Below are 56726 nucleotides of genomic sequence, written 5' to 3'. Positions count from 1 at the left end.
ATAAACTCATGTGTAAACAAATGGGACCTACCATCCCCAACATCCGAAGCACCCTCCCCACGGCGTTAAATCGCTTTGTGGCTTGGAGGCTGGGAAGGATTTATATCATGACGCAGAAGGGTTCATGGAGCGTGATGTGGGTCATATTATCCCGGTCATTAAAAGGACTTAATGAAATTCAAATTCATTCTAACGGATTAAGAATCATTGCACTCTGTACATTAAATAAATTTGAATGGCAATATAATCCGAACTAAAATGAAGCCCCTTTCTTAACCACCATATTATAATGCCTACCAATGAGGCCGTTTTAATGTCAATATCAACATAATCAGCAGGTAAATCCTTCTTGGTATTCTTCCTTCTTATTTCTACTAATTGCTTTAATAATGAAAACAATTGTTCTTCAAACTGATTCGTTTTAAATAAAATAAGTAAATAATTTCGATGGATATATAAATAATCAAGCAATTGTGTCAGCTGTTGTTTTTCCGATAAGTCTTTTGCATGTATTAAAGCAAGAATTTTCTCCGATAGCTCATTCAGAATCTCATCGGTGATTTGTGTTAGTAAATCTTGAATATCCTGATAATGCAGGTAAAATGTTGTCCGATTCAGCCCTGCTTTGGCTGCGATTTCCCGGACCGTTAAATTCGAAATAATGGGGTCCTCGCACAAGAGAGCAATGACAGCGTCTTTAAACATTTCCCTTGAGCGAATTGTACGGGGATCTTCTTTTTTAGGTATGGACATTTTAATCTCCTTTATAGATTTTCTTTAACTTTCTCAACAGCATATATTTCTATGTCGATTAGTGAACATTTTCAAGAAAACTGTTCATGGTAAGTAACATATATTTTTGTTACCATCGATTTTATCGACACGGTGTTGAGAATGCAAGTCAAAAGTGAAGGGGTTTACGATGGACATTACTGAAAGAAATAAAAAAGTTTTATTAATTGTACTGATTGCCGGTTGTTTTTTATCAACATTAAATCAGACTTTATTAAATGTTGCATTGAGTGGATTAATGGAAGTATTTGATGTAACGGCTGCAACTGTACAATGGTTATCTACAGGGTTTATGCTAGTGAACGGTGTTTTAGTGCCAATCACTGCCTTTTTAATGCAACGGTTTACAACAAGGCAGCTTTTTATTAGCTCGATGTTCTTTTTGTTCATCGGTTCTGTACTTTGCGCATGTGCGGGGAGTTTTGGCGTGCTGTTAACGGGCAGAATGATTCAAGCAATCGGTGCCGGGATTATTATACCTCTAATGATGACGGTTATTTTATATTTATACCCTAGCGAAAAGCGCGGAAGCATCATGGGGACAATCGGCTTTGCGATAATTTTTGCCCCGGCCATAGCCCCGACCTTATCTGGTTTTACCATGGAATATGTTTCATGGAGATGGCTATTCATTGGGTTAATCCCATTCTTAATAATCGTCATCGTTCTAGCGTTCAAATATTTAATGAATGTTACAGAGACAACAAAAGCAAGATTGGATATCACAAGTGTCATTTTATCAACGATTGGTTTCGGCTGTATATTATTTGGATTTAGTAGCGCAGGAAGCAAGGGATGGGATGATCCCGTTGTCATTACTGCAATAGTCGTCGGAATGATCGTGTCGACTCTATTCTGTTTACGTCAAATGAAATCGAGCGATCCACTATTAAATTTAACTGTATTCAAGTATAAAGTTTTCACGCTTACATCCTTCATCAATGTACTAATTACGATGATCATGTATGCGGATTTAATCCTTTTACCAATCTACTTGCAAAATGGACGAGGTTTTACAGCATTTGAAGCAGGTTTACTGCTATTACCCGGAGCTGTGATTAATGCCTTCTTATCCCCTGTCACAGGTAAAATGTTTGATAAATACGGTGCTAAACCACTCTTTATTACAGGTTTGGTATTCATCATTGTTTCGATGTGGGGAGTCATAGATATAAGCGAATCAACGACGTATATCTATATCATGATTCGTACCATAATATTACGAATTGGTTTGAGCTTCATTACCATGCCATTAAATACAGCAGGGTTGAATGCTTTACCAAGAGAATTGGGTTCCCATGGTTCAGCTGTAAATAATACCATTCGCCAATTGTCAGGTGCCATTGGAACAGCAGTTGTCATCACGGTATATACAATGCAGGCAACATCACATGCCTCTGAGCTATCAATGGAAAATGAAAACATTACAGCTATACAACTCGAGGCATCAGCTTCCATCCTTGGCTCAAGTGATGCCTATGTTTTCATGCTAGCCTTATCTTTTGTGGCGTTAATAATAGCATGCTTCATGCCGAAAAAGGCTGCAATCAAAAAAAGTGAAGATGAATCTCAAAACTAAGATTGTTAACTGAAGTATTTAAAATAAAGCATATCCGGGAGATCACGGATATGCTTTATTAATATTTCCGGTCAAAAAAAAGACCCCCAACCAATATGGTTGAGAGCCTTTCGAAACGGTAATAGAATTAACGTTTTGAGAACTGAGGTGCACGACGTGCGCCTTTAAGACCGTATTTTTTACGTTCTTTCATACGTGGGTCACGAGTTAGTAAACCAGCAGTTTTAAGAGATGGACGGTATTCTGGATCAACTTGTAGCAATGCACGAGCGATACCGTGACGGATTGCTCCAGCTTGACCAGTATATCCACCACCGCTAACGTTTACTAGAATGTCGTAATTTCCAGTAGTTTCTGTTGCAACTAGTGGTTGGTTAACAACTTCACGTAATGCTGCAAAAGGAATATATTCATTGATGTCACGACCGTTAATAACGATGCGACCTTCGCCTGGTACTAAACGTACACGAGCTACTGAGCTCTTACGGCGACCAGTACCATAATATTGAACTTGTGCCAAGATAGTAACCTCCTTAGTAATTATCCGCGTAATTCGTATACTTCCGGTTGTTGAGCAGCGTGTGGGTGCTCAGCTCCAGCGTATACGTGTAATTTTTTGTAGATTTGACGACCAAGAGAATTCTTTGGAAGCATACCTTTGATAGCAAGTTCAAGCATTCTCTCAGGGTAGTTTGTACGCATTTCAAGAGCAGTTCTAGTTTTAAGGCCGCCTGGATGCATAGTGTGACGGTAATAAATTTTGTCAGTCAATTTTTTACCAGTCAAATGGATTTTTTCAACATTGATAAGAATTACATGATCACCAGTGTCAATGTTCGGTGTAAAAGTTGGTTTATGTTTACCACGTAAGATGGATGCTACTTCAGTAGAAAGGCGACCCAAAGTTTTGCCTTCAGCGTCAATCACATACCATTTACGTTCTACTTCATTAGCTTTCGCCATAAATGTCGTACGCATGGTTAACCTCCTAAAAAACTTTTTAATTTTTTATATTTATTTTCAATCACAATAAACTTCCGGGGCTTATCGTGGGATTAAAATACATACCATATTATATTAACTTCTCCCATATTCATTGTCAAGGGAATGTTACACTAGGATAAGTTGTCTATAAAACCCTTTCTGCAACTCCAGGAAAAGGTCAGTATCGCATCAAACCGCTCCATTACTGAGTTCATCTCGTTTTCCAGTTGTAAAAAAACTGGTATCACTTCGAAAATAATTTTATTTGTAAAATACTTTCCATAAATATAGGCCTTGGGCTGGTGCTGTTTTCCCTGCAAAGCTGCGGTCCTTCTTGTCCAAAATCCCGCTCATATCATGGGGTGACATCTTGCCGCTGCCGACATCCAGGAGCGTCCCAACCAAGATACGCACCATATTATATAAAAAGCCTTCGCCAACGAAGCGGAAAACCAGGAAATCATCGCTCTCTTCAAAATCCATTTCTTTTATGGTTCGAATTTTATCGACCACTTCCGTTTTTGCCGAACAAAAACTTGTAAAGTCATGTGTCCCTATCAAATAGGAGATTGCTTCCCTCATCGCCTCCACATTTAAAGGGTATGGATAATGATAGGCGTAATTCCGCTTAAACGGATCCCGCAGTTTCGAACGGGCTACGATATAACGGTACTCTTTCCCAGTAGTATGGAACCTCGCATGAAAATCGTCAGGCACGATATCGACTTCCAGAGCGATGATATCGGTCGGGAGAAGCGCGCTGAACGCCTTTATCCAATTTTCAGTAGGGAATGTAAGGGGAGACTCAAAGTGAAGTACCTGCCCCTTTGCATGGACCCCAGAGTCTGTCCTGCCTGAAGCAGTCACTTTTATAATTGTGCCTTTATGCATTTGGGCCAAGACTGCCTCGAATTCACTTTGTATGGTGCGTTTCTCAGGCTGCACCTGATAGCCAGCAAAATCCGTGCCGTCATAAGCGATCACACATTTATATTTTGGCATAGTTCTCTTCCTTATTATGAACGTAATAAAAATAACATGATCGTTAGAACACCAATTGAGACCATCAAAAGACTATCACTCGTCTTCCAGTTCAATTGGCGATATTTCGTGCGGCCTTCCCCGCCACGGTATCCTCTTGATTCCATGGCAGTTGCCAATTCCTCGGCCCGTTTGAACGAACTGACAAATAAAGGAACCAACAGAGGTACAATCGATTTAACCCTGTCCTTTATCGGGCCAGATGAAAAGTCAACGCCCCTTGCAGTTTGGGCCTTCATGATTTTTTCCGTTTCCTCCATTAGCGTCGGGATGAATCGAAGGGCAATGGACATCATCAATGCCAGTTCATGTACAGGCATCTTCCACTTTTTCAAAGGTCCCAACAGCTCTTCCATCCCGTCTGTAATGGATATCGGGGATGTCGTCAAAGTTAAAAGTGACGTAACAAGGATTAGTAAAGTAAATCTAATGGATATGAAAAAACCTTGAATCAAACCGCCTTCATAGATTTCAAACCAACCGTATTCAAAAAGCAATTCCCCTTCCTTCGTAAACAATATATGGAGAAGGAATGTAAATACGATCAAGAAAAAGATTGGCTTCAACCCATTATAAAGATAGCGAAGCGGTATTTTGGAAAGACTGATCATAAGGATGGTGAATACAGCAAGCAAACCGTAAGAAACGACATTATTCGCCAAAAAGACGACACAAACAAACAGGAACACGAGGAGCAGTTTAGCCCTTGGGTCCATCTTGTGCATCAATGAATTTGCAGGGACATAACGCCCGATAATCATTTTATCCAGCATCAGCGGTTCCCCCGTTTCATGGCTTTATCTATTTCTATCGCTAAATCACCGATATTAAGACATGGATGATCAAATCGAACACCAAGTTCCTTCTGGAGCTTTAGCTGAAAGCGGACCGTATCAGGAACATCCAGGCCTAGCTCCATTAATTGTTCCGGCTCTGAGAAAATTTCCTGGGGGGTTCCTTTTTTGAACACCGTACCCTTATGCATGATGATGATGTCATCCGCGTACTTGGCTGCATCCTCCATGCTATGGGTCACCAGAATTGTTGAAATGCCCCTTGCTTTATGCAGATCATAAAACATATCCATGATTTCTTTGCGTCCTCGCGGATCCAATCCCGCTGTGGGCTCATCAAGGACCAATACTTCCGGTTCCATGGCAAGTACCCCAGCGATGGCCACCCGTCGCATCTGTCCGCCGGATAAGTCGAATGGAGACTTTTCAAGAACTTCCTCATTCAATCCGACTTGCGCGATGGCTTTCCTGGCCAGTTTCTTTGCATCGATTTCAGAAACGCCAAAATTCATAGGACCGAAACATATATCCTTTTCAACCGTTTCATCAAATAACTGATGTTCCGGAAACTGAAAAACAATTCCGACCTTTTGCCTTATTGGCCGCAAAGCCTTTTCTTTTCTTCCTGCTTCAATCGTCCGATCCCCAATGAAAACCCGACCCTTCGTCGGTTTTAAAAGAGCATTCAAATGCTGCAGTAGCGTGGATTTCCCGGACCCTGTATGCCCGATGATTGCGGTATAGGTTCCCGGCTCCATTGAAATATTGACATCATGAAGGGCTAGATGTTCAAAAGGAGTATTCACCTGATAGCGGTATTCTACATCATCGAGTGTAATTCGCATAAATCCTTCACCAACTCTTCCTCTGTCAAATGCCCATCAACTACACGAACACCATTTTTTTGTAACTCCTTGGTTAGTTTCACTGAAAAGGGAATATCAAGTCCAAGAGCAATCAATTCTTCCTCTAACTCAAAAATATCCTGAGGCGAACCTTCACGATATAACCGACCTTGGTTCATGACTATCATTCGATCAGCTTTCGCAGCTTCCTCAAGATCATGGGTGATTGATATGACAGTGATCTCGTTTTCCTGTTTTAATTCCCTAACTGTTTCAAGCACTTCTTCACGGCCTCTTGGGTCAAGCATGGAGGTTGCTTCATCTAAGATGATTATGTCTGGCTGCAAGGCTATTACACCTGCAATGGCCACTCTTTGCTTTTGACCGCCGGATAGATGGTGCGGCTCTTGATTAAGAAAGGCATTCATCTTAACCTTATTTAACGCACCATGAACACGCTCCACCATAACCTGCTGAGAAACACCGGCGTTTTCTAAACCAAAAGCCACATCATCCTGAACTGTAGTGCCTACAAATTGATTATCTGGGTTTTGAAAAACCATGCCAATTTTCTGGCGTACATCCCAAACGGATTCTTCTGTCAAAAGTTGATCATTAATCGTAATGGTACCTGAGTTAGCGAACTGAAGGCCATTCAATAACTTCGCTAATGTCGACTTGCCAGAACCATTATGTCCGACAATCGCTAGCCACTCCCCTTGATGAATATCAAAAGAAACATCATCCAAGGCGTTTCGAGACTGACCCTCATATTTAAAAACAATATTATTTAAAGAAACCAGCTTCTTCACCATGTGGCCCTCCTCATCCTCGACTGCACTCGCCTAAACTATGCTCTGCTCACTCAATATAAATATAGTCGTTTTTCCTTCTGAAAATATAAAAAAACGCTGCACCCCTTCCACCGAAAGAATTTTCGGTAAATTAAGAGCAGCTAACAGCGGACCTGTTACGAAAAACAGGTTATCTTATAATCGCTTATCAAAAGCGGGAAGGGATGCTTGAGCTAGACGTGAAGGCTCCCCGTATGTACAGGTTCCGCCAGCCATCGTAACACTCAATGCGAATTTCTAAAGTACAGAATTTCTATTAAAAAAAAGAAAAAGGGCATAGAACAAGTGAGTATATTCATTTGTCCCGCCCTTTTTCATCGTTGTTATTAAACTAATTCAATAACCACGACTGGTGCACCGTCACCGCGGCGTGGACCAACTTTCATGATACGAGTGTATCCACCTTGACGTTCTTCATAACGTGGAGCCACGTCACTGAATAGTTTTTGAAGGGCATCTGTGCCATTCTCAGCGTCAGCGATTTCGTTACGGATGAAAGATGCAGCTTGACGGCGTGCATGCAAGTCACCACGTTTACCAAGAGTGATCATTTTATCTACTACAGAACGTAATTCTTTTGCACGTGCTTCAGTAGTTTCAATGCGCTCATGGATAATAAGATCCGTAGCTAAATCACGAAGTAATGCTTTACGTTGTGCGCTAGTGCGTCCTAACTTTCTGTAACCCATTAGAGATTCCCTCCTTTGTTGAAGTTCTATATTGTGTGTCAATAACAAGGCTCACAACATAATGGATTGATTCCGCCATGTTATCAGTCGTCTTTACGAAGACCTAAGCCTAATTCTTCTAGTTTCGCTTTCACTTCTTCAAGTGATTTACGACCTAGATTACGTACTTTCATCATATCTTCTTCCGTTTTATGAGCTAGCTCTTGAACGGTATTGATTCCAGCACGTTTCAAGCAGTTGTAAGAACGAACAGAAAGGTCTAATTCTTCGATCGTCATCTCAAGAACTTTTTCTTTTTGATCTTCTTCTTTTTCAACCATGATTTCAGCATTTTGAGCTTCATCGGTTAAACCAACAAAGATATTTAAATGCTCTGTTAAAATCTTAGCTCCAAGTGCTACCGCTTCTTGCGGACCAGTACTGCCATCAGTCCAAACATCAAACGTTAACTTGTCAAAGTTAGACAACTGTCCAACACGTGTATTTTCAACTTGGAAAGATACGCGTGAAACCGGAGTGTAAAGAGCATCGATTGGAATTACACCAATTGGCTGGTCTTCTCTCTTGTTTTGAACAGCAGGAGTGTAGCCGCGGCCGCGACGTGCAGATAAACGCATACGCATATGACCGTTTTTACCAATTGTAGCAATATATAAATCCGGATTAAGAATTTCTACATCACTATCATGAGTGATATCAGCAGCCGTGATGACTCCGTCACCCTGAACGTCAATTTCCAGCGTCTTCTCTTCATCAGAGTAAATCTTAAGAGCTAGTTTTTTCACATTAAGAATGATAGATGTTACATCTTCCACGACGCCTTCAATTGTTGAGAACTCATGTAGCACTCCATCAATTTGTATAGCTGTGACAGCAGCACCTGGGAGTGAGGATAAAAGAATACGACGTAAGGAGTTACCCAATGTAGTACCATACCCACGCTCTAGTGGCTCTACGACGAATTTACCATACTTGGTATCGTCGTTGATTTCAACCGTTTCGATTTTTGGTTTTTCTATTTCGATCATCAATAAACCCTCCTTCAAAACGTCAAAACCCCGGCAAGTAAACAAAGTCACTTAAACCGAAATTCCCCATGTATACGTTCCCGCTGTGCGCAACAACTGAAAATTAATCCTCTGTAAGAACGCAAACTCAGTATTATATCCCATTATTGACAGGAATACAAAATCTATACAGAAAAATTAAACACGGCGACGTTTTGGTGGACGGCATCCGTTATGTGGAACTGGAGTTACATCTTTAATTGCAGTTACTTCTAGGCCAGCAGCTTGAAGTGCACGAATGGCAGCCTCACGTCCAGCACCAGGTCCTTTAACTGTAACTTCAAGAGTTTTCATACCATGTTCAATTGATGTTTTAGCAGCTGTTTCAGCAGCCATTTGTGCAGCAAATGGAGTGGATTTACGAGATCCACGGAATCCTAGAGCTCCAGCACTTGACCAAGAAATAGCATTACCATGAGAGTCAGTGATCGTAACGATAGTGTTATTGAATGTTGAACGAATATGTGCAATACCAGTTTCTATATTCTTTTTCACACGACGTTTACGTGTATTAGTTTTACGTGCCATGAAAAGTAACCTCCTTTACTAATTATTTTTTCTTGTTAGCTACAGTACGACGAGGTCCTTTACGCGTACGAGCATTGTTTTTTGTATTTTGACCGCGAACAGGAAGACCACGACGGTGACGTAAACCACGGTAAGAACCGATTTCCATTAAACGTTTGATGTTTAGGGAGATTTCACGACGAAGGTCGCCTTCTACTTTAAGCTTGTCAATGATATCACGAATTTTGTTCAATTCGTCTTCCGTTAAGTCACGAACGCGAGTTTCTTCAGAAACGCCTGCTTCTGCAAGAATCTTGATCGCTGTTTGTTTTCCAATACCATATATATATGTTAATGAGATAACAATACGTTTGTCACGGGGAATATCTACTCCAGCAATACGTGCCATGCTTGAGTGCACCTCCTTCTATTTAGCCTTGTTTTTGTTTATGTTTAGGGTTTTCGCAAATAACCATTACTTTACCTTTTCTGCGGATAACTTTACACTTTTCGCAGATTGGTTTGACTGATGGTCTGACTTTCATTGCTATCTAACCTCCTTATACAGATCGGAGCGTAACCGGATTATTTGAACCGGTATGTGATTCTGCCGCGAGTTAGATCATACGGGGAAAGCTCAACCGTAACTTTATCTCCAGGCAAAATGCGAATAAAGTGCATACGAATTTTACCGGATACATGAGCTAAAACAGTATGACCATTTTCTAATTCTACCTTAAACATTGCATTTGGCAAAGTCTCTTGTACTGTGCCTTCTACTTCAATTACATCATCTTTCGCCATTAAAGTGATTCTCCCTTCTCTATGCGTGAACCTATTAAAGGTGCACATCTTTCCGTCAACATTACTACAGTCCAATTATCCTCATAAGTCTTACAATTCTGCATCAAGTATTCACCATTTTGTAGAACCAGGCTTTAACTGAGGACCTTTATCAGTTGGACCGAAATGAGGATTTTATGGGTCCTCATGTAAGTCTTGACCGATTCCGTGACCGACATACTCTCGAAATAGAGAAGCAATTAGTCTCGACATAGGTTTGAATAGCATGGGAGATGTTTGAAAGGCGCACGCCTGACATAGCTTCTTTCAACCCTCTATATCACGACTCTTTAGGAATCCCAATAGAGTCACTGCATTTCTTCATCAATTTTGCCGACCGGATATGTCCATGAAGATCACTTAAAAAGTAATCGCCCAATTCAGGGAATACCAAGTACAAGAACCTGATTAATAAATGTGCGAATGCTCTCGCGAAATCCATTATACCCTTTGTATTATAGGAATGCACCAAGTTTAACTAGTAAGTTATAAAAATGGTATGAATTTCATAAATCAATACATATGATTAATTTTGTAAAGCACCAAGCAACACATCGATATCTTCAAATACCTTATTAATATCTTGCTGTCCGTTAATGTTGACCAAGTAACCTTTGTCTCCGTAGAAATCAAGAAGTGGCTTGGTTTGTTTCAAATTCACATCTAAGCGATTTTGAACCGTTTCAGCATTATCGTCGGCACGTTGATATAATTCTCCGCCGCAGCGGTCGCATACATCATCTTTAGCAGGAGGATTGAATACAAGATGGTATGTCGCACCACATGATTTGCAAATACGACGTCCTGTCAATCTTTCCATTAAGATGCTTTTATCAACATCGATATTAATGACAAAATTCATATTGCGATCTAAATCAGTTAGAATGCTTTCAAGTGCCTCTGCCTGTGCCACAGTACGTGGAAATCCATCAAGCAAAAATCCTCTTAGGCAGTCTTCCTTGCTTAAACGCTCACGTACGATGCCAATGGTAACTTCATCAGGTACCAATTCGCCTTTGTCCATGAATGATTTCGCCTTTAGACCTAGGTCTGTTCCATCTTTGATAGCTGTTCGGAACATATCTCCAGTAGAGATATGAGGGATATTATATTTTTCTACGATTTGTTCAGCTTGAGTGCCTTTACCAGCACCCGGCAGACCCATTAACACTAGATTCAATTTTCTTCCCCCTCAAACTCTATAATGGGTAAAGGGAACAAGCCGTTCCCAAAACTCATTACTTTATAAAGCCTTTATAGTGTCTCTTCACAAGTTGTGATTCCAGCTGCTTCATCGTATCAAGGGCAACCCCGACTACGATCAGCAAACTGGTACCACCAATCTGTGCAGATTGAGGTAGATCAGCAAGCTTAATGAAAAATACCGGTAAAACGGCAATGATGGCCAGGAATATCGAGCCTACAAACGTCAAACGGTATAAAACACGTGTTAAATATTCTTGTGTACTCTTACCTGGACGAATCCCCGGCACATAGCCACCTTGCTTTTTCAAATTCTCAGCCATTTGTTCAGGATTAACCTGAATGAAAGCATAAAAATACGCAAAAGCAATGATAAGAGCAACATATATGATCATACCAATTGGTTTGGTGTAATCAAGATTTGTTGATATCCAGCTAGTCACGCTGTTCTTTCCAAAGAAAGAAGCGATTGTAGTGGGAGTAATAATAAATGCCATTGCAAAGATTACCGGAATAACCCCCGCAGCATTTACTTTCAATGGTAAATGAGTAGACTGGCCACCCATTTGCGTACGACCTACCGCAGCACGTTTCGCATACTGAATAGGAATTTTACGTAATGCCTGCTGAATGAAGATAACAGCAACCACGATTGCTAATACTGCTAAAACTATGAGGATAATCGTTATGATTCGTAAGAATAATTGATCACCGGCATTTTCAAATTGCTGTGCGTAAATCTGATTTGCCGTATTTGGCAAACTAGCAACGATACCAGCAAAGATAATGATGGAAATCCCATTACCCACACCCTTAGCAGTGATCAGCTCCCCTAACCACAAAAGAAAAGCTGTTCCTGCCGTTAAGACAGTCGCAATAAGCAAGTATGTTGCAATTCCAGGATTTTCAATCAACTGTCCACCTGACATATTATTGAACCCATAGGACATTCCAACTGCTTGGATAAATCCTAGGATAATAGTGAAGTAACGAGTGAATTGCGCTAATTTACGGCGCCCTGCTTCCCCTTGTTTAGACCATTCAGTGAACTTAGGAACAACATCCATCTGTAGCAGCTGAACGATAATGGATGCCGTGATGTACGGCATGATACCCATCGCTAAAATGGAAAAGTTTTGCAGTGCCCCGCCGCCAAAGGTATTTAAAAGCCCGATGACGCTAAGCTGGTCCTGTTCAGCGAGAAAATCGGCATTCACATGCGGTACAGGTATAAATGTACCGATGCGATAGACGATTAACATTAGCAGGGTAAAAATAATCTTATTCCTTATTTCACCCACGCGCATAAAATTGGAGATCGTGCGAAACATTAGATCACCTCTGTATTACCGCCAGCAGCTTCGATAGCTTCTTTAGCAGTAGACGAGAATTTGTGAGCTTTAACAGTAAGCTTTTTCTCAATGCTTCCTTTGGCAAGAATCTTGATTCCTGCTTTTTCTTTACTTACAACGCCAGTCTCAAGTAGAAGAGCTGGTGTTACTTCAGTACCGTCTTCGAAAAGATTTAACGTATCAAGGTTCACGATAGCATAGTCTTTACGGTTGATGTTGGTAAATCCACGTTTAGGTAAACGTCTGAATAGAGGAGTTTGACCCCCTTCAAATCCAAGACGCACACCGCCGCCGGAGCGAGCGTTTTGTCCTTTGTGTCCTTTACCTGCTGTTTTACCGTTACCAGATCCAATACCGCGACCTTTACGTTTACGTTCTTTACGAGAACCTTCTGCAGCTTTTAACTCATGAAGTTTCATGTTGGCACCTCCTTGTTAAGTTAAAAATTATTTTATTGTTCTTTTACAGTAACAAGATGAGCAACTTTGGTAATCATACCGCGAATCGCAGGGTTATCTTCTTGAACAACCGTTTGATGCATTTTGCGTAAACCCAAAGTGTTAACTGTAACACGTTGATCTTCAGGACGACCAATCAAGCTGCGAGTGAGGGTGATTTCTAATTTATTAGCCATAATTCGATTTCCCTCCTTATCCTAACAGTTCTTGTACTGATTTTCCACGTAACTTAGCTACGTCTTCAGCACGTTTCAATTGCTTCAATCCTTCAATTGTTGCGCGAACCATATTAATAGGTGTATTAGTACCTAGTGATTTAGACAAGATATCGCTAACTCCGCCTAATTCAAGTACCGCACGAACAGGACCACCAGCAATTACTCCTGTACCTTCAGAAGCTGGTTTCAATAGAATGTGACCTGCGCCATAGCGACCGTTCACAAGGTGAGGAATAGTAGTACCAACCATTGGTACAGTAATTAGATTTTTCTTAGCATCCTCAATAGCTTTACGGATAGCATCCGGAACTTCTTGAGCTTTACCAGTACCAAATCCAACATGACCATTTTTATCACCAACAACAACTAGTGCAGTGAAACGGAAACGACGTCCGCCTTTAACAACTTTAGCTACACGATTTACTGTAACTACGCGTTCTTCAAGTTCTAATTTATTAGGATCAATGCTACGCATCTGTTATGTCCCTCCTTATCCATTAAAATTCTAAGCCGTTTTCACGAGCAGCGTCAGCCAATGCTTTAACACGACCATGGAAGAGGTAACCACCGCGGTCAAAAACCACAGCTTTGAAACCTTTTTCAACAGCACGTTTCGCAATAAGTTCGCCAACTTTTTGAGCTGCTTCAGCATTGCTACCTGCTTCGATACCGATCTCTTTATCAAGAGTTGAAGCACTTGCCAATGTTACGCCTTTTGCATCGTCAATTAATTGTGCGTAAATGTGTTTGTTTGAACGAAACACATTTAAACGAGGACGAGCTTCTGTTCCAGAAAGCTTAGCACGTACACGCGCATGTCTTTTCTGACGAGTAGCATTTTTATCAAGCTTCGTAATCATTTACGTCACTCCTTTCGTTTACTTATGCGGCATTACTTACCTGTTTTACCTTCTTTACGACGAACGAATTCGCCTTCGTAACGGATACCTTTACCTTTATACGGTTCAGGCGGGCGAACATCACGGATATTAGCTGCTAGAGCTCCTACACGTTCTTTGCTTGCACCTTTTACGATTACTTTTGTATTAGAAGGAACTTCGACTTCAACGCCAGCTTCTGGTTCTATTTCTACAGGGTGGGAATATCCTACGTTAAGGATAAGCTTGTTACCTTGCTTTTGTGCACGGTACCCAACCCCAATAAGTTCAAGTGATTTTACGAAACCTGTTGATACACCTTCAATCATGTTAGAGATAAGCGCGCGAGTAGTACCGTGTAAAGAACGGTGAGTCTTCTCGTCAGACGGGCGTGTTACAGTTAACACGTTCTCTTCAACAACGATCGAAAGGTCAGGACTGAATGATCTAGATAATTCACCTTTAGGTCCTTTAACAGTTACTTCACTTCCAGTAACAGTAACTGTTACGCCTGCAGGGATTTCAATAGGTTTTTTACCTATACGAGACATAATGTGCACCTCCATTCTTGTGAAAATGTATTACCAAACGTATGCTAAAACTTCTCCGCCAACTTGTTTAGAGCGAGCTTCCTTGTCTGTTAAAACTCCGTGAGAAGTAGAAACAATTGCGATACCTAAACCGTTAAGAACGCGTGGTACCTCTCCAGTTTTTGCATATACACGCAAACCAGGTTTGCTGATACGTTTTAGACCAGTGATAACACGTTCGTTGTTTGCACCGTATTTTAAGAAGATACGGATGATACCTTGTTTGTTGTCTTCGATTAATTCAAAGTCACGTACGAAGCCTTCACTTTTTAAGATCTCAGCAATTTCCTTTTTGATCTTTGAAGCAGGAACTTCCAGTTTTTCGTGACGAACCATATTCGCATTACGGATGCGAGTAAGCATATCTGCAATAGGATCTGTCATGACCATTATATTTTACCTCCTTCCCAAACTCGGGTTTTACCAGCTAGCTTTTTTAACGCCAGGAATTTGTCCTTTATATGCAAGTTCGCGGAAACAAATACGACAAAGTTTAAATTTACGTAGTACTGAATGTGGACGTCCGCAACGTTCGCAACGTGTATATTCTTGTACTTTAAACTTCTGTTCGCGTTTTTGCTTTACGATCATAGACTTTTTAGCCACGATTTCGCCTCCCTTTATTTAGAGATTACTTTTGGAACGGCATTCCAACTTGAGTAAGTAGTTCACGAGCTTCTTCGTCAGTGTTGGCAGTCGTTACGATAACGATGTCCATACCACGAACTTTGCTCACTTTATCGTAATCAATCTCAGGGAAGATAAGTTGTTCTTTAACGCCTAATGTATAGTTCCCACGTCCGTCAAAGGATTTCTTTGAAACGCCGCGGAAATCACGTACACGCGGTAAAGATACAGATACTAGCTTATCAAGGAATTGATACATACGCTCTCCACGTAATGTAACTTTCGCTCCGATAGGCATACCTTCACGCAAACGGAAACCTGCGATTGATTTTTTTGCTTTTGTTATAACTGGTTTTTGACCAGTGATCAATGTAAGTTCTTCAACAGCTGTATCTAAAGCTTTCGAGTTAGAAACTGCGTCACCCACACCCATGTTAATAACGATTTTCTCAATGTTTGGTACTTGCATTACTGATTGATAGTTGAATTTACCCATCAATGACGGTGTAATTTCACTTTTTAATTTTTCTTTAAGGCGGCTCATTGCTTAGTGTACCTCCCTTCATTTATGACTTATTTATCTAAAGATTCACCTGAAATTTTAGCTACGCGTACTTTTTTACCATTTTCGATCTTATATCCAACACGAGTCGGTTTACCTGATTTAGGATCAAGTGGCATTACATTGGATACGTGAATAGCAGCTTCTTTACTGATAATTCCACCTTGTGGATTAAGTTGAGATGGCTTGGAATGCTTTTTCACGATGTTAATTCCTTCAACAAGCACACGATTTTGTTTCGGATATGCAGAAAGAATTGTTCCTTGTTTGCCTTTGTCCTTACCAGAGATGACTACGACTTTGTCACCTTTTTTAACATGCATTAGCTTGGCACCTCCTTGAAAGGCTTTATACAAATTTTACATATTATAGAACTTCTGGAGCAAGAGAAACGATCTTCATGAAACTATTGTCACGTAATTCACGAGCAACAGGTCCAAAAATACGAGTTCCACGTGGGCTCTTATCGTCACGGATAATTACACATGCGTTTTCATCGAAACGAATGTAAGAACCGTCAGGACGACGCATACCACGTTTTGTACGGACAACAACAGCCTTAACGACTTCACCTTTTTTAACAACGCCTCCTGGTGTTGCCTGTTTAACTGTACAAACGATGATATCACCGATGTTTGCAGTCTTACGGCCTGAACCACCTAGGACTTTAATTGTTAGCACTTCACGAGCACCTGAATTGTCAGCGACTTTTAAACGAGATTCTTGTTGAATCATGTACGGTACCTCCCTTCGGAATTAGCTTAATCCGAACTAGATTAAATGATTACTGCTTTTTCTACTACTTCTACAAGACGGAAGCGTTTTGTAGCTGAAAGTGGACGAGTTTCCATGATACGTACTACGTCGCCTGCTTTAGCTTCGTTTAGCTCGTCATGAGCTTTTAACTTTTTAGAGTATTTCACGCGTTTACCGTATAAAGAATGCTTTTTATAGGTTTCTACAACTACTGTAACTGTTTTATCCATTTTGTCGGATACTACGCGTCCAGTGTAGATTTTGCGTTGGTTGCGTTCGCTCATTCTGCAAACCTCCATTCATTATCGATTAGTGACACCGATCTCTCTTTGACGAACAACTGTTTTCATACGAGCAATCGATTTGCGAACTTCACGGATGCGAGCTGTATTTTCAAGTTGTCCAGTAGCTAACTGGAAACGAAGATTAAATAGTTCTTCTTTAAGAGATTTTAGTTTTTGTTCAATTTCAGCAGTGGTTAGATCTTTGATTTCATTAGCTTTCATTTGTTTCACCACCAATTTCCTCTCTTTTTACAAACTTGCATTTGATTGGAAGTTTGTGTGCTGCAAGGCGCAATGCTTCTCTTGCCACCTCTTCAGATACACCAGAGATTTCAAACATAACTTTGCCCGGTTTAACTACTGCTACCCAACCTTCAGGAGCACCTTTACCGGAACCCATCCGTACTTCAAGCGGCTTAGCTGTGTAAGGTTTGCTTGGGAAGATTTTGATCCAAACTTTCCCTCCACGTTTCATATAACGAGTCATCGCAATACGAGCTGCTTCGATTTGACGGTTCGTGATCCAGGAAGCTTCTTGAGCTTGAAGTCCAAATTCTCCGAAATGAACTTCAGTGCCGCCCTTAGCCATCCCTCTCATCTTACCGCGGTGTTCACGACGGTATTTTACGCGTTTTGGCAATAACATATTATTTTCCTCCTTCCTCAGATTTCTTCTTAGTAGGAAGAACTTCTCCACGGTAGATCCAAACTTTCACGCCTAGCTTACCGTAAGTAGTATCTGCTTCAGCATGAGCATAATCTATGTCAGCACGAAGTGTGTGAAGTGGAACTGTTCCTTCGCTGTAATGTTCAGCACGAGCAATATCAGCACCGCCAAGACGACCAGAAACTTGAGTTTTGATTCCTTTTGCTCCAGAACGCATAGTACGTTGGATAGCTTGCTTTTGAGCGCGTCGGAATGAAACCCGGTTTTCTAATTGACGAGCGATGTTTTCAGCAACCAATTTTGCATCAAGATCTGCTCTTTTAATTTCAATGATATTGATATGAACTCTTTTGCCAGTCAGTTGGTTCAAAGCTTTACGAAGTGCTTCGACTTCAGTACCACCTTTACCGATAACCATTCCTGGTTTAGCAGTGTGGACAGATACATTGATACGGTTAGCTGCACGTTCGATTTCAACCTTGGATACAGAAGCATCATTTAAGCGTTTCGCAATATATTCACGAACTTTAATGTCTTCATGCAAAAGAGTAGCGTAGTCTTTATCAGCGTACCATTTGGATTCCCAATCACGGATGATCCCGATACGCATACCGATAGGATTTACCTTTTGACCCACAGATTACCCCTCCTTCTTTTCTGATACAACGATTGTAATATGACTAGTACGTTTGTTTATTGCACTCGCACGACCTTGAGCGCGAGGACGGAAACGTTTTAATGTTGGTCCTTCGTTAACGTATGCCTCTGAAACGACTAGGTTATTGATATCCATTTCGTAGTTGTGTTCTGCATTTGCGATAGCAGATTTCAGAATTTTTTCTACGACTGGAGAAGCAGATTTTGGTGTTAAGCGAAGAATCGCTACTGCTTCACCTACTTGTTTTCCTCGAATTAAATCTGCGACTAAACGCACTTTACGAGGAGCAATACGAACTGTTTTAGCGACAGCTTTAGCTTGCATGAGATGCCCTCCTCTCATTAACGTCTTGTTTTCTTGTCATCACTTGCGTGACCTTTATAAGTGCGTGTAGGCGCGAATTCGCCTAGTTTGTGACCTACCATATCTTCTGTTACATAAACCGGCACATGCTTACGACCGTCATAAACGGCGATTGTGTGTCCGATGAATTGCGGGAAGATTGTTGAGCGACGAGACCAAGTTTTTACTACCTGTTTCTTGTCAGCTTCATTTAATTTTTCAACTTTTACCAATAAATGATCATCAACAAAAGGCCCTTTTTTTAAGCTACGACCCATGCGAGTACCTCCCTTCGTGACTGTTCTACGGTTCTATATATGAACCGTAGCTCAATCCCGTTATTTTTTACGACGACGTACGATAAATTTATCGGATTTATTTTTCTTCTTACGAGTTTTGAATCCAAGAGTAGGTTTACCCCATGGAGACATTGGTGATTTACGTCCGATTGGCGCTTTACCTTCACCACCACCGTGTGGGTGATCATTCGGGTTCATTACAGATCCACGAACTGTTGGGCGTTTACCTAACCAACGGTTACGGCCAGCTTTACCAATGTTGATAAGTTCATGTTGTTCATTACCAACTTGACCGATTGAAGCACGGCAAGTAGCAAGAATCATACGAACCTCACCTGAGTTTAAACGTACAAGTACATAACGACCTTCTTTACCAAGTACTTGAGCAGATGTTCCTGCTGAACGGACTAATTGTCCACCTTTTCCTGGTTTAAGTTCGATGTTATGAATTACTGTACCAACTGGGATGTTAATAAGAGGAAGAGCGTTACCCACTTTAATGTCAGCTTCTGGACCTGACATAACTTCCAAACCTACTTCTAGGTTTTTCGGAGCTAGGATATAACGTTTTTCTCCATCAACGTAATTAATTAATGCAATGTTTGCAGAACGATTTGGATCGTACTCAATAGTAGCAACGCGTCCTGGTATACCATCTTTATTCCGTTTGAAATCGATGATACGGTATTGACGCTTGTGGCCGCCACCTTGATGACGAACTGTTAACTTACCTTGGTTATTACGGCCGCCTTTGCTGTGTAAAGGAGCAAGTAATGATTTTTCCGGTTTGTCTGTAGTGATCTCAGCAAAATCCGAAGTTGTCATATTACGTCGACCGTTAGAGGTAGGTTTATACTTCTTAATCGCCATTTGTATTTCCCTCCTTCTCTAATGAATTAAGCTTCGAATAGCTCGATTTCTTTGCTGTCAGCAGTTAATTTAACAATAGCTTTACGGCGCTTGTTAGTATAGCCTGCATGTTTGCCCATGCGTTTGAATTTACCTTTGTAGTTCATGATGTTTACTTTCTCAACTTTAACGCCGAAAATTTCTTGAACAGCATCTTTAACTTGAGTTTTATTAGCTCTAACATCAACTTCAAAAGTATATTTCTTTTCAGCCATTACGTCTGAAGAGCGTTCAGTGATTACGGGGCGCTTAATGATATCGCGTGCATCCATTATGCAAGCACCTCCTCTACTTTTTCGACAGCTGATTTAGTCAAGATCAATTTGTTGTGTGAAACAACATCAAGAACGTTAAGACCATCAGCTTCAACTACAGTAACACCAGGGATGTTACGTGCAGAAAGAGCAACTTTCTCATCTAAACCGTCAGTAACGACTAACGTTTTAGTATCAACAGAAAGGTTTTTAAGTACCGCTACAAACTCTTTTGTTTTTGGAGCTTCGAAAGACAAGCTTTCAAGTACCAAAATGTTCTCTTCCAATGCCTTTGCAGACAATGCAGATTTAATAGCTAAACGACGTACCTTTTTAGGTAGCTTGTAAGCGTAAGATCTTGGAGTAGGTCCAAAAACAACGCCACCGCCACGCCATTGTGGAGAACGGATAGAACCTTGACGCGCACGTCCAGTTCCTTTTTGTTTCCAAGGTTTACGTCCACCGCCTGCAACTTCAGAACGGTTTTTAACTTTATGAGTTCCTTGACGTAAGGAAGCTCGTTGCATGATGATTGCTTCAAATAATACATGATTATTAGGTTCGATACCAAAGATGGATTCATTTAGTTCGATGTCTCCAACTTGTGAACCTGTTTGGTTGAACAATGTAACTTTTGGCATTCTATTGCTCCTCCTTTCTCAGAAATTACTTTGCTTTAACAGCAGTTTTAACTTTGATCAATGCTTTTCTAGCACCAGGTACATTACCTTTGATCAATAGTAGGTTGCGTTCAACATCAACTTTAACGATAGCTAAGTTTTGAACAGTAATTTGTTCTCCGCCCATACGTCCTGGTAATAGTTTACCTTTGAATACGCGGTTTGGAGCTACAGGACCCATTGAACCTGGGCGACGGTGGTAACGAGAACCATGAGACATAGGTCCGCGAGATTGTCCATGACGTTTGATAGAGCCTTGGAATCCTTTACCTTTTGAAACTCCTGATACATCTACTAAATCGCCTTCAGCGAAAATACTAACATTGACTTCTTGACCGATCTCATATTCAGTAAGATCCGTTCCGCGGAATTCGCGAATGAAGCGCTTAGGAGTAGTATTTGCTTTTTCAACATGGCCCTTTTCAGGTTTGTTAGAAAGCTTTTCACGTTTGTTTTCAAAACCAACTTGAACTGCTTCATAGCCATCAGTTTCAACAGTTTTCTTTTGAAGAACCACGTTATTAGCAGCTTCGATAACTGTTACCGGAATAAGTTCACCGTTTTCAGCAAAAACTTGAGTCATACCGATTTTTCTTCCTAAGATTCCTTTGGTCATAAGTCACACCTCCTAGAGTAATTGTTCATATTTATATGAATTATAATTTGATTTCAATGTCAACGCCTGATGGTAAATCTAAACGCATCAATGAGTCAACTGTTTGTGGAGTTGGGTTAACGATGTCGATTAGACGTTTATGCGTACGCATTTCGAATTGTTCACGAGAATCTTTGTATTTATGAACCGCACGTAGGATCGTGTATACCGATCTTTCAGTAGGTAATGGAATCGGACCAGATACAGCCGCACCAGAACGTTTTGCAGTTTCAACAATTTTCTCAGCAGATTGATCAAGGATTCTGTGATCATATGCTTTTAAACGGATACGAATTTTTTGTTTTGCCATAATTTTCCCTCCTTTTCGCCTATTTTAAAATAGACCTTCTCAATGGAAATTTCCCACACACTCGCCATGGCAAAGCGGCCGGGTGTGTCAGCAACCTTCCATATCATCGCAGTCAAAGACCAACATTGTCTATTATACATATAACACAAGTGAAATGCAAGTCAAACTTAGATTTTTTCTTGTGCAACACACTTTTATTATTATACATACTATCACAAGTATTTACAAGTACATTCTACGTGGTCTTTCGTATCCATTTTCTTCATTTGAAATTATCAAGAAACCCATTAAGTAAAACTCCAGTTATTATAGAGGGAAGAATGAATATTCTTTACAAATAGAAAAGAAGCAGATGGCGTCCCATCTGCTTCTTCCGGAAGGCGTCCCTTCCAATATTGTTTTATCAATCAATTATTCTTGGATTGTAGCAACTACGCCAGCGCCTACAGTACGTCCACCCTCACGGATAGAGAATTTAGTACCTTCTTCGATAGCGATTGGAGCGATAAGTTCTACAGTCATTTCGATGTTATCTCCAGGCATAACCATTTCTACGCCTTCAGGAAGGTTACAAATACCAGTTACGTCAGTTGTACGGAAGTAGAACTGAGGACGGTAGTTTGTAAAGAATGGAGTGTGACGTCCACCTTCTTCTTTAGAAAGAACATAAACTTCAGCTTTGAACTTTGTGTGTGGAGTGATAGTGCTTGGTTTAGCAAGAACTTGTCCACGTTGGATATCTTCACGGGATACACCACGAAGAAGTGCACCGATGTTGTCACCAGCTTCAGCATAGTCAAGAAGTTTACGGAACATTTCAACACCAGTTACAGTTGTTGGTTTAGACTCTTCGTTGAAACCGATGATGTCAACAACGTCACCGACTTTAACTTGTCCACGCTCAACACGACCAGTTGCAACTGTTCCACGACCAGTGATTGAGAATACATCCTCAACTGGCATCATGAATGGCTTGTCAGTGTCACGAGTTGGTTCTGGGATGTACTCGTCAACAGCTGTCATTAATTCATGAATTTTTTCTTCCCAAGCAGCGTCTCCTTGAAGAGCTTTTAGGGCAGATCCTTTGATAACTGGAATGTCATCGCCAGGGAATTCGTATTCAGATAGTAGATCACGGATTTCCATTTCTACTAATTCAAGAAGTTCTTCGTCATCTACCATGTCGCATTTGTTCATGAATACTACTAGGTATGGTACACCTACTTGACGAGAAAGAAGGATGTGCTCACGAGTTTGTGGCATTGGGCCATCAGCAGCAGATACTACTAGGATTCCGCCGTCCATTTGTGCAGCACCTGTGATCATGTTTTTAACATAGTCAGCATGTCCTGGGCAGTCAACGTGTGCATAGTGACGAGTAGCTGTTTCGTACTCAACGTGTGCAGTAGAGATTGTGATACCACGTTCTCTTTCTTCTGGAGCACCATCGATTTGGTCATAAGCGCGAGCTTCAGCTCCACCAGATTTAGCAAGTACAGTTGTGATTGCAGCAGTTAGAGTTGTTTTACCATGGTCAACGTGACCAATTGTTCCAACGTTAACGTGCGGTTTTGAACGATCAAATTTAGCTTTTCCCATTAGGAATTCCTCCTTAAAATTATAAATAAAAAAATTAAGTATATAGGGGCTGTGAAAGAAGACTAATTCTTCCATCACAGCTTACATAAGATAGTTATACTTTAATAAGAGATGAAAATCAATTATTCACCTTTATTTTTTTTGATGATTTCTTCAGAAATGCTCTTAGGTACTTCTTCATAATGATCGAAGTGCATAGAGAATGTTCCGCGTCCTTGTGTGTTAGAACGTAGAGATGTAGCATATCCGAACATTTCAGATAGTGGAACCATCGCTTTAACCATTTGTGTGTTACCGCGAGCTTCCATACCTTCTACACGACCACGACGAGATGTGATATCTCCCATGATGTCGCCTAGGTAATCTTCTGGAATTACTACTTCCACTTTCATGATTGGTTCAAGGATAACCGGCTTACATTTAGATGCAGCATTTTTAAGTGCCATTGATGCAGCAATTTTAAATGCCATTTCGTTGGAGTCAACGTCATGGTAAGAACCGTCGAATAATTTAGCTTTGATGTCGACTAGCGGGTAACCAGCAAGTACACCACGGTCAAGTGAATCAACTAATCCAGCTTGTACAGCAGGGATGTATTCACGTGGTACTACACCACCGACGATAGCATTTTCAAATTCGAATCCTTTACCTTCTTCGTTTGGACCAAATTCGATCCATACGTGTCCGAATTGTCCACGACCACCTGATTGGCGAACGAATTTACCTTCAACTTTAGCTGAACCACGGAAAGTTTCACGGTATGCTACTTGAGGAGCACCAACGTTAGCTTCCACTTTGAATTCGCGACGCATACGGTCAACAAGGATGTCCAAGTGAAGTTCACCCATACCAGCGATAATCGTTTGACCAGTTTCTTGGTCAGTATGCGCACGGAATGTTGGATCTTCATCTTGTAGCTTTTGTAAAGCTTGACCCATTTTGTCTTGGTCTGCTTTTGATTTCGGCTCAACTGATAGAGAGATAACTGGCTCTGGGAATACCATGGACTCAAGAATTACTTGGTTCTTGTCATCACATAGAGTATCTCCAGTTGTAGTATCTTTCAAACCAACGGCTGCTGCGATATCTCCTGCATATACAGTAGAAATTTCTTCACGGCTGTTTGCATGCATTTGAAGGATACGTCCAATACGTTCACGCTTACCTTTTGTTGAGTTGATTACATAAGATCCTGATTCTAATGTACCTGAGTACACGCGGAAGAATGTAAGTTTACCAACGTAAGGGTCAGTCATAACTTTAAACGCTAAAGCGGAGAACGGTTCAGAATCATCTGAATGGCGTTCCACTTCATCTTCTGTATCCGGTAGAGTACCTTTAATAGCCGGCACGTCTAATGGAGATGGAAGGAAGTCGATAACGTTATCAAGCATTAATTGAACACCTTTGTTTTTGAAAGCCGATCCGCAGATAACTGGGAAGAATTCAACATTAACGGTTGCTGTACGAATAGCTGCTTTTAATTCAGCAATGCTGATTTCTTCGCCGCCAAGGTATTTTTCCATTAAGTCTTCATTAACTTCTGCTACTGCTTCAATTAACTTTTCACGGTATTCTTCAGCTAATTCCCTATGTTCTTCAGGAATTTCACCAACAGTGATATCAGTTCCTAGATCATTAGCATAGAAATGAGCTTTCATTTCAATAAGGTCAATGATTGCAGAGAATTGATCTTCAGCACCGATTGGTAACTGAACCGGGTGAGCATTAGCTTGTAGACGATCGTGGATTGTTCCAACTGAATATAGGAAATCCGCACCGATTTTGTCCATTTTATTTACGAATACGACACGTGGTACACCATAAGTTGTAGCTTGGCGCCAAACTGTTTCAGTTTGAGGCTCAACACCTGATTGGGCATCAAGTACAGCTACAGCTCCATCAAGTACACGCAAAGAACGTTCAACTTCAACTGTGAAATCTACGTGTCCCGGTGTATCGATGATGTTTACACGGTGACCTTTCCACTGCGCAGTTGTTGCAGCGGAAGTGATCGTGATTCCGCGTTCTTGTTCCTGTTCCATCCAGTCCATTTGTGAAGCACCTTCGTGCGTTTCACCGATTTTGTGAATTTTACCAGTGTAATAAAGAACACGTTCTGTTGTTGTCGTTTTACCAGCATCGATGTGAGCCATGATACCGATATTACGAGTGTTTGCTAAGGAGAACTCTCTTGCCATTTGTCTTTCTCCTTCCTTCTATAAGGATTTTATAGTGTTTAATCTTACCAGCGATAATGTGCGAAAGCTTTGTTGGCTTCAGCCATTTTGTGTGTATCTTCACGTTTCTTAACTGCTGCTCCAGTATTGTTGGCAGCATCCATGATTTCATAAGCTAAACGCTCTTCCATCGTTTTTTCTCCACGAAGGCGAGAGTAGTTTACTAACCAACGAAGTCCTAGAGTCGATTTACGGTCTGGACGCACCTCAACTGGTACTTGGTAGTTAGCTCCACCCACACGGCGTGCTTTTACTTCTAGTACAGGCATGATGTTTTTAAGTGCTTGATCGAAAACTTCGATCGGCTCATTGCCAGTACGTTCTTTGATTAAATCAAATGCAGAGTAAAGAATTTTTTGTGATTTACCTCTTTGTCCATCAACCATTAATTTGTTGATTAAGCGAGTCACAAGTTTTGAATTATATATTGGATCTGGTAATACGTCTCTTTTCGTTACAGGTCCTTTACGAGGCATTATATTTCCTCCTTTCAAGAAAGTTCAATTTTGGTTTTAGTTTATTTTTTTGCTGCTTTCGGACGCTTAGTACCGTATTTAGAACGGCCTTGCATACGATTGTTAACTCCAGCTGTATCAAGAGCACCACGTACGATATGGTAACGTACCCCTGGTAAATCTTTTACACGTCCGCCACGGATAAGAACCACGCTGTGTTCTTGTAGGTTGTGACCGATACCTGGGATATAAGCTGTTACCTCGATACCGTTTGTTAGACGTACACGCGCATATTTACGTAACGCGGAGTTTGGTTTTTTCGGTGTCATAGTACCCACACGAGTGCAAACACCACGTTTTTGCGGAGATGATACGTTAGTTTGTGCTTTTTTAAAGCTGTTGTAGCCTTTGTTAAGTGCTGGAGATTTTGAATTAACCTCTTTAGACTCGCGTCCTTTACGCACTAATTGATTAATAGTAGGCATTACATTTTTCCTCCCTTCACGTTTTCATTTCTAGTACCACACATCCAGGTGGTTCATAAATGGGTAAAAACAAAGTCTTTGCAAATATTATTGCAAAAACATTTTTACTTTTTAATGGCAACAGTTGCTGCTCCGACATCAATACCACATGCTTTGCCAAGCATTCTCATCGAATCAACATATGTGATAGGAACATCCAATTCTTTGGCGGTCTCAACGACACGCCCAGTCAAGTATATATCTGCATCATCAGCGATGATAACTTCTTGAATTAAATTGTTTTTAAGAGCTCTAACTGCTTGCTTCGTCCCTATAATCACTGACTTTGCCTGTATTACTTTTTCATAAGACATGGTCCATATCCTCCAAAGTTACAGGGTAACATAGGAGCACCTTTGCTATAGTATCATTATAAGTCGGATACTGTCAACTTCTTTCAAAAAAATAATTCAAGCAAAAGGTTTTCCTTACATAATTCTATTAAGATTTTCAATTTGCCCAAACGGAAATTATCAAATTCTCATAGGCTTTTCAGCCGGCCATGAGTAATAAGAGAGACCAGCTCAATATATTCTGATCCTTCATCTCCTTCAATAGGAACGGGAGTGTGGTTTTCAGTTTAAATTATTGAGCTGGTCCTTTTTCCATTAATCCACTGTTACTGTATCGGCACTTTCGTCAACAACGACAGGGTTTGCTTTTCTGTACCTAAGCATCCCCGTTCCTGCAGGGACAAGTTTACCGATGATGACATTTTCTTTAAGTCCAAGCAATTCATCACGTTTTCCTTTTATTGCTGCATCAGTCAAGACTCTAGTTGTTTCTTGGAATGACGCGGCGGACAAGAAGGAATCCGTTTCTAGAGATGCTTTTGTGATACCTAGCAATACAGGGCGGCCCGTAGCCGGTAATTTGTTAGTCAGCAATGCATCTGTGTTTGCAGTAGTGAACTGGTTAACATCCAACAATGTTCCTGGAAGCACTTCAGTTTCGCCTGCATCAAGCACACGGACTTTACGCATCATTTGTCTAACCATTACCTCGATATGTTTATCACCGATCTCAACACCTTGCATACGGTATACTTTTTGAACTTCATGAAGCAGGTATTCCTGAACAGTAAGCACGTCTGTAACCTTCAGCAATTCTTTCGGATCGATGGAACCCTCTGTTAACTCTTCACCACGACGGACAGGAGTATCAACAGTTACTCTTAAACGCGCAGTGTATGGCGCAGTATATGTGCGTGATTCAACTGCACCTTGAACAACGATTTCCTGTTGTTTATCCCGAATTTCATTGATGGAAACAATCGTTCCTTCAATTTCGGAAATGACAGCTTGACCTTTAGGATTCCTTGCTTCAAATATTTCTTGGATACGAGGAAGACCTTGAGTGATATCGTCCCCGGCAACCCCACCTGTATGGAATGTACGCATCGTCAACTGTGTACCAGGTTCTCCGATTGATTGAGCGGCAATAATACCGACTGCTTCGCCCACTTCAACTTCTTGACCGGTAGCCAAGTTGCGTCCATAACATTTTTTACATACACCATGGCTGGTATTACATGTAAAGGCGGAACGGATCCATGCTGTTTCAATTCCAAGTGATTCAATATAGTTCGCAAGATCTTCAGTAATAAGGTCGTTTTCAGCCACGATTACTTCATTTGTTTCTGGATGTCTGATCGCTTTTCTTGCATAACGGCCAATTAGGCGCTCTTCAAGATGCTCAATTATTTCAGTGCCCTCTCTCAAGGCTGAAATTTTCAAGCCGCGGTCGGTTCCACAATCGTCATCACGGATGATGACATCTTGGGCAACATCAACAAGTCGACGGGTAAGGTAACCGGAATCGGCTGTTTTAAGTGCTGTATCGGCAAGACCTTTACGCGCACCATGTGTAGAGATGAAGTACTCCAACACTGTTAAACCTTCACGGAAACTTGATTTGATCGGTAATTCAATGATACGTCCAGCCGGGTTGGCCATCAAACCACGCATACCCGCAAGCTGCGTAAAGTTGGAAGCATTACCACGGGCACCGGAGTCACTCATCATGAAGATTGGGTTGCGTCGGTCCAGGGAGTCCATAAGTTTGGACTGAATGGTATCCTTGGCAGCACTCCAAATCGAAATGACGCGATCATAACGCTCATCCTCAGTAATAAGACCACGTCTGAATTGTTTCAAGACATTATCCACTTTGGTTTGAGCCTCAGTAATGATTCCTTGTTTTTCTTTTAAAACGACAATATCAGCCACACCAACGGTAATACCAGCTTTTGTCGAATATTTGAATCCAAGATCTTTCATCCGGTCAAGCATTTTGGATGTTTCGGTAATTTTAAAGCGTTTAAAGACTTCCGCAATGATATTTCCAAGAATTTTCTTCTTGAAAGGATCGATAGCAGGTTGGGACTTAATCAATTCAGGGATATTAGCGCCCTTTTCCACAAAATATTTCTCTGGAGTTTTGGTTTCCAGATTATAACGTGTCGGTTCGTTAATATACGGGAATGATTTAGGTAAAATTTCATTGAAGATCAATTTTCCAACAGTCGTAATTAGAAGTTGGCCGTTTTGTTCTTCAGTGAATGTTTCATTATTTAGTGACGATGCATGTACGGCACAACGGGAATGTAAGTGTACATATCCGTTTTGGTATGCAAGTAATGCTTCACTTGTATCTTTAAAGATCATACCCTCACCGATAGCGCCTTCTCTTTCCAGCGTTAAGTAATAGTTACCTAATACCATATCTTGAGAAGGTGTAACGACAGGTTTACCATCTTTAGGGTTCAAAATGTTCTGTGCTGCAAGCATAAGCATGCGTGCTTCGGCTTGTGCTTCAGAAGATAGAGGAACGTGGACCGCCATTTGGTCACCGTCAAAGTCAGCGTTGTAAGCTGTACATACGAGCGGATGCAAACGAATTGCGCGACCTTCAACCAACGTTGGTTCAAATGCTTGGATACCAAGTCTATGAAGAGTCGGTGCACGGTTCAATAGTACTGGGTGTTCTCTAATAACTTCTTCTAGGACATCCCATATTTCAGGAGATAAACGTTCAATTTTGCGCTTAGCGGATTTGATGTTATGCGCCAGACCTCTTTGAACAAGCTCCTTCATTACGAATGGTTTGAATAATTCAATCGCCATTTCTTTCGGAAGACCACATTGGTACATCTTTAAGTTTGGTCCGACTACGATAACGGAACGGCCAGAGTAATCAACACGTTTACCAAGAAGGTTTTGACGGAAACGGCCTTGTTTTCCTTTTAACATGTGAGATAAAGATTTTAACGGACGGTTACCTGGTCCAGTTACCGGACGGCCACGACGGCCATTATCGATAAGAGCATCGACAGCTTCTTGCAGCATACGCTTCTCATTTTGAACGATAATGCTTGGTGCTCCAAGGTCCAGTAATCTTTTCAACCGATTATTACGGTTGATAACACGGCGATATAAATCATTTAAATCAGATGTGGCAAAACGTCCTCCATCAAGTTGAACCATAGGACGAAGCTCCGGTGGAATGACCGGAAGCACGTCAAGGATCATCCATGAAGGCTCATTTCCGGAGTTACGGAATGCTTCAAGCACTTCCAAGCGTTTGATTGCACGGGTTCTGCGTTGTCCTTGGGCTGTTTTAAGCTCCTCTTTCAACGACTCTACTTCCTTTTCCGTATCAATATCTTGTAGAAGTTTTTTAATAGCTTCCGCACCCATGGCAGCTTGGAATTTCTTACCGTATTTTTCACGGTATGTACGATATTCCTTTTCAGAAAGAAGCTGTTTCTTTTCTAAAGTTGTATCGCCCGTTTCAGTTACTACGTAAGATGCAAAGTAAATAACTTCTTCCAAAGCCCGTGGAGACATATCAAGAACAAGTCCCATACGGCTAGGAATTCCTTTAAAATACCATATGTGTGAAACTGGTGCTGCCAGTTCAATATGACCCATACGCTCACGACGCACCTTAGCACGGGTGACTTCAACGCCACAACGGTCACAGACTACGCCTTTATAACGAACACGTTTATATTTTCCGCAATGACATTCCCAGTCCTTTTGAGGTCCAAAAATTCTCTCACAGAATAAACCGTCTTTTTCTGGCTTTAACGTACGATAGTTGATTGTTTCTGGTTTTTTAACTTCTCCATGGGACCAAGAACGAATCTTGTCTGGTGAAGCAAGACCAATTTTCATATACTCAAAATTATTAACGTCTAACAAGGGGCCTACCTCCCTTTTAATCTCCAGGTTTAACCCTTGATTGCCGTCACGTTATGAGGCAATCTTACACCGGATGATGGTTGATTGAATCAATAAGGCTCTAACAAGGCAGCATGATTTTCTAATGAACATCTCGCTGCCAGTCAGAGCAGGTAATATATAACTGAATGTTTATATTTAATTTTATTCTTTGACAGGTGCTCCTACTTCGGAAGCAACCATATCTTTGGTTTCTGAATCAAGGCTTAATTTGTCTGCTTGGTTGGCTTCATCTTCATCTTCCAAATCACGCATTTCGATTTCACGATCTTCGGCATTGAGGATTTTAACATCCAATCCTAAACTTTGAAGCTCCTTAATCAATACTTTGAATGACTCAGGAACGCCTGGTTCAGGGACATTTTCACCTTTGACAATCGCTTCGTACGTTTTAACACGACCTACGACATCATCTGATTTAACGGTTAGGATTTCTTGTAATGTATAAGCGGCACCATAAGCTTCAAGTGCCCATACTTCCATCTCACCGAAACGCTGTCCACCAAATTGCGCTTTACCACCAAGCGGTTGCTGCGTAACAAGGGAGTAAGGTCCAGTTGAACGTGCATGAAGTTTATCATCGACCATATGCGCCAGTTTGATCATGTACATGACACCAACTGATACACGGTTATCGAATGCTTCACCTGAACGGCCATCATAAAGGACAGTTTTTGCATCACGGGACATCCCGGCTTCTTCAATCGTACCCCAAACGTCTTCCTCAGTGGCACCATCGAATACAGGAGATGCTACATGAATGCCAAGTGCGCGTGCAGCCATACCCAAGTGTAGCTCCAACACCTGACCGATGTTCATACGTGAAGGTACACCCAATGGGTTTAACATGATGTCGACTGGAGTGCCGTCCGGTAAATAAGGCATATCTTCTTCAGGAAGAATCCTGGAGATTACCCCTTTGTTACCATGTCGTCCGGCCATTTTATCGCCTTCATGGATTTTACGTTTTTGAACGATATATACACGTGCGAGTTGGTTTACACCAGGAGGCAGTTCATCACCGTCTTCTCTGTTAAATACTTTAACATCAAGAACGATTCCTCCGCCGCCGTGAGGTACACGAAGTGATGTATCCCTTACTTCACGTGCTTTTTCACCGAAGATTGCATGTAATAGACGTTCCTCAGCAGTCAGTTCCGTTACACCTTTAGGCGTGACTTTACCAACGAGAAGGTCTCCGTCTTTCACTTCAGCACCCACACGGATAATTCCGCGCTCATCAAGATTACGAAGCGCATCTTCCCCTACGTTAGGGATATCACGAGTGATTTCTTCAGGCCCTAATTTTGTATCGCGTGATTCAGATTCATATTCTTCAATATGAATGGAAGTGTACACATCATCTTTAACTAATCGTTCACTCATGATGATGGCATCTTCATAGTTATATCCATCCCATGTCATGAAGGCTACCAATACGTTACGTCCAAGTGCCAACTCACCTTTTTCCATTGAAGGACCATCAGCAAGAATTTCACCTTTTACAACGTTGTCGCCAACACTTACGATAGGGCGTTGATTATAGCACGTTCCTTGGTTGGAACGAATGAATTTCAATAGACGATATTTATCAAGATTTCCTTTTACTTGCTGCCCGTCTACTTCACTTACCCTACGTACCCATACTTCACGTGATTCAACGTGCTCTACGATACCAGGGTGTTTACAGATTACTGCAGCACCGGAGTCTTTCGCTGAAACATACTCCATACCCGTTCCTACTCGAGGGGCTTCCGGTTGAAGCAAAGGAACTGCTTGACGTTGCATGTTCGCTCCCATAAGGGCACGGTTGGAGTCATCGTTTTCCAAGAAAGGAATACATGCAGTCGCAGCAGATACAACCTGTTTAGGAGATACATCCATGTAATCTACGCGGTCACGCGGAACAACGGTATTTTCACCGCGGAAACGTGCAACAACATCATTATCAAGGAATGAGCCGTCATCCGACAGTCGTACATTCGCTTGGGCAACTACATAGTTATCTTCCTCATCAGCTGTTAAGTAATCGATTTGGCTTGTAATTTTACCTGTTTCAGGGTCCACACGGCGGTATGGTGTTTCAATGAAGCCATATGGGTTAACCTTTGCAAAACTGGATAACGAGTTAATCAAACCAATATTCGGTCCCTCAGGCGTTTCAATCGGACACATGCGGCCATAGTGGGAATAATGAACGTCACGTACTTCAAAGCCAGCACGCTCACGTGTCAGACCACCAGGTCCCAATGCAGATAGACGACGTTTATGCGTCAATTCAGCCAACGGATTCGTTTGATCCATGAACTGTGAAAGCTGTGAGCTTCCAAAGAACTCTTTAATGGATGCAATGACCGGGCGAATGTTGATTAGTTGCTGTGGAGTGATTGTGTTCGTATCCTGAATGGACATTCTTTCACGAACAACACGCTCCATACGGGATAAACCAATTCTGAATTGGTTTTGCAGCAATTCACCAACGGAACGCAGACGACGGTTACCTAAATGGTCAATGTCATCCGTGATTCCCACACCATGCAGTAAATTAAAGAAATAACTGATGGAAGAAATGATATCAGCCGGTGTAATGTTTTTGACCTGGTCGGTCACATAAGCATTACCGATGATATTGATCACTTTTTCGCCTTCAGCATCGTTTGGTGCAAACACTTTAATAGGTTGAAGAAGAGTTTCTTCCTCTACTACACCACCTGATGGATGGAATGTTTTGAACCCTATTCCACCTTCGATATGAGGCAGAATCCTATCAAGAGTCCGGCGATCAAGCATTGTACCTTTTTCAACAATGATTTCTCCCGTTTCAGGATCAATCAAAGTCTCTGCAATACGTTGTCCGAATAAACGGTTCTTAATATGCAGTTTTTTGTTTATTTTATAACGGCCTACATTAGCTAAATCATAACGTTTCGGATCAAAAAAGCGTGATACTAAAAGACTTTTCGCGTTTTCGACAGTAGGCGGTTCACCTGGGCGTAGACGCTCATAGATTTCCAGTAATGCTTTTTCCACACTCTCGGTGTTATCCTTTTCAAGAGTGTTGCGAAGGTATTCGTTGTCACCGATCAAATCGATGATTTCTTGATCTGTTCCGAATCCAAGGGCACGCATCAATACCGTTATCGGTAATTTCCTGGTGCGGTCGATTCGAACATACACAACATCCTTGGCGTCTGTTTCGTATTCGAGCCATGCGCCACGGTTAGGAATAACGGTCGCAGAGAACCCAAGCTTACCGTTTTTATCCATTTTCCCATTGTAGTAAACACTCGGTGAGCGCACTAATTGGGATACAATTACCCGTTCAGCACCATTGATGACAAATGTACCTGTTTCAGTCATCAGCGGGAAGTCGCCCATAAATACATCTTGGTCTTTTACTTCCCCTGTTTCTTTGTTAACAAGGCGCACTTTCACACGAAGTGGTGCAGAATACGTAACATCGCGTTCTTTTGTTTCTTCCACAGAATACTTCGGCTCAGCTAAGCTGTAATCGATGAATTCTAACGATAAATTACCTGTAAAATCCTCAATAGGAGAAATATCCTGGAACATTTCCTTTAAACCTACATCTAGAAACCATTGATAAGAAGCTGTTTGAATTTCAATCAGATTCGGAAGGTCCAAAACCTCACTGATTCTTGCATAACTTCTACGTTGGCGGTGTCGTCCATACTGAACAAGTTGACCTGTCAACTGATTCACCCCTTAAATCAAGCGTTATAAGGATCCATTTGCCTCGGAAAAGGAATCATTTCCATAGACAAAAAGAAAATGGTTTTTATTTTAAAAACCACTATTTCTCATAAAACGAACTATTATTTATATATTTTTCCCATATTATCCATTGATTATACACCAATGGTATAAAAATTGCATAGTTACGGAATTATATATATGCATTTTATAATACTAACATAGCGAAAATTTAGAGTCAAACCTTTTTGGATAATAGTATATAGTAACCTTTTTTCTTAACAGGCACTTCAACATTTCCAAATAATTGCTCCATTTTATCCATTGCGGATGGAGCCCCTTGTTTTTTTTGAATGACAACCCATAATTCTCCACCAGCTACCAAACTGCGATAGCTTTCTTCTAAAATTTCGTGGACTACACTTTTACCTGCGCGAATGGGAGGGTTCGTAAGAATCGCAGCGAATTGATTGGAGGCAACTTTGTCAAAACGATCGCTTTCGTAAATCTTCACATTCGCGATCCCATTAGAAGCAGCATTCTCTTTTGACAATTCAACTGCCCGGCTATTTATATCAATCATTTCTATCGTTCTATCGGGATAAGCTGCCGCAATCGATATTCCGATCGGTCCATACCCGCAACCAACATCGAGAATATTTCCTTCCACAGCCTCACTAAGGTTGAAACTCTCAACCAAAAGACGCGATCCGAAATCAACTTCCTTTTTCGAAAAAACACCATTATCACTTTTGAAGCGAAAGGTACGTCCCTTTAATGTGAAATCCCAAAATTTCGGATTGCTTACGACATCCGGTTTTTGTGAGTAGTAATGCTCTGTCAGAGTCATCTCCCCCTATCAGAAAGGAATATTGAAGATTTAATGAGAGAAGAGAATTGAAGAATGGATGCTTGCACGCCGGAATGTCAGAATAACGAAATCCTCGTTATTAAATCATTAACGGCCAGTTTTCATCATTTCTTTAAAAATGAAGAAAAAAAGCCCGCCAGTGATAGCGAGCTTTTTGTTTATGCAAGATTACTTAACTTCAACGCCAGCTCCAACTTCTTCAAGTTTAGCTTTAACTTCTTCAGCTTCTTCTTTAGAAGCGCCTTCTTTGATTGCTTTTGGAGTGTTGTCAACAAGTTCTTTTGCTTCTTTAAGTCCAAGACCTGTTACTTCACGTACAGCTTTGATAACTTTGATTTTTTGATCTCCAGCAGATGTAAGGATTACATCAAACTCAGTTTGCTCTTCAGCAGCAGCGCCACCAGCAGCAGCTACAGCTACAGGTGCAGCAGCAGTTACGCCAAATTCTTCTTCGATTGCTTTTACAAGGTCGTTTAATTCTAAAACAGTCATGTTTTTAACTGCTTCTAAGATTTGATCTTTAGTCATTTTTATTTCCTCCTCGAAATGGTTGGTTTTTTTTGAATCAATTGGCTAAATAAGCGGTTAGCTTACGCGCCTTGTTCTTCTTTTTGATCTGCAACTGCTTTTGTAGCAAGAGCAAGTCCGCGCATAGGTGCTTGTAGCACGCTGAGTAGCATTGAAAGTAGGCCTTCGCGTGAAGGTAGTTCTGCAAGAGCTTTAATTTCTTCAGCAGTTGCAACATTTCCTTCGATAACTCCAGCTTTGATTTCTAAAGCTTCATGTTTTTTCGCAAAATCGTTAAGGATTTTTGCTGGCGCAATAACATCTTCAGTTGAGAATGCAATTGCGTTTGGTCCTGTTAATGATTCGTTCAAAGCGCTAAGTTCAGCACTTTCCGCAGCACGGCGAGTCATAGAGTTTTTGTAAACTTTAAACTCAACGCCAGCTTCACGAAGTTGCTTACGAAGTTCTGTAACTTCAGCAACAGTCAATCCACGGTAGTCAACAACTACTGTTGATTGGCTTGCAGTTAATTTATCAGTAATCTCAGCAACGATTTTTTGCTTTTGTTCAATAATTGCGTTCATCCTTACACCTCCTGTAGATTTGCTTGAAAACATTTATACCGTATCAAAGAAAAAGCCTTCATCTCTATTGCAGACATGAAGGCAGTAATTTCAAAAGTCATAGTCCAGGACTATTATTATCGAATTACCTCGGCAGGGAATTAAGCTCGTAATGAGCACCTACTGTCTACGGTACAAATAGTATTCATTTATTCACAACAAAACTTATTATAACAATAATAGTTTTGGTATGTCAATTATTTATTGAAAGAAGAAGGATCAACTTTCACGCCAGGGCCCATTGTAGTTGTTACAGAAACATTTTTCATGTAAGTTCCTTTAGCAGCCGCAGGTTTAACTTTCAATAATGTATCATAGATAGTAGTGAAGTTTTCCACTAGTTTAGCATCTTCGAAAGATACTTTACCGATTGGAGCATGGATGTTACCAGCTTTATCTACGCGGTATTCAACTTTACCAGCTTTGATTTCATTAACAGCTTTCGTTACATCGAAAGTTACTGTGCCAGTTTTAGGGTTAGGCATTAAACCTTTAGGTCCTAATACACGGCCAAGTTTACCAACTTCACCCATCATGTCTGGAGTCGCAACGATTACATCGAATTCGAACCATCCTTGTTGGATTTTGTTGATGTAGTCAGATTCGCCAACGTAGTCAGCACCAGCAGCTTCCGCTTCTTTTGCTTTTTCGCCTTTCGCGAATACTAATACGCGTTGAGTTTTACCAGTACCATTCGGAAGAACAACAGCTCCACGAATTTGTTGGTCAGCTTTCTTAGGGTCTACGCCTAAACGGAAAGCAACTTCAACAGTCGCATCGAATTTTGCGAAGTTTGCTTTTTTAGCAACTTCGATTGCTTCAGTTACAGCATAAGCCTTAGAAACTTCTACAAGCTTAGCTGCTTCAAGATACTTTTTACCTTTTTTCGCCATGATATAAATCCTCCTAAATTGTGGTTTTAACGGAATGACCTCCCACGAATAAAGGTTGCGAGTATCAATCGCAACCCCGTAGAAACAAATAGCAATTACATGGATTAGTCTTCGATGACAATACCCATGCTGCGAGCAGTACCTTCAACCATACGCATTGCAGCTTCAACGCTTGCAGCGTTTAGGTCAGGCATTTTAGTTTCAGCAATCTCGCGCACTTGATCACGCTTGACTGTAGCAACTTTATTACGGTTAGGTTCACCAGAACCAGACTCGATACCAGCTACTTTCTTAAGCAATACTGCAGCCGGTGGAGTTTTTGTAATGAATGTAAATGAACGGTCTTCAAATACCGTGATTTCAACAGGAATAATTAGACCAGCTTGATCTGCTGTACGAGCGTTGAACTCCTTACAGAATCCCATGATGTTTACACCAGCTTGACCTAATGCAGGACCGACTGGCGGTGCCGGATTCGCTTTACCAGCAGGAATTTGCAATTTAACCATTTTAATTACTTTTTTAGCCACGAGACACACCTCCTTATAAGTCCGTGATGTGGTAATAGGGTAATACCCTCCCACTCATCTTGAATTCTTTATCTATTAATAAAGAATGCTTGTATCGTTGAGGCCTAAAAATTGAAACATACTGACCTTTGAAATTTTACCACTTTCAAAAGGTAATTTCAAGTTTTTTTCCGTTTATAATTTTTCCACTTGATTAAAATCAAGTTCTACCGGTGTATCACGGCCGAACATATTGACTAGGACCCTTACTTTCCCTTTGTCTTTATCAAGTTCTTCAATCGGTCCTGCAAAAGTTGCAAATGGTCCTTCTTTAACTTGAACCGTATCACCGATTTCAAAATCAACTTCGATTTTGCTTTCATCTACGCCCATACGTTTAAGAACGACTTCAATTTCCTCCGGAAGCAATGCAGTCGGTTTTGACCCAGCTCCAGATGAACCCACGAAACCTGTTACCCCAGGCGTATTACGGACAACATACCATGAATCATCCGTCATGATGATCTCAACCAACACATAACCTGGAAACACTTTCTTTTTGGTCACTTTCTTTTTGCCATCTTTCACTTCTGTTTCTTCTTCTTCTGGAACTACAACGCGAAAGATCTTGTCTTCCATCCCCATAGTTTCAACACGTTTTTCCAAGTTAGCTTTAACCTTGTTCTCATAACCTGAATAGGTGTGAACTACATACCAATTCTTTTCCATGTGTTAGGACTTTAACGTCCTTCCCTCCCTGCAATCGATCATTTTCTTTATTAATCTTTATCTTTGAACGTTTTAGCCAAAAAACCATACAGGCGTCATCCCGAACTTAACTAGAATATATTGTGATGATTCGTATTACAGCAGCACTCGTTTTTGAACTTCTTCACTTATTAAAAAAGACAAATTAAAAAACCCGTTTCCGGGCTTTTCTGCTGACACATATTATTCTATCACTATTATACCTTATTTTCGAATCTCTTATTCAATAACTAAGCGAATTAATTCGGAAATACCCAAATCGACCACTGTAAAGAATAAAGCCATAAATACTACAGTCGTTACCACCACGATTGTATATTTGGTAAGCTCCTTGCGTTTCGGCCAGCTTACCTTTTGCATTTCGCGAGCGACTCCGCTGAAAAATTCGGTAAAACGTTTCATGAATGTACCTCCAAGCATTAGAAGCTTCTGTCAATCTATTTATAAAACGGTTATTTCGTTTCTTTGTGAATCGAGTGTGAGTTGCACGTACTGCAAAATTTCTTGATTTCCAGCCGTTCGCCGCTTGTCGATTGTTTGCTCTCATAACTATAATTTCTTGAACCGCAATCGTTGCAGGCAAGAACTATTTTTTTTCGCATTAGATACACCTATCCTATCTACTATATCCATAAAACCTTATCACGACTGTTTTTTATTGTCAATATCAAAGCGGGTTCCACCCATTATGGACAACGTAAATCAAAACATCGGCTTGCATCTAAAAATCTTAGTGAATAAAAAACTTCCATGTGGAGAAGGGACAGATGAAATTAAGCGGAAAAAGCGGAGGGATTATAAACTGATTTCCCTTACTTCCAGATAGCGCTCGAGCTTTCTTTTCACCCGCTGAAGGGCGTTGTCGATTGACTTAACATGCCGGTTCAACTCTTCCGAAATTTCTTGGTAGGTTTGTCCATCCAGGTAAAGAGCTAACACTTTTCTCTCAAGATCACTCAGGAGCTCGGCCATCTTTAATTCGATATCGTCAAACTCTTCCTGGTTGATGATCAGTTCTTCCGGGTCCAAAACCTTCGTACCCGATATGATATCCATTAGAGTTCGGTCCGATTCCTCATCATAAATTGGCTTGTCCAGGGAAACATAGGAATTGAGCGGAATATGTTTTTGACGTGTTGCTGTTTTGATAGCTGTAATGATCTGCCTCGTAATGCATAGTTCTGCAAATGCTTTAAAAGAAGATAACTTATCCCCTTTAAAATCACGGACGGCTTTATATAAACCAATCATACCTTCTTGCACGATGTCTTCCTTATCGGCACCAATCAAGAAATAAGTCCTTGCCTTCGCTCTTACAAAATTACGATACTTTTGGATCAAATAATCAAGCGCTTCACTGTCTCCAGTGTGCACCAACCCTATCAATTCATCATCCTCAAACTGAAGATACTTTTCGTTCAGCTTCATTCCGAATTTGAGACCCACATTATATCCCCCTGACCTGACTCAGATAGAAATATTATACAGCAGGTAAATTTTACCCGTCAATGGTTCAAATTTTCCCCCGGCGCCATTTTTCGAAAATTTCTGCCACTTCTTCACTTAAAGGAATTTTAGCAACGGGTCTTATCGTTGTTGTTTTTCTTACATCTTTCTTGATTTCGCCTTGAATTTCTTCCATTTCAATTAGCAGTTCACGAGCGGATTTCCTTAGGGCCCCTTGGCCAAAGATCACCCACTGTTCCGTGAAGTCAGAGGTTGCCACTTGAATTTGCGTTTTGACATTATTCAGTTCGATGGCCATCTTTTCTATTCTTTCATCCGCAGTTTCATTTTCTTTTGTAAAAATTACGTCAACCTTGTGATTTTTGAATATGCGGGCAATTCCCTGAACATATTGAGCATCAAATACGACAATTACACGATATCCGGTAAATGCTTGATATTCCGCCATCATTTCTATCAATCGGTCCCTTGCAGCAGCAAGATCCCGTTCTTTTAATTCTCTCAGTTCCGGCCAAGCTCCAATAATGTTATAACCGTCCACCAACAGAATATTCATTTCGTCATTGTCCTAGGGGATTTCTTTTTCTATAAACCTCATACATCAATAAACCGGCTGCTACCGATGCATTTAACGAAGTTACTTTTCCTGCCATTGGAAGACGGATGAGAAAATCACATTTCTCCTTCATTAACCGGGCCATGCCTTTTCCTTCGCTGCCGATAACAAGTCCGATAGGCATCTTTCCGTCCATGTTACGGTAATCATCGCTGCCTTTCGCATCGGTACCGACTATCCATACCCCTCGCTCTTTCAATTCTTCCACCGCTCTTGCCAAATTTGTAACGCGAGCTACAGGAATATATTCGATTGCACCAGTCGAAGCTTTAGCCACGGTTGCCGTCAAGCCCACCGCTCTTCTTTTTGGTATGATGATTCCATGTGCCCCGACTGCATCGGCCGTCCTCATGATCGAACCTAAATTATGCGGATCTTCAACCTCATCAAGGATCATGAAAAAAGGTGCTTCGTCCCGTTCAGCCGCTTTAGCGAATAAGTCATCCAGCTCCACATATTCATATGCAGCCACTTGTGCGATAACGCCTTGATGGATGCCTTCTACCATTTGGTCAATTTTTTTCTTCGGTACGATTTGCACGAGAACCTTCTTTTCCTTCGCGAGACCGATAAGTGGTTGCATCGAGCCTTTTTGCGAGCCCTCGGCTATCCAAATTTTATTAACTTCCCGTTCGGAGCGAAGTGCTTCCAATACGGGGTTTCTGCCAATGATATATTCTTCGCTCATGGGTTACTCCCCTTTTCTTCTTCAATGTATTCAATGGATTTTTTGATGAGTTCTTCCATTCTTTCTATTCGACCGGATAAATACAAAAATCCCATAAGAGCCTCGAAGGCTGTACTGTAGCGATACGTTTGCACATCTGTATTCTTCGGTACCGTACCGGATTTCGCATTTCGGCCGCGCCGAACGACAGCGGATTCCTCTTCCGATAGCCAATCTGACTCCAGAAAGAAGTGGATGATTTTATTTTGCGCTTTAGCAGCTACAAAAGATGTAGCTTTTTTGTGAAGTAGATTGGGCTTGACCGCCCCTTTTTGAATGAGGTGATGCCGTATATACGTTTCGTATACAGCATCACCTATATATGCTAAAGCAAGACTGTTCAGCATTTTTGCATCTACCTTACTATCGTAATGAAGCATTAATTACCCTCTTTTCCATCTTGTACCTTGAGGGGTATCCTCTAATATAATATTCATGTTTTTCAAGCGATCGCGAATTTCATCAGATAATCCAAAATTGCGGTCTTTCCGCGCTTGAATCCTTTGCTGTATCAACCCTTCAATTTCTTCATCCAGAAGCCCCTCTTCTTCAAGGGACAAACCGAGGACAGAAAATAAGGTGTTGAATTTATCAAGGAAAGCATCAATTACTTCCTTGTCTGTGTTTTTCTCCATCAAGTAATAATTTGCCTGTTTGGAAAGTTCAAAAAGCATGGATATTGCATTAGCTGTGTTAAAATCATCGTCCATTTCCTTAATGAATTGTTCATGTAAATCATTCAGCTTCTCCAACCAAACATCATTATTCTCAGTCAATCCGTCACTTACTTGAAGGCGATGCTTTAAATTTTGATATGATGTCCTTAAGCGTTCAAGGGACGCTTTTACATTTTCAAGCACTTCTTCACTATAATTGATCGGATGACGGTAATGTACTGATAACATGAAGAAGCGTAATACTTGTGGATCATGCTTCTGAATGATGTCATGCACAAGGACGAAATTGCCTAAGGACTTAGACATTTTTTCATTCTCAATATTTATATACCCATTATGCATCCAATAATTCGCAAAGGTCTTACCCGTCAATGCTTCGGATTGTGCAATTTCATTTTCATGATGCGGGAATGCCAGATCTTGACCTCCTGCATGAATATCGATGGTATCCCCCAAATACTTTTTGACCATTGCGGAGCATTCGATATGCCAGCCAGGACGCCCCTTACCCCATGGGCTCTCCCATGATATTTCATCATCCTTAGCCGCTTTCCAAAGGGCAAAATCAAGGGCATCTTGTTTTTTCTCCCCTATTTCAATACGTGCCCCCACTCGAAGCTCATCGATGGACTGATGTGAAAGCTTGCCATATCCCTCAAACTTACGAGTGCGGTAGTACACATCCCCTTCCGATTCATAAGCGAATCCTTTCTCGATTAGCGCCGAGATGAATTCAATGATTGCATCCATGTTCTCCATTACGGTCGGGTGAGCATCCGCTTTTTTGCAGCCCAATGCCGACACGTCTTCAAAATACGCCTTGATGAAACGCTCCGATATGGTCGGAACATCTTCCCCCAATTCTTTTGCCGCGCGAATCAGCTTATCATCCACATCCGTGAAGTTCGAAACGAATTGCACATCATATCCACGGTAATCCAAATACCTACGAACGGTATCGAATACGATTGCCGGTCTTGCATTGCCAATATGAATGTAATTATAGACAGTGGGTCCGCATACATACATCTTCACCTTTCCCTCTTCAATCGGGACGAAGGTTTCCTTTTTTCTTGTTGCTGTGTTATATATTTTAATCGCCATATTATAAACTCCTTTCTTCCTGCTTCTGTTCGGCCAACCTTGCTCTTAAGGCTCTGATTTCACTATCCAATTCCTTAAAGCGATCAGCGATTGGATCAGGAAGATCACAATGATTTAGGTCTTTATTGATTTTGATGCCATCTTGAATGACCACTTTACCTGGAATGCCCACCACTGTAGAATTAGGTGGCACTTCCTTTAGAACGACCGAACCCGCACCGATTTTCGAGTTTTCCCCAACAGTGATGGAACCCAGCACTTTTGCTCCTGTAGCTATCAAAACATTATCCTTTATCGTAGGATGACGTTTTCCCTTTTCTTTTCCGGTCCCCCCAAGAGTTACACCTTGAAAGACAGATACATTGTCGCCAATTTCACAAGTTTCGCCAATGACGATCCCCATTCCATGGTCAATGAAGAAACGACGGCCAATCGTAGCCCCTGGATGAATTTCGATTCCGGTAAAAAACCGGCTGATTTGAGATATGCTTCTCGCCAGGAAAAAGAATTTCCTCTTAAATAGTGCGTGAGCCATCCTATGACTCCAAATCGCATGTAAACCCGCGTACGTCAATATGACTTCCAAATAGCTGCGCGCAGCAGGATCTTGATCAAAAACCACTTCGATATCTTCTTTAAACATCTTTAACAAAATGATTCCCCCCTATGTTCCGTCCTTTTCCAACATCCCCTTTTGAAGCTTTTAAAGCATATAAAAAAGCGTCTCTGTCCAAATAGACAGAGACGCTTGAAGCGCGGTTCCACTCTGTTTGGAATGTACGAACCAGGTAAAGCTTTTTCCTGTTTCTTCATCCCCAACTTTAATCCCTGTAACGGAGGACATTCCGCCTGTGCCTACTATAGGTTAGTTCAGCAAAGGACTCAAGGGTGCATTTCAGAAAACGAGAGGCCTGAACCACTTTCAGCAGGTTATGGTTCTCTCTAAAAAGCTTCGTTTACTTACTTCTCCCCATCTACGCGTTCTTTTGTAAGATTATTAAATACTATATTACATTTTCGACAAATTGTTAATATAAAATACTCTGAATACGCTGTTTAATTTTTTCTTTGCCCAGTAATGAAATTGCCTTAGGCAAGTCAGGACCATGTGTTTGACCCGTGACGGCAGCCCTTATCGGCATGAATAATTTTTTCCCTTTATGCCCTGTGCTTTTTTGTACGGCTTTAACCGACTTCTTGATTTCATCCGCATTAAATTCTTCAAGCCCTTCGATCTCCTGAAGGAAAGCTTTCATGACTTCAGGTACCTGTTCTTCAACCAGCACTTCCTTAGCTTCTTGCTCGAACTCGACCTCATCCTTGAAAAACAGTTCAGAAAGCTCGACTATTTCCGCTCCATAGCTCATCTGCTCTTGAAAAAGTGAAACAAGCCCATGTACCCACTCTTCTTCTTCGGCGGTCAGTGTCTCTGAAACCTTCCCGGCTTTAATTAAGTGAGGCAATGACAATTCCACTGCACGATTGACGTCCAATTGCTTCACATATTGGTTATTCATCCATGTAAGCTTTTGCTTATCGAAAAGTGCAGGTGATTTAGACAGGCGGTCAGCATCGAAAAGATTAATGAATTCTTCCTTCGTGAATATCTCTTCCTCCCCGACCGGAGACCATCCTAGTAATGTAATGAAATTGAATAAAGCTTCAGGTACATAACCAAGCTCTTCATATTGCTCAATGAATTGAATGATCGACTCATCACGTTTACTCAGTTTCTTCCTGCTTTCGTTTACAATCAGCGTCATATGTCCGAATACCGGCGGTTCCCAGCCGAAAGCTTCATAAATCATCAATTGTTTTGGAGTATTGGAGATATGATCATCACCGCGAAGGACATGGGAAATCTTCATCAAGTGATCATCGACGGCCACTGCAAAGTTATACGTTGGAATGCCATCCTTTTTAACGATGACAAAATCACCAAAGCCATCTGTTTCAAATGAAACCTCATCCTTGACCATATCTTTGAAAGTAAGGACCTTCCCAGCTGGAACGGCAAAGCGAATGCTCGGTTTTCTTCCTTGTGCCACTAGTTCCGCTTGCTCTTCCTCAGTTAAATGCTTGCACTTCCCGGAATATTTTGGCGTTTCATTGCGTTCGACCTGTCCTTCACGCTCTGCTTCAAGCTCTTCTTCCGTACAATAGCATTTATATGCTAAACCCTTATCCAAAAGCTCTTGATACAATTCCTGATAAAGGCCGTTCCTTTCGGATTGACGATATGGACCGTATTCACCGCCAACATCAACACCTTCATCCCAATCCATGCCAAGCCATTTCAAATATTTAAGCTGACTTTCCTCTCCGCCTTCAATATTTCTCTTCTGGTCGGTATCTTCAATACGGATGATGAATTTCCCGCCTTTATTTCGTGCGTATAAATAATTAAATAAAGCAGTCCGTGCATTACCAATATGTAAATGTCCAGTCGGACTCGGTGCATAGCGAACTCGAATATCGCTGCTCATGATATATATAGACCTCCCAGTCGTTCTATTCTATTGTTTATATTATCATTTAAATACATTGGGATAAAGGCATCCACTCTAAAAACGATTTAGTTTGATTTGACCAATAAGACAACGGCCTGTGCCGCGATTCCTTCGCCCCTGCCTGTAAATCCAAGTTTCTCCGTTGTGGTCGCCTTTACATTAATCCTGTCTATCGAGGCATCTAAAAGTTCTGCAATCCTGCCTCGCATTTCCTCGATATACGGTGCCATTTTCGGGCTTTGTGCAATGATTGTACAATCCGCATTGCCTAGGGAATATCCCTCTTTTTTTACGATCGCCCATATATATTGCAGCAGTTTTGCCGAATCCGCATCTTTAAATTCAGGGTCGGTATCCGGAAAATGCTTACCGATATCCCCTGCACCAATTGCCCCCAAGCAGGCATCAGCAACAGTATGCAGAAGGACATCCGCATCCGAATGACCCAGCAGTCCTTTCTCATACGGAATCGTAATCCCGCCAATTATCAAAGGCCTGCCTTCCACAAGCTGATGAACGTCATATCCTTGTCCTATTCTAAACATATCATTCTCCCCAATCATCGTTTTCCATGTTGTTGTTTATGTAAAATCGCTTCTGCAAAATAAAGGTCTTCCTGAGTCGTAATCTTAATATTATCATAATTGCCCTCAATAATAACTACCTGTTCATTGATCCGCTCTAGTAAACTTGCATCGTCCGTCCCTAAAAATTCTTCAGCTTCTGCCTGTTCATACGCCCTTTTTAATATGGATACACGAAAAGCTTGTGGAGTTTGCACCGCCCACAAGCTTGATCGTTCCACTGTTTCCAATACCTTTTTGTTTGCCGCTTTTTTAATCGTATCCTTAACGGGCACTGCAATTACGGCACCTCCATGAAGGGAGGCAGCAGTAGTCAATTCACTGATTTGCCCTAGGGTAATAAAAGGGCGGGCACCGTCATGGACCAGGACGATGTCTTCTTCTGCATGTTGCAGTCCATTATAAACGCTTTGTTGGCGCTCCTTGCCACCCATGACCAGTTTCTTGACCTTTTTAAGCTCATTCGCTGCTATCAATTGATTGAAATAATCCTTTTCTGCCGGGTTTATCGAAAGGATAATCCCCCGACAGTCAGGATCTTCTTCGAAGACACGCAGTGTATAAACAATGATCGGGATACCCGATAGTTCAATAAAAAGTTTATTCTTGCCCGCTTTCATTCTTTTGCCTTGTCCAGCTGCAGGTATCACTACTTCATAAAACATAACGGTTTCTCCTACTCTTCTTTATAATGCTTTTTCTAATAGTTTCGGTTTAGCGAATATCATCCGGCCTGCAGAGGTTTGCAATACACTTGTGACAAGTACATCGATCCGTTTCCCGATATGGTCACGGCCACCCTCGACAACGATCATGGTTCCATCGTCCAAATAAGCGATGCCCTGGTTCTGCTCTTTCCCGTCCTTTATGACCTGAACGTTCATCTCTTCCCCAGGAAGTACAACTGGTTTTACGGCATTGGCCAGGTCATTGATATTAAGTACCGCCACATTTTGAAACTCGCATACTTTGTTTAAATTGAAATCATTGGTAACGACCATTCCGCCCGATATTTTGGCAAGCTTCACCAGTTTACTGTCCACTTCCTGAATGTCTTCAAAATCCCCCTCGTACATCTCCACTTTAATCGGCAGGTCTTTTTGAATCCGATTCAGGATATCCAAACCGCGCCTTCCACGATTCCTTTTCAATGCATCAGATGAATCGGCAATATGCTGCAATTCGTTTAATACGAATTGAGGAATGACGATGGTACCCTCGAGAAAGCCCGTCTGACAAATATCCGCAATTCTGCCATCAATGATGACGCTTGTATCGAGAATCTTCAGGCGCTTGCTATCCCCCTCTTCATCCTCTTCGCTTGCTTCACCATCCGAGTTCTTTTTCTTATTGCTTTTCGTGAATAAACTCAATAGCTCATCACGTTTTTTAAAGCCCACCTGAAAACCAAGATATCCAAATAAAAGCGTAAGGATGATAGGAACCACTGTATTCAAAATGGGAACCTTGATGGCACTGAATGCGGATCCAACCAAGAACGCTGCCAGCAATCCAACTAAAAGACCTACGCTGCCAAAGATTATATCCGTAATCGGTATCTTTACAAGCTGTTCCTCCAGCCATTTCATAAAATAGATCACGTGATCTACTGCCCAAAAAGTTATAAGATAAAAGATAATGGCACCCAACAGTACACTTACATAAGGATTGTTTAATAAAGCAATATCGTCTGCATGTAAAACAGTTAATAATTCCGGAATAAGCAACATACCAAGTGTTCCGCCGACTATTAAGAAGCATGCTTGTATAATGCGTTTTAACATCCCTTTCACCTCCTTCTACTCATTATTGACCAATAAAATAAAATGAAACCTTGAAAATTCGTTTTCACTATATACATTAAATTCATTTAAGGATAATGGATTTACAAATATGAATTCTTCTCTTTTTCGTAATATTAGCCTAGCACCCCGAGTTTTGAGTGTCAAAAATAAACACCAATCAATTTCAAGCCCGTTCAGGAGTTTTTTTAAAAGCCGGCTGCACCTTACATCCTTCTATTTGTGACCAGCTGATTTTTCAAAATTCGGAGTCCTTCTTTAATTTTATTTGCCCGGACTTCACCTATGCCCTCCACATCGTCAAGGTTTTCAACCGTAGCTTTATTGACTTCACTAAAGCTTCCGAACTGTTTCACTAAATTTTCGATGATCAAACCCGGCAAGCGTGGGATTTTATGAAGAATACGGTAACCACGGGGATGTACTGACTCATCAAGATGAATGTATCCATGATAGCCCAGCACCTTAAGAAGAATGCTTTCATCCAGTTTTTCCTGCATGGCCAACTCTTGAAGCCTAAAAATGATTTCCTCGGGATTTTCATCATTACTGGAGGTATAATCCTTGATAAGCCATTTCCCTTCCGTTTCAATATCTGCCAGGATTTCATTCATTTGCAAACGGATCAGCCTTCCTTCCGTGCCCAGCTCATTAAGGTACGTCAGCAGCTCCGCCTTGATCCTGAGCACCATCACATAACGGTGAAATACCTGCAAAAGATCGGCATAGGTCACGATTTCCTCAAACTCGAGCGCTCCTAAAACCGATATGCTCTGCTGCAGGACCACCTTGTATTTTTCCAAGGTCTGGATGGCTAAATTAGCCTTGGCAAGTATGACTCCTATATCTTTAAGGGCATACCGGAAATTGCCCTGATATAAAGTGATGACATTCCGGCGCTGTGAGATTGCGATGACCAACGACTTGGTCTCCCTTGCCACCCGTTCCGCTGTCCTATGCCTCATTCCCGTTTCAGTGGAAGGTGTACTGTTATCAGGCACTAATTGGGCATTTGCGAAAATGATCTTATCGGCGGTTTCATTTAAAATGATGGCCCCGTCCATCTTCGCCAACTCATATAATGTGCTGGGGGTACAGCTGCAGTTGATTTCGAAGCCGCCATCCACGATCGTTCGCACCTTCTCATTATATCCGGCCACTATCAAACCGCCCGTGTTTGCCCTCAGGACATTTTCAATACCCTCCCGAAGCGGGGTACCCGGTGCTACGATTTGCAGAATTTCCAATTTTGTTTTCTCATACCCTTTTTTATCTGTCATGCTTAACCCCCTAACGATTGTTTAAGAGCCTCCGAAACCGATGAAACACCAATGATCTTAATACCTTTCGGCGCGGTCCACCCTCCTATATTATTAGCCGGTATAATAACCCGCTCAAACCCTAATTTCGCTGCTTCCTGCACCCTTTGTTCAATTCGTGACACCCTTCTCACTTCACCAGTCAGCCCCACTTCACCAATGATGCAATCGGCAGGGTTTGTTGGTTTATCACGGAAGCTTGATGCAATGCTTATTGCGACAGCGAGGTCAATTGCCGGTTCATCCAGCTTGACACCGCCAGCAACCTTTAAATACGCATCTTGGTTTTGGAGCAGCAAGCCCACTCTCTTTTCCAGGACAGCCATTAAAAGCGAAACTCGATTGTGGTCAATTCCTGTGGCCATCCGCCTAGGATTGCCAAAACTCGTAGGAGAAATCAATGCTTGAATTTCAACAAGCACCGGCCTTGTGCCCTCCATGGATGCGACGACTGTGGACCCCGAAGCTCCTTGCGACCGTTCTTCAAGGAAAATTTCCGATGGATTCGCCACCTCTTCCAATCCATGTTCTTTCATTTCAAAAATACCCATCTCATTCGTCGAACCAAAGCGATTTTTAACCGCACGTATAATTCGATATGTATGGTGTCTTTCCCCTTCAAAATATAATACGGTGTCAACCATGTGCTCAAGCAGCCGTGGTCCCGCAATGGCCCCTTCTTTTGTAACGTGACCGACGATAAAAATCGCGATCCCATTCGTTTTAGCAATGCGCATGAGTGAGGCTGTGCATTCCCTCACTTGTGAAACGCTTCCCGGGGCAGATGTAACCTCCGAATGGTAAACCGTTTGAATCGAGTCAATAATGACCAAATCCGGTTTTACATCTGTAATTGCCTGTTGGATATAGTCCATATCGGTTTCAGAATAAACGAATAGATTTTCCGACATGGTCCCAAGCCGGTCCGCTCTCAATTTGGTCTGCTTGACTGATTCTTCACCTGATATATAAAGCACTTTTTTCTGTTTATGCGCCAATTGGGATGATACCTGTAAAAGCAGGGTGGACTTACCGATACCCGGGTCCCCTCCGATCAATACAAGTGATCCCTGTACGATCCCGCCCCCAAGAGCACGATTCAATTCCATTAGATCCGTCTTAATGCGTGGTTCTTTTTCTGACTGAATGGTCGTTATGGGTGCTGCCTTCTCCCGTTCTCCGGAACCTCTAACCTCTGAATGGGTAAAAGCGCCTTTTCTTGCAGGTTTAACGATTTCGGTTTCCTCGACCATTTTGTTCCATTCACCGCAGCCTGGGCATTTCCCCATCCATTTCGCGGACTCATATCCACAAGACTGACAGATAAATTTTGTTTTCTTTTTTACAGCCATAAATTACTCCTCTTCCTTTGGAAAAAATATCTATATTAAGGATATTATATCTCTGTTTTATTTAAACCTTCTTAAGGCTAAGTTTTTTTAAAAAAATATTCACTTTGCTTGTCCCGTTTATACTCATATCTACCTATAGATAAAAAACAGAGGTACACTGCAAAAGAATCTGCGTGTACCTCGAAGTTTAGGATCAGGTTATTCACTTACTTTAACAGGCTCGCCTTGTCGGATTGCAAACTCATTATTCACGACATCCATTACGACCGTTTGCCCTTTTTTCACGTTGCCTTTAAGCAACTCTTCGGATAGATAATCCTCTACATGCTTCTGAAGCGCCCTGCGGATTGGCCTTGCCCCATATTCCGGATCAAAACCTTCCGTGGCAATTTTTTCTCTAGCCGCATCTGTCAGCTCCAAGTATATCTCCTGTTCTTTCAAACGGGTCGTAAGCTGATTTGACATTAATGTAACGATTTGTTTCAAATGATCCTTCTCTAATGAGTGGAACACGATAGTTTCATCAATACGATTCAGGAATTCAGGACGGAATGCACGTTTGAGTTCTTCCATCACTTTCCCTTTCATATTTTTATAGTCCTGCCCAGTATCCTGGATGTTAAAGCCGACATACTTATCAGTTTTTAAGGCAGACGCCCCTACATTCGATGTCATGATCAGAATGGTATTCCTGAAATCGACAGTACGCCCCTTGGAATCTGTCAGTCTTCCGTCTTCCAACACTTGAAGAAGAATATTGAAGACATCCGGATGCGCCTTTTCTATTTCATCAAGCAGAACGACGGAGTATGGTTTCCTCCGCACTTTTTCCGTTAACTGACCGCCTTCTTCGTACCCAACATATCCTGGAGGTGATCCAACAAGACGTGAAGTCGAGTGTTTCTCCATATATTCGGACATATCGATGCGGATCATGGCATCTTCATCACCAAAAATGGATTCAGCCAAAGCACGGGCTAGCTCGGTTTTACCGACCCCTGTAGGTCCCAGGAAGATGAATGAACCAATTGGACGCTTAGGGTCTTTCAAACCTGCCCTTGCACGCCGTACTGCTTTAGAAACCGCAATGACGGCCTCTTCCTGCCCAATTACACGATCATGGAGGATTGACTCCATATTAAGCAGTTTGTCTGACTCCGTTTGCGCCAATTTAGTGACCGGCACTCCCGTCCAGCTGGATACGACGTGTGCAATGTCATCCACAGTCACTTCACTGTTTTCCTGCCCTTGTTTTTCTTTCCAAGTTTTTTTCGTTTCTTCCAATTGTTCTCTTAAGCGTTGTTCTGTATCGCGAAGCGAAGCAGCTTTTTCAAATTCCTGACTCTGAACGGAAGCATCCTTTTCCTTGCGAACATCATCTAGTTTCACTTCAAGTTCCTTTAGGTTAGGTGGCGTTGTGTATGAGCGCAGCCTAACTTTGGAACCAGCTTCATCAATCAAGTCAATCGCTTTATCAGGTAAAAAGCGATCGGAAATATAACGGTCTGATAATTTGACTGCAGCATCAATCGCTTCGTCAGTGATCGATACGCGGTGATGTGCCTCATAACGGTCACGAAGACCTTTGAGAATTTGGATGGATTCCTCCATTGTCGGCTCATCGACTTGGATTGGCTGGAAGCGACGTTCAAGGGCAGCATCCTTTTCAATATACTTACGGTACTCATCCAAAGTTGTAGCACCGATACATTGTAATTCACCACGGGCCAATGATGGTTTAAGGATATTGGAGGCATCGATGGCACCTTCTGCACCACCTGCACCAATCAATGTATGCAATTCATCGATGAATAGGATGATATTACCCGCCTGACGTATTTCATCCATGACTTTCTTCAACCGGTCCTCAAATTCACCCCGGTATTTAGTGCCAGCCACAACAGTACCCATATCAAGTGTCATGACGCGTTTATCACGTAAAATCTCAGGTACCTCGTTATTGATAATCTGTTGGGCAAGCCCTTCAGCAATGGCTGTTTTACCAACGCCAGGTTCACCGATCAATACTGGGTTATTTTTTGTACGACGGCTTAATACCTCAATGACACGCTGTATTTCCTTACTTCTTCCGATAACCGGATCCAAGCTTCCTTCCCTTGCAATCGCCGTTAAATCACGGGCAAGGCCATCCAGTGTCGGCGTGCTTGCATTTGCAGCGGCTGAACCTTGATGACCACCTGATTCATTGCTGCCCAAAAGTTGTAATACTTGTTGTCGGGCTTTATTTAAACTTACTCCCAGATTATTCAATACGCGGGCAGCGACACCTTCCCCTTCTCGTATAAGACCTAGAAGGACATGCTCTGTCCCAACATATGAGTGACCTAATTTTCTTGCTTCATCCATGGAAAGCTCAATGACCTTCTTGGCTCTTGGGGTATAATGTATCGTTTGAGCCGTATCCTGTCCACGGCCAATTAAATTTTCCACTTCTTTCTGAATCTTCTCCGGACCCAATCCAAGAGCATATAACGCTTTGGCTGCAATACCATCACCCTCTCGGACCAGGCCTAGTAAAATATGTTCCGTGCCAATATTATTATGACCTAAACGGATTGCTTCTTCTTGGGCTAATGCTAATACTTTCTGGGCTCTTTCAGTAAAACGACCAAACATCATAGGGAATTCCTCCTTAAGAATTTTCGTTTTGAATAAAATTGCTGGCAATTCTCTAAGTAATGGCAGAAGCTTATTCTTGCTCCATATCTATTACATGAAATTTAATTCTCCCTAAAGGGGTCAATAACCTCTATGAGGAGGAAGATTCCGTGAAATTCAAGCGTTCCCGGATGAGTGCTGCTCTACGGATATCCCTTTCATGGGGTCTTAAAGGGCCGCCTGCGTACTTTTGTAAAAATCCCGACTGCGTCAAAATCATCAATTCATTTAGAATGCTTTTGGAAATACTCTTTATATACCCAAGATCTATCCCTAATCTAACATCTGAGATACATGTAGCTGCTTCCTTTGTCTCGATTATTCGAGCATTGGACAAAACCCCATATGAACGGAAAATTCTATCTTCTAATTGTATGTGGGAAGTCCTCGCTAATGCATCCCTCGCTGACCGTTCCTGGGCTATGATTTGTTGCACTACACTCGTTAGATCTTCAACGATATCCCTTTCCGATTTTCCAAGAGTGATTTGATTGGAAATTTGAAAAATATTCCCCAACGCTTGACTGCCCTCTCCATAAATCCCTCGAACCACCAACCCCAATTGGTTGATAGCCGGTATGATATTATTCATCTGCTGTGTAAGGACCAGACCCGGCAGATGCATCATGACTGAAGCCCTTAACCCTGTTCCCACATTAGTCGGACAACTAGTCAGGTATCCTCTTTCTTCATCATATGCATAGTCTATGGATTCTTCAATCCAATCGTCAAGAACATTTGCAATCTTTAAGGTTTCCTTTAGCTGCAACCCCGACATTAAACATTGAATACGAAGATGGTCCTCTTCGTTTATCATGATACTTATTTCTTCATTTTCCGAAAGGAGACACGCGCTTTTCGCTGAATCTTCAACTAAATGAGGACTGATTAAATGTTTTTCAACCAGAACGCGCTTTTCCAGTGGCTGCAATTGGTCAATCTCTAATAGCTCCAATTTCCCAATCTCTGGGGTTACTTCCTCTTCGATTCTTTTTTTAATCAATTCAATGATTTTATTAGCTTCTTCGTTCGAAAAGGAGGTTGGGAAGGTAAAGTCTTTGAAATTCCTGGCCAGCCGAATCCGCGAACTCAATACAATATCGATTTCCGGACCTTCGGCACTCATCCAGGAACTCAAGGCGTTTTCTACAAACTTTTCCAAGCTCATAATTCCTCGCCTCCCTCTTGTGCTTCATACCTTTTTTCAAGGGAACGAACCTTATCTCTTACTTCTGCCGCCTTCTCAAACTCCTCTTGATCAATGTGGACCTTTAAAACTTCTTTCAAATCCAAAATTTGCTTTCGAAGATATATGGCGCCGCCAATCCTTTTTGGAATTTTCCCTATGTGTGCTGTATTGCCGCTATGAACCCGCTTTAAAATTGGATTTAACTGTTCATTGAACGTTTTATAACATTCGGCACAGCCAAACTTGCCAATATGGACAAATTCTTTATAAGATCGATGACAATGCGGGCAGCGCCTCTCTTCCGTTTTCGGAAATGCATTTGCCTTTGTCTGTTGAATATTCGACTCCATATTTAACAATCCTGCTAATAAATTATTTATTGAAAAACCAGGTCCACCTGCCTCCATGAACATTTCACCTTTTTCCTGAGCACATTTCTCACAAATCATGACTTCAGTCTTTTTTCCATTGATGATTTTGGTGAAGTGCAGGGTAGCAGGCCTTTGATGACATTCTTGGCAAATCAACGTTCATCACCTCTGCCAGTTTCATTTATATTTTAAAGTAGTAAGCATCGCTGTTAAAATTCTTGCCCTAAGCTCATCGCGGTCAGGAAGGTCGATATAAATCACCGATCTATCTATGACGCTCATCATAATCTTTGCTTCTCTTTCATTAATGACGTCTTCATTCATCAGCCGTGAAATTACTCCTTCAGCCATCGATTGAGTTACCCTGGAACCAATAAGCGATAATAAGTGGTTGATAAGTTGCACGGAATCCTGTGATTCCACTTTCATGATGCGTATATAACCGCCGCCTCCACGCTTACTCTCTACAACATAACCTCTCTCGATGGTAAACCTGGTATTTATTACGTAATTGATTTGAGAAGGAACACACTGAAATTTATCCGCTATTTCACTTCTTTTTATCTCCAAGATATCTTTTTGACTTATTTCAAGTACTTGCTTCAAATAAGTTTCGATAACATCAGATATGTTTCTCACTCAGCCTCCTCCATTCTGACTTTGACTATATTTGACTATTATTATACAAGGAATAATGCATTTTGCAACTTAAACGCATTTTCTTTCTGTAATATCCATTTTCTCCAAATTATATGTAGTTACATACCCCATTGAACATTAAAGTTGAAATATCTTATATAAATACCCTATATAAATGGATGTAAAACCTGAAATTTTTCTTCTCCTTAAGAATTCTGCCCCATTTCCCCAGCTCATCCATTCCTCCTCATGATAAGGCAACCAATTCAAATAAGGCCAGCCCGGACTGTCCCTGAAAACGGAAAATTTTTTTAATTACAAACAAAAAAAAAGACCAGCCGGATGGCTGATCTTTTTAAATGGCTTGGCGGCGTCCTACTCTCACAGGGGGAAACCCCCAACTACCATCGGCGCTGAAGAGCTTAACTGCCGTGTTCGGAATGGGAACGGGTGTGACCTCTTCGCTATCGCCACCAAACATAAAAGGAACGTTGTTCCTTCAAAACTAGATAATAAGAAGGTATTTCATTTTTTAAAAAGCGTTGGTTAAGTCCTCGATCTATTAGTATCAGTCAGCTCCACATGTCACCATGCTTCCACCTCTGACCTATCAACCTGATCATCTTTCAGGGATCTTACTAGCTTGCGCCATGGGAAATCTCATCTTGAGGGGGGCTTCATGCTTAGATGCTTTCAGCACTTATCCCGTCCGCACGTAGCTACCCAGCTATGCCTTTGGCAAGACAACTGGTACACCAGCGGTGCGTCCATCCCGGTCCTCTCGTACTAAGGACAGCTCCTCTCAAATTTCCTGCGCCCGCGACGGATAGGGACCGAACTGTCTCACGACGTTCTGAACCCAGCTCGCGTACCGCTTTAATGGGCGAACAGCCCAACCCTTGGGACCGACTACAGCCCCAGGATGCGATGAGCCGACATCGAGGTGCCAAACCTCCCCGTCGATGTGGACTCTTGGGGGAGATAAGCCTGTTATCCCCGGGGTAGCTTTTATCCGTTGAGCGATGGCCCTTCCATGCGGAACCACC

At 41.6% G+C, this 56726-nt stretch carries 68 protein-coding genes, 2 rRNA genes, 1 pseudogene and 2 other annotated features (1 of these 73 cut by a window edge); of the genes and pseudogenes, 1 reads left to right on the top strand and 70 read right to left on the bottom strand.

All coding sequences use genetic code 11. The annotated features are described in order from the left end of the window. Positions 1–204: 204 nt before the first annotated feature. Complete coding sequence (locus AC0VX1_RS00880; RefSeq protein ID WP_475469614.1) at positions 205–753, bottom strand: TetR/AcrR family transcriptional regulator; 549 nt, start codon at positions 751–753, stop codon at positions 205–207. 169 nt (positions 754–922) lie between these two features. Between AC0VX1_RS00880 and AC0VX1_RS00875 the strand changes: the two genes are divergently transcribed. After that, on the top strand, positions 923–2371 hold the full coding sequence (locus tag AC0VX1_RS00875) for a DHA2 family efflux MFS transporter permease subunit (protein ID WP_475469613.1): 1449 nt from the start codon (positions 923–925) through the stop codon (positions 2369–2371). Positions 2372–2498: 127 nt separating this feature from the next. Here AC0VX1_RS00875 and rpsI read toward each other — a convergent pair whose 3' ends face one another. From rpsI to AC0VX1_RS00530, 69 genes and pseudogenes are all read right to left on the bottom strand, one after another. Next, positions 2499–2891 carry a 30S ribosomal protein S9 gene (gene rpsI / locus AC0VX1_RS00870; protein WP_057915234.1) on the bottom strand — a complete coding sequence of 131 codons (393 nt, stop codon included), beginning with the start codon at positions 2889–2891 and terminating at the stop codon, positions 2499–2501. A 20-nt stretch (positions 2892–2911) separates the two neighbouring features. Then, positions 2912–3349, bottom strand: a complete 438-nt coding sequence (gene rplM, locus AC0VX1_RS00865) for a 50S ribosomal protein L13 (RefSeq protein ID WP_034304960.1) — start codon at positions 3347–3349, stop codon at positions 2912–2914. A 267-nt stretch (positions 3350–3616) separates the two neighbouring features. Next, positions 3617–4357 (bottom strand): tRNA pseudouridine(38-40) synthase TruA, encoded by a 741-nt coding sequence (gene truA, locus AC0VX1_RS00860; protein ID WP_413023764.1) that lies wholly within the window; start codon positions 4355–4357, stop codon positions 3617–3619. Positions 4358–4371: 14 nt separating this feature from the next. After that, on the bottom strand, positions 4372–5169 hold the full coding sequence (locus AC0VX1_RS00855; protein ID WP_413023766.1) for an energy-coupling factor transporter transmembrane component T family protein: 798 nt from the start codon (positions 5167–5169) through the stop codon (positions 4372–4374). Further along, positions 5169–6035 carry an energy-coupling factor ABC transporter ATP-binding protein gene (locus AC0VX1_RS00850; protein WP_053537046.1) on the bottom strand — a complete coding sequence of 289 codons (867 nt, stop codon included), beginning with the start codon at positions 6033–6035 and terminating at the stop codon, positions 5169–5171. The genes AC0VX1_RS00855 and AC0VX1_RS00850 overlap by 1 nt, the downstream gene beginning before the upstream one ends. Continuing rightward, on the bottom strand, positions 6011–6850 hold the full coding sequence (locus AC0VX1_RS00845; RefSeq protein WP_034304970.1) for an energy-coupling factor ABC transporter ATP-binding protein: 840 nt from the start codon (positions 6848–6850) through the stop codon (positions 6011–6013). The genes AC0VX1_RS00850 and AC0VX1_RS00845 overlap by 25 nt, the downstream gene beginning before the upstream one ends. A gap of 365 nt (positions 6851–7215) precedes the next feature. Continuing rightward, a complete protein-coding gene (gene rplQ, locus AC0VX1_RS00840; RefSeq protein WP_034304973.1) occupies positions 7216–7578 on the bottom strand; it encodes a 50S ribosomal protein L17 in 363 nt (120 codons plus the stop codon). An 83-nt stretch (positions 7579–7661) separates the two neighbouring features. Next, entirely contained in the window at positions 7662–8606 is a 945-nt protein-coding gene (locus AC0VX1_RS00835; protein WP_034304976.1) for a DNA-directed RNA polymerase subunit alpha, read from the bottom strand. Between the two features lie 177 nt (positions 8607–8783). Next, the gene (rpsK, locus tag AC0VX1_RS00830) at positions 8784–9173 is read right to left on the bottom strand and encodes a 30S ribosomal protein S11 (RefSeq protein WP_028390438.1); all 390 of its coding nucleotides are present in this window, start codon (positions 9171–9173) and stop codon (positions 8784–8786) included. Between the two features lie 22 nt (positions 9174–9195). Continuing rightward, positions 9196–9561: a 30S ribosomal protein S13 gene (gene rpsM / locus AC0VX1_RS00825; protein WP_034304978.1), complete on the bottom strand. Its 366-nt coding sequence runs from the start codon at positions 9559–9561 to the stop codon at positions 9196–9198. 22 nt (positions 9562–9583) lie between these two features. Beyond that, entirely contained in the window at positions 9584–9697 is a 114-nt protein-coding gene (gene rpmJ, locus AC0VX1_RS00820; RefSeq protein ID WP_003156543.1) for a 50S ribosomal protein L36, read from the bottom strand. Positions 9698–9737: 40 nt separating this feature from the next. Further along, the gene (gene infA / locus AC0VX1_RS00815) at positions 9738–9956 is read right to left on the bottom strand and encodes a translation initiation factor IF-1 (protein WP_028390440.1); all 219 of its coding nucleotides are present in this window, start codon (positions 9954–9956) and stop codon (positions 9738–9740) included. 42 nt (positions 9957–9998) lie between these two features. Next, positions 9999–10450 (bottom strand): annotated as a pseudogene (locus AC0VX1_RS00810) (M24 family metallopeptidase); the annotation flags it as partial. 71 nt (positions 10451–10521) lie between these two features. Next, a complete protein-coding gene (locus AC0VX1_RS00805; protein ID WP_048677894.1) occupies positions 10522–11175 on the bottom strand; it encodes an adenylate kinase in 654 nt (217 codons plus the stop codon). Between the two features lie 58 nt (positions 11176–11233). Continuing rightward, positions 11234–12529 (bottom strand): preprotein translocase subunit SecY, encoded by a 1296-nt coding sequence (gene secY / locus AC0VX1_RS00800; protein WP_057276478.1) that lies wholly within the window; start codon positions 12527–12529, stop codon positions 11234–11236. Further along, positions 12529–12969 carry a 50S ribosomal protein L15 gene (gene rplO / locus AC0VX1_RS00795; protein ID WP_034304982.1) on the bottom strand — a complete coding sequence of 147 codons (441 nt, stop codon included), beginning with the start codon at positions 12967–12969 and terminating at the stop codon, positions 12529–12531. Before rplO ends, secY begins: the two co-directional genes overlap by 1 nt. A 32-nt stretch (positions 12970–13001) precedes the next feature. Further along, positions 13002–13184, bottom strand: coding sequence for a 50S ribosomal protein L30 (gene rpmD, locus AC0VX1_RS00790; protein WP_034304984.1), 183 nt, complete (start codon positions 13182–13184; stop codon positions 13002–13004). 16 nt (positions 13185–13200) lie between these two features. Further along, complete coding sequence (rpsE, locus tag AC0VX1_RS00785; protein WP_034304987.1) at positions 13201–13701, bottom strand: 30S ribosomal protein S5; 501 nt, start codon at positions 13699–13701, stop codon at positions 13201–13203. Between the two features lie 22 nt (positions 13702–13723). Next, complete coding sequence (rplR, locus tag AC0VX1_RS00780) at positions 13724–14086, bottom strand: 50S ribosomal protein L18 (RefSeq protein WP_034304989.1); 363 nt, start codon at positions 14084–14086, stop codon at positions 13724–13726. Positions 14087–14118: 32 nt separating this feature from the next. Next, complete coding sequence (rplF, locus tag AC0VX1_RS00775) at positions 14119–14655, bottom strand: 50S ribosomal protein L6 (RefSeq protein WP_048677892.1); 537 nt, start codon at positions 14653–14655, stop codon at positions 14119–14121. Positions 14656–14685: 30 nt separating this feature from the next. Further along, positions 14686–15084: a 30S ribosomal protein S8 gene (gene rpsH, locus AC0VX1_RS00770; RefSeq protein ID WP_034304995.1), complete on the bottom strand. Its 399-nt coding sequence runs from the start codon at positions 15082–15084 to the stop codon at positions 14686–14688. Between the two features lie 30 nt (positions 15085–15114). Beyond that, positions 15115–15300 (bottom strand): type Z 30S ribosomal protein S14, encoded by a 186-nt coding sequence (locus AC0VX1_RS00765; protein ID WP_034304998.1) that lies wholly within the window; start codon positions 15298–15300, stop codon positions 15115–15117. Positions 15301–15325: 25 nt separating this feature from the next. Beyond that, positions 15326–15865 carry a 50S ribosomal protein L5 gene (gene rplE / locus AC0VX1_RS00760; RefSeq protein WP_063235797.1) on the bottom strand — a complete coding sequence of 180 codons (540 nt, stop codon included), beginning with the start codon at positions 15863–15865 and terminating at the stop codon, positions 15326–15328. Positions 15866–15894: 29 nt separating this feature from the next. After that, positions 15895–16206, bottom strand: coding sequence for a 50S ribosomal protein L24 (gene rplX / locus AC0VX1_RS00755; protein WP_034305002.1), 312 nt, complete (start codon positions 16204–16206; stop codon positions 15895–15897). 43 nt (positions 16207–16249) lie between these two features. Next, positions 16250–16618 carry a 50S ribosomal protein L14 gene (gene rplN, locus AC0VX1_RS00750; RefSeq protein ID WP_034305005.1) on the bottom strand — a complete coding sequence of 123 codons (369 nt, stop codon included), beginning with the start codon at positions 16616–16618 and terminating at the stop codon, positions 16250–16252. 41 nt (positions 16619–16659) lie between these two features. Next, positions 16660–16923, bottom strand: a complete 264-nt coding sequence (gene rpsQ, locus AC0VX1_RS00745; protein ID WP_034305007.1) for a 30S ribosomal protein S17 — start codon at positions 16921–16923, stop codon at positions 16660–16662. Between the two features lie 18 nt (positions 16924–16941). Next, entirely contained in the window at positions 16942–17145 is a 204-nt protein-coding gene (rpmC, locus tag AC0VX1_RS00740) for a 50S ribosomal protein L29 (protein WP_034305010.1), read from the bottom strand. Then, positions 17135–17569 carry a 50S ribosomal protein L16 gene (gene rplP / locus AC0VX1_RS00735; protein ID WP_034305012.1) on the bottom strand — a complete coding sequence of 145 codons (435 nt, stop codon included), beginning with the start codon at positions 17567–17569 and terminating at the stop codon, positions 17135–17137. Before rplP ends, rpmC begins: the two co-directional genes overlap by 11 nt. 1 nt (position 17570) lies before the next feature. Then, complete coding sequence (rpsC, locus tag AC0VX1_RS00730; RefSeq protein WP_063235795.1) at positions 17571–18227, bottom strand: 30S ribosomal protein S3; 657 nt, start codon at positions 18225–18227, stop codon at positions 17571–17573. Positions 18228–18230: 3 nt separating this feature from the next. Then, the gene (gene rplV, locus AC0VX1_RS00725) at positions 18231–18572 is read right to left on the bottom strand and encodes a 50S ribosomal protein L22 (RefSeq protein WP_034305017.1); all 342 of its coding nucleotides are present in this window, start codon (positions 18570–18572) and stop codon (positions 18231–18233) included. A 17-nt stretch (positions 18573–18589) separates the two neighbouring features. Beyond that, positions 18590–18868, bottom strand: a complete 279-nt coding sequence (gene rpsS, locus AC0VX1_RS00720) for a 30S ribosomal protein S19 (protein ID WP_034305018.1) — start codon at positions 18866–18868, stop codon at positions 18590–18592. A gap of 60 nt (positions 18869–18928) precedes the next feature. Next, positions 18929–19759, bottom strand: a complete 831-nt coding sequence (gene rplB, locus AC0VX1_RS00715) for a 50S ribosomal protein L2 (RefSeq protein ID WP_034305021.1) — start codon at positions 19757–19759, stop codon at positions 18929–18931. A 26-nt stretch (positions 19760–19785) separates the two neighbouring features. Next, on the bottom strand, positions 19786–20070 hold the full coding sequence (gene rplW, locus AC0VX1_RS00710) for a 50S ribosomal protein L23 (protein WP_057915217.1): 285 nt from the start codon (positions 20068–20070) through the stop codon (positions 19786–19788). After that, positions 20070–20693 (bottom strand): 50S ribosomal protein L4, encoded by a 624-nt coding sequence (gene rplD / locus AC0VX1_RS00705; protein ID WP_034305025.1) that lies wholly within the window; start codon positions 20691–20693, stop codon positions 20070–20072. The genes rplW and rplD overlap by 1 nt, the downstream gene beginning before the upstream one ends. A 25-nt stretch (positions 20694–20718) precedes the next feature. Continuing rightward, the gene (gene rplC, locus AC0VX1_RS00700; RefSeq protein ID WP_064462540.1) at positions 20719–21348 is read right to left on the bottom strand and encodes a 50S ribosomal protein L3; all 630 of its coding nucleotides are present in this window, start codon (positions 21346–21348) and stop codon (positions 20719–20721) included. A 40-nt stretch (positions 21349–21388) separates the two neighbouring features. Further along, positions 21389–21697, bottom strand: a complete 309-nt coding sequence (gene rpsJ / locus AC0VX1_RS00695) for a 30S ribosomal protein S10 (RefSeq protein WP_019244375.1) — start codon at positions 21695–21697, stop codon at positions 21389–21391. 411 nt (positions 21698–22108) lie between these two features. Then, positions 22109–23296 (bottom strand): elongation factor Tu, encoded by a 1188-nt coding sequence (gene tuf / locus AC0VX1_RS00690; RefSeq protein WP_048677883.1) that lies wholly within the window; start codon positions 23294–23296, stop codon positions 22109–22111. Between the two features lie 122 nt (positions 23297–23418). After that, positions 23419–25497, bottom strand: coding sequence for an elongation factor G (fusA, locus tag AC0VX1_RS00685; protein ID WP_061440380.1), 2079 nt, complete (start codon positions 25495–25497; stop codon positions 23419–23421). A 44-nt stretch (positions 25498–25541) separates the two neighbouring features. Beyond that, positions 25542–26012, bottom strand: coding sequence for a 30S ribosomal protein S7 (gene rpsG, locus AC0VX1_RS00680; RefSeq protein WP_048677878.1), 471 nt, complete (start codon positions 26010–26012; stop codon positions 25542–25544). Positions 26013–26053: 41 nt separating this feature from the next. After that, positions 26054–26476 carry a 30S ribosomal protein S12 gene (gene rpsL / locus AC0VX1_RS00675; protein ID WP_034305038.1) on the bottom strand — a complete coding sequence of 141 codons (423 nt, stop codon included), beginning with the start codon at positions 26474–26476 and terminating at the stop codon, positions 26054–26056. A 104-nt stretch (positions 26477–26580) separates the two neighbouring features. Continuing rightward, complete coding sequence (locus AC0VX1_RS00670; RefSeq protein ID WP_034305040.1) at positions 26581–26829, bottom strand: 50S ribosomal protein L7ae-like protein; 249 nt, start codon at positions 26827–26829, stop codon at positions 26581–26583. Between the two features lie 294 nt (positions 26830–27123). Next, a complete protein-coding gene (rpoC, locus tag AC0VX1_RS00665; RefSeq protein WP_328131461.1) occupies positions 27124–30720 on the bottom strand; it encodes a DNA-directed RNA polymerase subunit beta' in 3597 nt (1198 codons plus the stop codon). Between the two features lie 183 nt (positions 30721–30903). Beyond that, positions 30904–34473, bottom strand: a complete 3570-nt coding sequence (gene rpoB / locus AC0VX1_RS00660) for a DNA-directed RNA polymerase subunit beta (protein ID WP_048677874.1) — start codon at positions 34471–34473, stop codon at positions 30904–30906. Positions 34474–34711: 238 nt separating this feature from the next. Next, on the bottom strand, positions 34712–35317 hold the full coding sequence (locus tag AC0VX1_RS00655) for a class I SAM-dependent methyltransferase (protein WP_412997004.1): 606 nt from the start codon (positions 35315–35317) through the stop codon (positions 34712–34714). Positions 35318–35512: 195 nt separating this feature from the next. Beyond that, positions 35513–35872 carry a 50S ribosomal protein L7/L12 gene (gene rplL / locus AC0VX1_RS00650; protein WP_053349071.1) on the bottom strand — a complete coding sequence of 120 codons (360 nt, stop codon included), beginning with the start codon at positions 35870–35872 and terminating at the stop codon, positions 35513–35515. Between the two features lie 62 nt (positions 35873–35934). Then, complete coding sequence (gene rplJ / locus AC0VX1_RS00645) at positions 35935–36435, bottom strand: 50S ribosomal protein L10 (RefSeq protein ID WP_413011113.1); 501 nt, start codon at positions 36433–36435, stop codon at positions 35935–35937. Between the two features lie 39 nt (positions 36436–36474). Then, positions 36475–36625, bottom strand: a sequence feature (ribosomal protein L10 leader region). A 46-nt stretch (positions 36626–36671) separates the two neighbouring features. Next, positions 36672–37367, bottom strand: a complete 696-nt coding sequence (gene rplA / locus AC0VX1_RS00640) for a 50S ribosomal protein L1 (protein WP_328131462.1) — start codon at positions 37365–37367, stop codon at positions 36672–36674. Positions 37368–37471: 104 nt separating this feature from the next. Next, entirely contained in the window at positions 37472–37897 is a 426-nt protein-coding gene (gene rplK / locus AC0VX1_RS00635; protein ID WP_034305057.1) for a 50S ribosomal protein L11, read from the bottom strand. 174 nt (positions 37898–38071) lie between these two features. Then, positions 38072–38605 (bottom strand): transcription termination/antitermination protein NusG, encoded by a 534-nt coding sequence (gene nusG / locus AC0VX1_RS00630; RefSeq protein ID WP_048677866.1) that lies wholly within the window; start codon positions 38603–38605, stop codon positions 38072–38074. Positions 38606–38863: 258 nt separating this feature from the next. Further along, positions 38864–39046, bottom strand: a complete 183-nt coding sequence (gene secE, locus AC0VX1_RS00625) for a preprotein translocase subunit SecE (RefSeq protein WP_034305062.1) — start codon at positions 39044–39046, stop codon at positions 38864–38866. Between the two features lie 50 nt (positions 39047–39096). Continuing rightward, entirely contained in the window at positions 39097–39246 is a 150-nt protein-coding gene (gene rpmG, locus AC0VX1_RS00620; RefSeq protein ID WP_072273931.1) for a 50S ribosomal protein L33, read from the bottom strand. Positions 39247–39439: 193 nt separating this feature from the next. After that, complete coding sequence (sigH, locus tag AC0VX1_RS00615) at positions 39440–40072, bottom strand: RNA polymerase sporulation sigma factor SigH (RefSeq protein ID WP_094246690.1); 633 nt, start codon at positions 40070–40072, stop codon at positions 39440–39442. An 85-nt stretch (positions 40073–40157) separates the two neighbouring features. After that, entirely contained in the window at positions 40158–40667 is a 510-nt protein-coding gene (locus tag AC0VX1_RS00610; protein ID WP_034305067.1) for an NYN domain-containing protein, read from the bottom strand. Positions 40668–40671: 4 nt separating this feature from the next. Next, positions 40672–41415, bottom strand: coding sequence for a 23S rRNA (guanosine(2251)-2'-O)-methyltransferase RlmB (gene rlmB / locus AC0VX1_RS00605; RefSeq protein ID WP_034305069.1), 744 nt, complete (start codon positions 41413–41415; stop codon positions 40672–40674). Next, positions 41412–41834: a Mini-ribonuclease 3 gene (locus tag AC0VX1_RS00600; RefSeq protein WP_034305071.1), complete on the bottom strand. Its 423-nt coding sequence runs from the start codon at positions 41832–41834 to the stop codon at positions 41412–41414. Before AC0VX1_RS00600 ends, rlmB begins: the two co-directional genes overlap by 4 nt. Before the next feature lie 3 nt (positions 41835–41837). Further along, positions 41838–43235, bottom strand: a complete 1398-nt coding sequence (gene cysS / locus AC0VX1_RS00595) for a cysteine--tRNA ligase (RefSeq protein ID WP_057276472.1) — start codon at positions 43233–43235, stop codon at positions 41838–41840. Between the two features lies 1 nt (position 43236). Beyond that, entirely contained in the window at positions 43237–43887 is a 651-nt protein-coding gene (gene cysE, locus AC0VX1_RS00590; protein ID WP_034305073.1) for a serine O-acetyltransferase, read from the bottom strand. Between the two features lie 85 nt (positions 43888–43972). After that, positions 43973–44221, bottom strand: a binding site (T-box leader). A gap of 42 nt (positions 44222–44263) precedes the next feature. Beyond that, entirely contained in the window at positions 44264–45721 is a 1458-nt protein-coding gene (gene gltX / locus AC0VX1_RS00585) for a glutamate--tRNA ligase (RefSeq protein ID WP_475469612.1), read from the bottom strand. An 89-nt stretch (positions 45722–45810) separates the two neighbouring features. Continuing rightward, positions 45811–46290, bottom strand: coding sequence for a 2-C-methyl-D-erythritol 2,4-cyclodiphosphate synthase (gene ispF, locus AC0VX1_RS00580; protein WP_034305078.1), 480 nt, complete (start codon positions 46288–46290; stop codon positions 45811–45813). Between the two features lie 14 nt (positions 46291–46304). After that, positions 46305–46994, bottom strand: a complete 690-nt coding sequence (ispD, locus tag AC0VX1_RS00575) for a 2-C-methyl-D-erythritol 4-phosphate cytidylyltransferase (protein WP_063574540.1) — start codon at positions 46992–46994, stop codon at positions 46305–46307. A gap of 21 nt (positions 46995–47015) precedes the next feature. Further along, complete coding sequence (locus AC0VX1_RS00570) at positions 47016–48113, bottom strand: PIN/TRAM domain-containing protein (protein WP_475469611.1); 1098 nt, start codon at positions 48111–48113, stop codon at positions 47016–47018. A 224-nt stretch (positions 48114–48337) separates the two neighbouring features. After that, the gene (gene disA / locus AC0VX1_RS00565) at positions 48338–49411 is read right to left on the bottom strand and encodes a DNA integrity scanning diadenylate cyclase DisA (RefSeq protein WP_034305085.1); all 1074 of its coding nucleotides are present in this window, start codon (positions 49409–49411) and stop codon (positions 48338–48340) included. A 2-nt stretch (positions 49412–49413) separates the two neighbouring features. Then, positions 49414–50802 carry a DNA repair protein RadA gene (gene radA, locus AC0VX1_RS00560; protein WP_048677848.1) on the bottom strand — a complete coding sequence of 463 codons (1389 nt, stop codon included), beginning with the start codon at positions 50800–50802 and terminating at the stop codon, positions 49414–49416. Between the two features lie 198 nt (positions 50803–51000). Continuing rightward, a complete protein-coding gene (gene clpC / locus AC0VX1_RS00555; RefSeq protein WP_475469610.1) occupies positions 51001–53442 on the bottom strand; it encodes an ATP-dependent protease ATP-binding subunit ClpC in 2442 nt (813 codons plus the stop codon). A gap of 130 nt (positions 53443–53572) precedes the next feature. Beyond that, positions 53573–54649 (bottom strand): protein arginine kinase, encoded by a 1077-nt coding sequence (locus AC0VX1_RS00550; RefSeq protein WP_034305092.1) that lies wholly within the window; start codon positions 54647–54649, stop codon positions 53573–53575. Then, on the bottom strand, positions 54646–55197 hold the full coding sequence (locus AC0VX1_RS00545) for a UvrB/UvrC motif-containing protein (protein WP_034305093.1): 552 nt from the start codon (positions 55195–55197) through the stop codon (positions 54646–54648). The genes AC0VX1_RS00550 and AC0VX1_RS00545 overlap by 4 nt, the downstream gene beginning before the upstream one ends. Before the next feature lie 21 nt (positions 55198–55218). After that, complete coding sequence (locus AC0VX1_RS00540) at positions 55219–55680, bottom strand: CtsR family transcriptional regulator (protein ID WP_034305095.1); 462 nt, start codon at positions 55678–55680, stop codon at positions 55219–55221. 362 nt (positions 55681–56042) lie between these two features. Continuing rightward, positions 56043–56158: ribosomal RNA gene (rrf, locus tag AC0VX1_RS00535) — 5S ribosomal RNA — on the bottom strand. A gap of 64 nt (positions 56159–56222) precedes the next feature. After that, positions 56223–56726 (bottom strand): 23S ribosomal RNA (locus AC0VX1_RS00530); it runs 2429 nt beyond the window's last position.

This window comes from Peribacillus sp. QJM3NY_7, from assembly GCF_056173225.1.
This window is presented reverse-complemented; position numbering and strand designations above follow the sequence as displayed.

Excerpts from the sequence above, each read along its gene's own strand:
- gltX (WP_475469612.1), bottom strand. The coding sequence starts at position 45,721 with ATGAGCAGCGATATTCGAGTTCGCTATGCACCGAGTCCGACTGGACAT.
- rplC (WP_064462540.1), bottom strand. The coding sequence starts at position 21,348 with ATGACCAAAGGAATCTTAGGAAGAAAAATCGGTATGACTCAAGTTTTT.
- rpmJ (WP_003156543.1), bottom strand. The coding sequence starts at position 9,697 with ATGAAAGTCAGACCATCAGTCAAACCAATCTGCGAAAAGTGTAAAGTT.
- rpsJ (WP_019244375.1), bottom strand. The coding sequence starts at position 21,697 with ATGGCAAAACAAAAAATTCGTATCCGTTTAAAAGCATATGATCACAGA.
- rlmB (WP_034305069.1), bottom strand. The coding sequence starts at position 41,415 with ATGAGCGAAGAATATATCATTGGCAGAAACCCCGTATTGGAAGCACTT.
- rplP (WP_034305012.1), bottom strand. The coding sequence starts at position 17,569 with ATGTTATTGCCAAAACGCGTAAAATACCGTCGTGAACACCGCGGTAAG.
- rplL (WP_053349071.1), bottom strand. The coding sequence starts at position 35,872 with ATGACTAAAGATCAAATCTTAGAAGCAGTTAAAAACATGACTGTTTTA.
- rpmC (WP_034305010.1), bottom strand. The coding sequence starts at position 17,145 with ATGAAAGCTAATGAAATCAAAGATCTAACCACTGCTGAAATTGAACAA.
- AC0VX1_RS00845 (WP_034304970.1), bottom strand. The coding sequence starts at position 6,850 with ATGGTGAAGAAGCTGGTTTCTTTAAATAATATTGTTTTTAAATATGAG.
- secY (WP_057276478.1), bottom strand. The coding sequence starts at position 12,529 with ATGTTTCGCACGATCTCCAATTTTATGCGCGTGGGTGAAATAAGGAAT.
- rplM (WP_034304960.1), bottom strand. The coding sequence starts at position 3,349 with ATGCGTACGACATTTATGGCGAAAGCTAATGAAGTAGAACGTAAATGG.
- AC0VX1_RS00550 (WP_034305092.1), bottom strand. The coding sequence starts at position 54,649 with ATGAGCTTGGAAAAGTTTGTAGAAAACGCCTTGAGTTCCTGGATGAGT.
- rpmD (WP_034304984.1), bottom strand. The coding sequence starts at position 13,184 with ATGGCTAATAAATTAGAAATCACCCTCACTCGCAGCTTGATTGGTCGT.
- AC0VX1_RS00835 (WP_034304976.1), bottom strand. The coding sequence starts at position 8,606 with ATGATCGAAATAGAAAAACCAAAAATCGAAACGGTTGAAATCAACGAC.
- rpsL (WP_034305038.1), bottom strand. The coding sequence starts at position 26,476 with ATGCCTACTATTAATCAATTAGTGCGTAAAGGACGCGAGTCTAAAGAG.
- tuf (WP_048677883.1), bottom strand. The coding sequence starts at position 23,296 with ATGGGAAAAGCTAAATTTGATCGTTCAAAACCGCACGTTAACGTTGGA.
- rplA (WP_328131462.1), bottom strand. The coding sequence starts at position 37,367 with ATGGCGAAAAAAGGTAAAAAGTATCTTGAAGCAGCTAAGCTTGTAGAA.
- secE (WP_034305062.1), bottom strand. The coding sequence starts at position 39,046 with ATGAAACGTTTTACCGAATTTTTCAGCGGAGTCGCTCGCGAAATGCAA.
- nusG (WP_048677866.1), bottom strand. The coding sequence starts at position 38,605 with ATGGAAAAGAATTGGTATGTAGTTCACACCTATTCAGGTTATGAGAAC.
- rplN (WP_034305005.1), bottom strand. The coding sequence starts at position 16,618 with ATGATTCAACAAGAATCTCGTTTAAAAGTCGCTGACAATTCAGGTGCT.
- clpC (WP_475469610.1), bottom strand. The coding sequence starts at position 53,442 with ATGATGTTTGGTCGTTTTACTGAAAGAGCCCAGAAAGTATTAGCATTA.
- AC0VX1_RS00670 (WP_034305040.1), bottom strand. The coding sequence starts at position 26,829 with ATGTCTTATGAAAAAGTAATACAGGCAAAGTCAGTGATTATAGGGACG.
- rplF (WP_048677892.1), bottom strand. The coding sequence starts at position 14,655 with ATGTCTCGTATAGGTAAAAAACCTATTGAAATCCCTGCAGGCGTAACA.
- rpsG (WP_048677878.1), bottom strand. The coding sequence starts at position 26,012 with ATGCCTCGTAAAGGACCTGTAACGAAAAGAGACGTATTACCAGATCCA.
- rpsM (WP_034304978.1), bottom strand. The coding sequence starts at position 9,561 with ATGGCACGTATTGCTGGAGTAGATATTCCCCGTGACAAACGTATTGTT.
- rpsS (WP_034305018.1), bottom strand. The coding sequence starts at position 18,868 with ATGGGTCGTAGCTTAAAAAAAGGGCCTTTTGTTGATGATCATTTATTG.
- rplX (WP_034305002.1), bottom strand. The coding sequence starts at position 16,206 with ATGCATGTTAAAAAAGGTGACAAAGTCGTAGTCATCTCTGGTAAGGAC.
- rplD (WP_034305025.1), bottom strand. The coding sequence starts at position 20,693 with ATGCCAAAAGTTACATTGTTCAACCAAACAGGTTCACAAGTTGGAGAC.
- AC0VX1_RS00570 (WP_475469611.1), bottom strand. The coding sequence starts at position 48,113 with ATGTTAAAACGCATTATACAAGCATGCTTCTTAATAGTCGGCGGAACA.
- rplO (WP_034304982.1), bottom strand. The coding sequence starts at position 12,969 with ATGAAACTTCATGAGTTAAAAGCTGCAGAAGGTTCTCGTAAAGAACGT.
- AC0VX1_RS00855 (WP_413023766.1), bottom strand. The coding sequence starts at position 5,169 with ATGCTGGATAAAATGATTATCGGGCGTTATGTCCCTGCAAATTCATTG.
- rplQ (WP_034304973.1), bottom strand. The coding sequence starts at position 7,578 with ATGGGTTACAGAAAGTTAGGACGCACTAGCGCACAACGTAAAGCATTA.
- AC0VX1_RS00880 (WP_475469614.1), bottom strand. The coding sequence starts at position 753 with ATGTCCATACCTAAAAAAGAAGATCCCCGTACAATTCGCTCAAGGGAA.
- rpsQ (WP_034305007.1), bottom strand. The coding sequence starts at position 16,923 with ATGAGCGAACGCAACCAACGCAAAATCTACACTGGACGCGTAGTATCC.
- AC0VX1_RS00600 (WP_034305071.1), bottom strand. The coding sequence starts at position 41,834 with ATGCTTCATTACGATAGTAAGGTAGATGCAAAAATGCTGAACAGTCTT.
- rplW (WP_057915217.1), bottom strand. The coding sequence starts at position 20,070 with ATGGATGCACGCGATATCATTAAGCGCCCCGTAATCACTGAACGCTCT.
- infA (WP_028390440.1), bottom strand. The coding sequence starts at position 9,956 with ATGGCGAAAGATGATGTAATTGAAGTAGAAGGCACAGTACAAGAGACT.
- AC0VX1_RS00875 (WP_475469613.1), top strand. The coding sequence starts at position 923 with ATGGACATTACTGAAAGAAATAAAAAAGTTTTATTAATTGTACTGATT.
- rpsK (WP_028390438.1), bottom strand. The coding sequence starts at position 9,173 with ATGGCACGTAAAACTAATACACGTAAACGTCGTGTGAAAAAGAATATA.
- ispF (WP_034305078.1), bottom strand. The coding sequence starts at position 46,290 with ATGTTTAGAATAGGACAAGGATATGACGTTCATCAGCTTGTGGAAGGC.
- rplR (WP_034304989.1), bottom strand. The coding sequence starts at position 14,086 with ATGATTACGAAGCTTGATAAAAATGCTACTCGTCAGAAAAGACATGCG.
- radA (WP_048677848.1), bottom strand. The coding sequence starts at position 50,802 with ATGGCTGTAAAAAAGAAAACAAAATTTATCTGTCAGTCTTGTGGATAT.
- ispD (WP_063574540.1), bottom strand. The coding sequence starts at position 46,994 with ATGTTTTATGAAGTAGTGATACCTGCAGCTGGACAAGGCAAAAGAATG.
- rpsE (WP_034304987.1), bottom strand. The coding sequence starts at position 13,701 with ATGCGTAGCATTGATCCTAATAAATTAGAACTTGAAGAACGCGTAGTT.
- rplJ (WP_413011113.1), bottom strand. The coding sequence starts at position 36,435 with ATGAACGCAATTATTGAACAAAAGCAAAAAATCGTTGCTGAGATTACT.
- cysS (WP_057276472.1), bottom strand. The coding sequence starts at position 43,235 with ATGGCGATTAAAATATATAACACAGCAACAAGAAAAAAGGAAACCTTC.
- sigH (WP_094246690.1), bottom strand. The coding sequence starts at position 40,072 with ATGAAGCTGAACGAAAAGTATCTTCAGTTTGAGGATGATGAATTGATA.
- rplV (WP_034305017.1), bottom strand. The coding sequence starts at position 18,572 with ATGCAAGCTAAAGCTGTCGCTAAAACAGTTCGTATTGCTCCTCGTAAA.
- rpsH (WP_034304995.1), bottom strand. The coding sequence starts at position 15,084 with ATGGTCATGACAGATCCTATTGCAGATATGCTTACTCGCATCCGTAAT.
- rpmG (WP_072273931.1), bottom strand. The coding sequence starts at position 39,246 with ATGCGAAAAAAAATAGTTCTTGCCTGCAACGATTGCGGTTCAAGAAAT.
- truA (WP_413023764.1), bottom strand. The coding sequence starts at position 4,357 with ATGCCAAAATATAAATGTGTGATCGCTTATGACGGCACGGATTTTGCT.
- disA (WP_034305085.1), bottom strand. The coding sequence starts at position 49,411 with ATGACAGATAAAAAAGGGTATGAGAAAACAAAATTGGAAATTCTGCAA.
- rplB (WP_034305021.1), bottom strand. The coding sequence starts at position 19,759 with ATGGCGATTAAGAAGTATAAACCTACCTCTAACGGTCGACGTAATATG.
- rplE (WP_063235797.1), bottom strand. The coding sequence starts at position 15,865 with ATGAGCCGCCTTAAAGAAAAATTAAAAAGTGAAATTACACCGTCATTG.
- AC0VX1_RS00610 (WP_034305067.1), bottom strand. The coding sequence starts at position 40,667 with ATGAATATTCTGTTGGTGGACGGTTATAACATTATTGGAGCTTGGCCG.
- AC0VX1_RS00850 (WP_053537046.1), bottom strand. The coding sequence starts at position 6,035 with ATGCGAATTACACTCGATGATGTAGAATACCGCTATCAGGTGAATACT.
- fusA (WP_061440380.1), bottom strand. The coding sequence starts at position 25,497 with ATGGCAAGAGAGTTCTCCTTAGCAAACACTCGTAATATCGGTATCATG.